The sequence below is a fragment of the Enterococcus termitis genome (genome assembly GCF_001730305.1).
GTDB classification, from domain to species: Bacteria; Bacillota; Bacilli; order Lactobacillales; family Enterococcaceae; genus Enterococcus_L; species Enterococcus_L termitis.
Genome location: NZ_MIJY01000010.1, coordinates 1 through 52,431, shown reverse-complemented (window position 1 = coordinate 52,431; position 52,431 = coordinate 1). Strand labels below are relative to the sequence as shown.

General features: G+C 37.3%; 55 protein-coding genes. 42 read left to right on the top strand and 13 right to left on the bottom strand.

Going from position 1 to position 52,431, the window contains the following annotated elements; translation table 11 throughout:
* Nucleotides 1–473 precede the first annotated feature (473 nt).
* The 3 genes from BCR25_RS07135 (at nt 474) to BCR25_RS07125 (ending at nt 3,150) form a co-directional block, all read left to right on the top strand.
* Nucleotides 474–1,649, top strand: coding sequence for an RtcB family protein (locus tag BCR25_RS07135; RefSeq protein ID WP_069662933.1), 1,176 nt, complete (start codon nt 474–476; stop codon nt 1,647–1,649).
* A gap of 20 nt (nt 1,650–1,669) precedes the next feature.
* Entirely contained in the window at nt 1,670–2,200 is a 531-nt protein-coding gene (locus tag BCR25_RS07130; RefSeq protein ID WP_069662932.1) for a GNAT family N-acetyltransferase, read from the top strand.
* Between the two features lie 77 nt (nt 2,201–2,277).
* The gene (locus BCR25_RS07125; RefSeq protein ID WP_069662931.1) at nt 2,278–3,150 is read left to right on the top strand and encodes a VOC family protein; all 873 of its coding nucleotides are present in this window, start codon (nt 2,278–2,280) and stop codon (nt 3,148–3,150) included.
* Between the two features lie 115 nt (nt 3,151–3,265).
* Here BCR25_RS07125 and BCR25_RS07120 read toward each other — a convergent pair whose 3' ends face one another.
* Nucleotides 3,266–3,745, bottom strand: coding sequence for an RrF2 family transcriptional regulator (locus tag BCR25_RS07120; protein WP_069662930.1), 480 nt, complete (start codon nt 3,743–3,745; stop codon nt 3,266–3,268).
* A 100-nt stretch (nt 3,746–3,845) separates the two neighbouring features.
* On the opposite strand from BCR25_RS07120, the gene BCR25_RS07115 reads away from it, so the two are divergent.
* From BCR25_RS07115 to fucO, 9 genes are all read left to right on the top strand, one after another.
* A complete protein-coding gene (locus BCR25_RS07115) occupies nt 3,846–4,937 on the top strand; it encodes a YhgE/Pip domain-containing protein (protein WP_069662929.1) in 1,092 nt (363 codons plus the stop codon).
* 227 nt (nt 4,938–5,164) lie between these two features.
* Entirely contained in the window at nt 5,165–5,638 is a 474-nt protein-coding gene (locus tag BCR25_RS07110) for a PTS sugar transporter subunit IIA (protein WP_069662928.1), read from the top strand.
* Between the two features lie 13 nt (nt 5,639–5,651).
* Entirely contained in the window at nt 5,652–6,491 is an 840-nt protein-coding gene (gene rhaD, locus BCR25_RS07105) for a rhamnulose-1-phosphate aldolase (protein ID WP_069662927.1), read from the top strand.
* Between the two features lie 20 nt (nt 6,492–6,511).
* A complete protein-coding gene (locus BCR25_RS07100; RefSeq protein ID WP_069662926.1) occupies nt 6,512–6,811 on the top strand; it encodes a PTS sugar transporter subunit IIB in 300 nt (99 codons plus the stop codon).
* A gap of 31 nt (nt 6,812–6,842) precedes the next feature.
* Complete coding sequence (locus BCR25_RS07095) at nt 6,843–8,261, top strand: PTS galactitol transporter subunit IIC (protein WP_069662925.1); 1,419 nt, start codon at nt 6,843–6,845, stop codon at nt 8,259–8,261.
* Complete coding sequence (locus BCR25_RS07090) at nt 8,261–9,307, top strand: 2-hydroxyacid dehydrogenase (protein ID WP_069662924.1); 1,047 nt, start codon at nt 8,261–8,263, stop codon at nt 9,305–9,307. The genes BCR25_RS07095 and BCR25_RS07090 overlap by 1 nt, the downstream gene beginning before the upstream one ends.
* 39 nt (nt 9,308–9,346) lie before the next feature.
* Nucleotides 9,347–11,404, top strand: coding sequence for a BglG family transcription antiterminator (locus tag BCR25_RS07085; protein ID WP_069662923.1), 2,058 nt, complete (start codon nt 9,347–9,349; stop codon nt 11,402–11,404).
* A 22-nt stretch (nt 11,405–11,426) separates the two neighbouring features.
* Nucleotides 11,427–11,996, top strand: coding sequence for a hypothetical protein (locus BCR25_RS07080; RefSeq protein WP_069662922.1), 570 nt, complete (start codon nt 11,427–11,429; stop codon nt 11,994–11,996).
* Between the two features lie 19 nt (nt 11,997–12,015).
* Entirely contained in the window at nt 12,016–13,173 is a 1,158-nt protein-coding gene (gene fucO, locus BCR25_RS07075; RefSeq protein WP_069662921.1) for a lactaldehyde reductase, read from the top strand.
* 177 nt (nt 13,174–13,350) lie between these two features.
* Here fucO and fni read toward each other — a convergent pair whose 3' ends face one another.
* From fni to BCR25_RS07045, 6 genes are read right to left on the bottom strand one after another with little or no spacing between them, the layout of a single operon-like run.
* Complete coding sequence (gene fni / locus BCR25_RS07070; protein WP_069662920.1) at nt 13,351–14,400, bottom strand: type 2 isopentenyl-diphosphate Delta-isomerase; 1,050 nt, start codon at nt 14,398–14,400, stop codon at nt 13,351–13,353.
* Nucleotides 14,384–15,481 (bottom strand): phosphomevalonate kinase, encoded by a 1,098-nt coding sequence (locus BCR25_RS07065; RefSeq protein WP_069662919.1) that lies wholly within the window; start codon nt 15,479–15,481, stop codon nt 14,384–14,386. Before BCR25_RS07065 ends, fni begins: the two co-directional genes overlap by 17 nt.
* The gene (mvaD, locus tag BCR25_RS07060) at nt 15,478–16,476 is read right to left on the bottom strand and encodes a diphosphomevalonate decarboxylase (protein ID WP_069662918.1); all 999 of its coding nucleotides are present in this window, start codon (nt 16,474–16,476) and stop codon (nt 15,478–15,480) included. The genes BCR25_RS07065 and mvaD overlap by 4 nt, the downstream gene beginning before the upstream one ends.
* Nucleotides 16,476–17,420, bottom strand: coding sequence for a mevalonate kinase (mvk, locus tag BCR25_RS07055; protein WP_069662917.1), 945 nt, complete (start codon nt 17,418–17,420; stop codon nt 16,476–16,478). The genes mvaD and mvk overlap by 1 nt, the downstream gene beginning before the upstream one ends.
* Before the next feature lie 17 nt (nt 17,421–17,437).
* Nucleotides 17,438–18,796 carry a tripartite tricarboxylate transporter permease gene (locus BCR25_RS07050; protein WP_069662916.1) on the bottom strand — a complete coding sequence of 453 codons (1,359 nt, stop codon included), beginning with the start codon at nt 18,794–18,796 and terminating at the stop codon, nt 17,438–17,440.
* The gene (locus BCR25_RS07045) at nt 18,796–19,023 is read right to left on the bottom strand and encodes a hypothetical protein (protein ID WP_069662915.1); all 228 of its coding nucleotides are present in this window, start codon (nt 19,021–19,023) and stop codon (nt 18,796–18,798) included. Before BCR25_RS07045 ends, BCR25_RS07050 begins: the two co-directional genes overlap by 1 nt.
* A 294-nt stretch (nt 19,024–19,317) precedes the next feature.
* On the opposite strand from BCR25_RS07045, the gene BCR25_RS07040 reads away from it, so the two are divergent.
* Nucleotides 19,318–20,250: an N-acetylmuramoyl-L-alanine amidase gene (locus BCR25_RS07040; RefSeq protein ID WP_069662914.1), complete on the top strand. Its 933-nt coding sequence runs from the start codon at nt 19,318–19,320 to the stop codon at nt 20,248–20,250.
* Between the two features lie 42 nt (nt 20,251–20,292).
* Here BCR25_RS07040 and BCR25_RS07035 read toward each other — a convergent pair whose 3' ends face one another.
* Entirely contained in the window at nt 20,293–20,925 is a 633-nt protein-coding gene (locus tag BCR25_RS07035) for a pentapeptide repeat-containing protein (RefSeq protein ID WP_069662913.1), read from the bottom strand.
* A 35-nt stretch (nt 20,926–20,960) separates the two neighbouring features.
* Complete coding sequence (locus tag BCR25_RS07030; protein ID WP_069662912.1) at nt 20,961–22,025, bottom strand: FUSC family protein; 1,065 nt, start codon at nt 22,023–22,025, stop codon at nt 20,961–20,963.
* Nucleotides 22,026–22,316: 291 nt separating this feature from the next.
* Between BCR25_RS07030 and BCR25_RS07025 the strand changes: the two genes are divergently transcribed.
* Nucleotides 22,317–23,990: a peptide ABC transporter substrate-binding protein gene (locus tag BCR25_RS07025; RefSeq protein WP_069662911.1), complete on the top strand. Its 1,674-nt coding sequence runs from the start codon at nt 22,317–22,319 to the stop codon at nt 23,988–23,990.
* A gap of 305 nt (nt 23,991–24,295) precedes the next feature.
* Here the strand turns inward: BCR25_RS07025 and BCR25_RS07020 are convergent, their stop codons facing one another.
* Nucleotides 24,296–24,643, bottom strand: a complete 348-nt coding sequence (locus BCR25_RS07020) for a DUF3899 domain-containing protein (protein ID WP_069662910.1) — start codon at nt 24,641–24,643, stop codon at nt 24,296–24,298.
* Nucleotides 24,644–24,725: 82 nt separating this feature from the next.
* On the opposite strand from BCR25_RS07020, the gene opp1B reads away from it, so the two are divergent.
* From opp1B to BCR25_RS06950, 14 genes are all read left to right on the top strand, one after another.
* Nucleotides 24,726–25,667 (top strand): oligopeptide ABC transporter permease Opp1B, encoded by a 942-nt coding sequence (gene opp1B / locus BCR25_RS07015; protein WP_069662936.1) that lies wholly within the window; start codon nt 24,726–24,728, stop codon nt 25,665–25,667.
* Nucleotides 25,667–26,719 carry an oligopeptide ABC transporter permease gene (gene opp3C, locus BCR25_RS07010; protein ID WP_069662909.1) on the top strand — a complete coding sequence of 351 codons (1,053 nt, stop codon included), beginning with the start codon at nt 25,667–25,669 and terminating at the stop codon, nt 26,717–26,719. The genes opp1B and opp3C overlap by 1 nt, the downstream gene beginning before the upstream one ends.
* Nucleotides 26,720–26,724: 5 nt before the next feature.
* Nucleotides 26,725–27,789: an oligopeptide ABC transporter ATP-binding protein Opp1D gene (opp1D, locus tag BCR25_RS07005; protein WP_139124545.1), complete on the top strand. Its 1,065-nt coding sequence runs from the start codon at nt 26,725–26,727 to the stop codon at nt 27,787–27,789.
* The gene (locus BCR25_RS07000; RefSeq protein WP_069662908.1) at nt 27,786–28,745 is read left to right on the top strand and encodes an ABC transporter ATP-binding protein; all 960 of its coding nucleotides are present in this window, start codon (nt 27,786–27,788) and stop codon (nt 28,743–28,745) included. The genes opp1D and BCR25_RS07000 overlap by 4 nt, the downstream gene beginning before the upstream one ends.
* Nucleotides 28,746–29,086: 341 nt before the next feature.
* Entirely contained in the window at nt 29,087–30,199 is a 1,113-nt protein-coding gene (locus tag BCR25_RS06995; protein ID WP_069662907.1) for an RNA-guided endonuclease TnpB family protein, read from the top strand.
* 265 nt (nt 30,200–30,464) lie between these two features.
* On the top strand, nt 30,465–31,250 hold the full coding sequence (locus BCR25_RS06990) for a Cof-type HAD-IIB family hydrolase (RefSeq protein ID WP_069662906.1): 786 nt from the start codon (nt 30,465–30,467) through the stop codon (nt 31,248–31,250).
* Between the two features lie 13 nt (nt 31,251–31,263).
* On the top strand, nt 31,264–32,067 hold the full coding sequence (locus BCR25_RS06985; protein ID WP_069662905.1) for a Cof-type HAD-IIB family hydrolase: 804 nt from the start codon (nt 31,264–31,266) through the stop codon (nt 32,065–32,067).
* Nucleotides 32,068–32,389: 322 nt separating this feature from the next.
* Complete coding sequence (infC, locus tag BCR25_RS06980; RefSeq protein ID WP_069662904.1) at nt 32,390–32,911, top strand: translation initiation factor IF-3; 522 nt, start codon at nt 32,390–32,392, stop codon at nt 32,909–32,911.
* Between the two features lie 113 nt (nt 32,912–33,024).
* Nucleotides 33,025–33,225 carry a 50S ribosomal protein L35 gene (gene rpmI, locus BCR25_RS06975; RefSeq protein WP_069662903.1) on the top strand — a complete coding sequence of 67 codons (201 nt, stop codon included), beginning with the start codon at nt 33,025–33,027 and terminating at the stop codon, nt 33,223–33,225.
* Between the two features lie 132 nt (nt 33,226–33,357).
* On the top strand, nt 33,358–33,717 hold the full coding sequence (gene rplT, locus BCR25_RS06970; RefSeq protein ID WP_069662902.1) for a 50S ribosomal protein L20: 360 nt from the start codon (nt 33,358–33,360) through the stop codon (nt 33,715–33,717).
* A gap of 625 nt (nt 33,718–34,342) precedes the next feature.
* On the top strand, nt 34,343–34,759 hold the full coding sequence (locus BCR25_RS06965) for a hypothetical protein (RefSeq protein WP_069662901.1): 417 nt from the start codon (nt 34,343–34,345) through the stop codon (nt 34,757–34,759).
* A 6-nt stretch (nt 34,760–34,765) separates the two neighbouring features.
* Nucleotides 34,766–34,984, top strand: a complete 219-nt coding sequence (locus BCR25_RS06960) for a helix-turn-helix transcriptional regulator (protein WP_069662900.1) — start codon at nt 34,766–34,768, stop codon at nt 34,982–34,984.
* A gap of 3 nt (nt 34,985–34,987) precedes the next feature.
* Entirely contained in the window at nt 34,988–35,170 is a 183-nt protein-coding gene (locus BCR25_RS06955; protein WP_069662899.1) for a cysteine-rich KTR domain-containing protein, read from the top strand.
* Between the two features lie 86 nt (nt 35,171–35,256).
* Entirely contained in the window at nt 35,257–35,952 is a 696-nt protein-coding gene (locus BCR25_RS06950) for a DUF4386 domain-containing protein (protein ID WP_069662898.1), read from the top strand.
* Nucleotides 35,953–36,111: 159 nt separating this feature from the next.
* Here the strand turns inward: BCR25_RS06950 and BCR25_RS06945 are convergent, their stop codons facing one another.
* Nucleotides 36,112–36,987, bottom strand: a complete 876-nt coding sequence (locus BCR25_RS06945) for a hypothetical protein (protein WP_069662897.1) — start codon at nt 36,985–36,987, stop codon at nt 36,112–36,114.
* A gap of 416 nt (nt 36,988–37,403) precedes the next feature.
* Between BCR25_RS06945 and BCR25_RS06940 the strand changes: the two genes are divergently transcribed.
* Nucleotides 37,404–38,072 carry a CPBP family intramembrane glutamic endopeptidase gene (locus tag BCR25_RS06940; protein WP_069662896.1) on the top strand — a complete coding sequence of 223 codons (669 nt, stop codon included), beginning with the start codon at nt 37,404–37,406 and terminating at the stop codon, nt 38,070–38,072.
* A 459-nt stretch (nt 38,073–38,531) separates the two neighbouring features.
* Here BCR25_RS06940 and BCR25_RS06935 read toward each other — a convergent pair whose 3' ends face one another.
* A complete protein-coding gene (locus tag BCR25_RS06935) occupies nt 38,532–39,260 on the bottom strand; it encodes a TraX family protein (protein ID WP_069662895.1) in 729 nt (242 codons plus the stop codon).
* A gap of 232 nt (nt 39,261–39,492) precedes the next feature.
* On the opposite strand from BCR25_RS06935, the gene psiE reads away from it, so the two are divergent.
* The gene (gene psiE / locus BCR25_RS06930) at nt 39,493–39,936 is read left to right on the top strand and encodes a phosphate-starvation-inducible protein PsiE (protein WP_069662894.1); all 444 of its coding nucleotides are present in this window, start codon (nt 39,493–39,495) and stop codon (nt 39,934–39,936) included.
* Nucleotides 39,937–40,048: 112 nt separating this feature from the next.
* Here the strand turns inward: psiE and BCR25_RS06925 are convergent, their stop codons facing one another.
* Nucleotides 40,049–41,068: a YeiH family protein gene (locus tag BCR25_RS06925; RefSeq protein ID WP_069662934.1), complete on the bottom strand. Its 1,020-nt coding sequence runs from the start codon at nt 41,066–41,068 to the stop codon at nt 40,049–40,051.
* 118 nt (nt 41,069–41,186) lie between these two features.
* On the opposite strand from BCR25_RS06925, the gene BCR25_RS06920 reads away from it, so the two are divergent.
* The 12 genes from BCR25_RS06920 (at nt 41,187) to BCR25_RS06870 (ending at nt 52,293) form a co-directional block, all read left to right on the top strand.
* Nucleotides 41,187–42,005 (top strand): LysR family transcriptional regulator, encoded by an 819-nt coding sequence (locus tag BCR25_RS06920; protein WP_069662893.1) that lies wholly within the window; start codon nt 41,187–41,189, stop codon nt 42,003–42,005.
* Between the two features lie 234 nt (nt 42,006–42,239).
* The gene (locus BCR25_RS06915) at nt 42,240–43,043 is read left to right on the top strand and encodes a PTS mannose/fructose/sorbose/N-acetylgalactosamine transporter subunit IIC (RefSeq protein WP_069662892.1); all 804 of its coding nucleotides are present in this window, start codon (nt 42,240–42,242) and stop codon (nt 43,041–43,043) included.
* A complete protein-coding gene (locus tag BCR25_RS06910) occupies nt 43,036–43,854 on the top strand; it encodes a PTS system mannose/fructose/sorbose family transporter subunit IID (RefSeq protein WP_069662891.1) in 819 nt (272 codons plus the stop codon). The genes BCR25_RS06915 and BCR25_RS06910 overlap by 8 nt, the downstream gene beginning before the upstream one ends.
* Before the next feature lie 30 nt (nt 43,855–43,884).
* The gene (locus BCR25_RS06905; protein WP_069662890.1) at nt 43,885–44,361 is read left to right on the top strand and encodes a PTS sugar transporter subunit IIB; all 477 of its coding nucleotides are present in this window, start codon (nt 43,885–43,887) and stop codon (nt 44,359–44,361) included.
* Between the two features lie 19 nt (nt 44,362–44,380).
* A complete protein-coding gene (locus BCR25_RS06900; RefSeq protein ID WP_069662889.1) occupies nt 44,381–45,232 on the top strand; it encodes a MurR/RpiR family transcriptional regulator in 852 nt (283 codons plus the stop codon).
* Nucleotides 45,233–45,241: 9 nt separating this feature from the next.
* Complete coding sequence (gene murQ, locus BCR25_RS06895; RefSeq protein WP_069662888.1) at nt 45,242–46,162, top strand: N-acetylmuramic acid 6-phosphate etherase; 921 nt, start codon at nt 45,242–45,244, stop codon at nt 46,160–46,162.
* A 13-nt stretch (nt 46,163–46,175) separates the two neighbouring features.
* Complete coding sequence (locus BCR25_RS06890) at nt 46,176–46,595, top strand: PTS sugar transporter subunit IIA (protein ID WP_069662887.1); 420 nt, start codon at nt 46,176–46,178, stop codon at nt 46,593–46,595.
* A gap of 910 nt (nt 46,596–47,505) precedes the next feature.
* Nucleotides 47,506–47,688, top strand: a complete 183-nt coding sequence (locus BCR25_RS20960) for a MerR family DNA-binding transcriptional regulator (protein WP_071879575.1) — start codon at nt 47,506–47,508, stop codon at nt 47,686–47,688.
* A gap of 288 nt (nt 47,689–47,976) precedes the next feature.
* A complete protein-coding gene (gene sapR, locus BCR25_RS06885; RefSeq protein WP_069662886.1) occupies nt 47,977–48,651 on the top strand; it encodes a two-component system response regulator SapR in 675 nt (224 codons plus the stop codon).
* Nucleotides 48,652–48,664: 13 nt separating this feature from the next.
* Nucleotides 48,665–49,690, top strand: coding sequence for a two-component system sensor histidine kinase SapS (gene sapS, locus BCR25_RS06880; RefSeq protein WP_069662885.1), 1,026 nt, complete (start codon nt 48,665–48,667; stop codon nt 49,688–49,690).
* Between the two features lie 264 nt (nt 49,691–49,954).
* Complete coding sequence (locus BCR25_RS06875; protein ID WP_069662884.1) at nt 49,955–50,818, top strand: GRP family sugar transporter; 864 nt, start codon at nt 49,955–49,957, stop codon at nt 50,816–50,818.
* 86 nt (nt 50,819–50,904) lie between these two features.
* Nucleotides 50,905–52,293 carry an amino acid permease gene (locus tag BCR25_RS06870; RefSeq protein WP_069662883.1) on the top strand — a complete coding sequence of 463 codons (1,389 nt, stop codon included), beginning with the start codon at nt 50,905–50,907 and terminating at the stop codon, nt 52,291–52,293.
* Nucleotides 52,294–52,431: the final 138 nt, after the last annotated feature.

The window sequence follows — 52,431 nt, the reverse complement described above, 5'->3', positions numbered from 1 at the left end:
TAAAAGAAAAATTGACTGGTATGAGTCCGGTTCAATACCGAATTCATACCAGCCAATTAGCTGGGTAATCTACGTACAACTTTTAGGGCGCACCTCATTCTGTCCCATCCTTGATCAAAAATCAGATTGACAAACGATTACATAAAATGATACGATTTAAACAATCAAATTAGGAAAGGAGAGAACATCATGAAAGCATCTGTGAATACTACAATCAATACATCAATGATCAGAAATCGCAACGACCAGTGTAAAAGACGAACAAGCTCTTTGTGGTGTTCTCTTTACAGTAGATAAAATTTCTTTATAGAAATTTATAGACAAAGCTGTGGATCATTGTTGATTTAGCAGCTTTGTCTTTTTTTTATTTTCGGAGGTGGATCCAATGAGTGGAAAAAAAGGAACGAATCAGACAGGCTAAGGAATGCGGCCGCATTTTGCATTCCAATAAATAAAAAGAACGAGGAATCAGAATGTTAACAATTAAAGGAAAATACAACGAAGCACACGTCTATACAGAAATGTTGGACGATGCTACGATCGGACAGATCATGTCCTTATGTAATCAAGAATTTGCTAAAGAAAGCCAAATCAGAATCATGCCCGATACTCATAGCGGTTCAGGTTGCGTGATTGGAACAACAATGACTATTCAAGAAAAAGTAGTCCCTAATTTAGTCGGCGTGGATATTGGCTGCGGACTTTATGTTGTAAAGCTAAAAAAATCAATTAAAACAAATTTTGATAAATTAGATCGGATCATTCGATCAAGAATTCCAAGCGGCTCAAACGCTCATGATAAAAGCTATTATGAATTTGAATTAGGGAAGGTCCATGCACCGATCCATAAAGGCTGGGCGTTGAGAAGCTTAGGTACCTTAGGCGGAGGCAATCATTTTATTGAGGTCAATGAAGGTGTGGATGGATTATACTTAGTGATCCATAGCGGCAGTCGTGTACTAGGTAAAGAAATCGCTGAGTACCATCAGGAAGTAGCTTATCAAAAATTATCTCAGCAAAGAAAAGAAGTGAAAATTGCCGCTTCAAAAGCTGCAAAAAATGGACAGCATGAAGCAGCAGCCGAGCTGATCGCGTTAAGAGAAGCAATCAAGGTTCCTTATGAATTGTCATATGTTACTGAAAATGATTTGACGCATTATTTGGAGGATATGAAGATTGCCCAAGCTTATGCAGCGATGAATCGCAAAATCATGGCAGAAACGATCCTTAAAGGAATGAAGTGGAAGAAGGCAGTCATTGAGGCCTTTGACTGTCCTCATAACTATATTGATCTAGAGACAAATATTCTCAGAAAAGGCGCAGTTTCAGCTAAATTAGGTGAAAAAATGATTGTCCCGCTCAATATGAAAGACGGCAGTATTTTAGCAACCGGTAAAGGGAATTCTGACTGGAACCAATCAGGTCCTCATGGTGCCGGTAGACTATTAAGTCGTTCACAGGCGAAAGCAAGAATCAGTTTGGAAAGCTATCAGCATACAATGAGACATGTTTGGACAACCTCTGTTTCTAAAAAAACGATCGATGAAGCACCCAAAGCGTATAAACCAATGAAGCAGCTGCTTGCAGATATTACGGAGACGATGACAGTTCAAGAAGTGATTCGACCATTATATAATTTTAAGGGATAAATAGAAGTGAGGGCGTATTCATGAGTCAAAGAACGATTATGGTAAAAAAAGTTACTGCAGAGCAACAACCGTTTCACTTTGCGTTTGCTGCAATGACAGAAGAAAAAAAGGTGAAATGGTATCAAGAAAAATTAGCAAGGCACTTGTTGGTAGCCTTTGAAGGAACGGTAGATGATCAAGGTGAGGATCTAGCACAATGGCAACTGGAGCTAGAAGAAGTCTTTCAAGGAAAGTACGGGCCACTTTTAACTGAACATTCCTTTTATCATGGCGATTCAGACAGCATCACTGGCAGTGTGATTGTGACTTTGTTTAGGGATATTCCTTTGGTTATCTATCTTGCAGTAGAATCAATGAACAGGGGGACGGGGCTTGCGCAGGAATTGATGCAGCGAATGCTGGACTCTTTCATAGGAACAGACTATCAGCATGTTTTTTTGGTCGTAACAGATGAAAATAGTGCTGCGAAACGGTTATATGAACGCTTAGGCTTTGAAGCCGCTGGAACCGATTGGGATACTGTATTAACGGAGCGCGACTTTTCCAATTAATGACATTGCTAGCTATAATAGGTGAAGAGGCAAAATAGCCATCAAACCAGCAATGGTCCATGAAAGGAAGATTCAAGATGTCAAAATTTTCACCGTGTTTATGGTTCAATGGTCAAGTGGAAGAAGCAGCGGCGTTTTATGTGGATGCTTTTGAACAAGGAACAATCAATAAAACTGACTATTACGTGGATAGTGAACATCAACCAAAAGGCTCGATCTTAACGATTTCCTTATCACTTGCAGGACAGGAATTTATTTTGTTGAATGGCGGACCAGAGTTTGAGTTTACTCCGGCAATTTCATTTTACGTTGAATGTGAAACAGAAGAACAAATCGACCGTTTGTGGGAAAAATTAAGTCAAGATGGCAGTGTCTTAATGGAGTATGGTGCCTATCCTTTCAGTCCTAAGTTCGGCTGGGTAGCAGATAAATATGGCGTGTCGTGGCAATTAGTATTCGCTGAGCGTCCTCAATCTATTGCGCCAACCTTTTTATTCACGAAAGAACAATCTGGAAAAGCGGAAGAAGCAATGAATAATTGGATCAGTATTTTCGGAGAGGGCAAGGTGGAGTACGTTCAGAAAAATCCTGACGGAACCGTTTCTCAAGCTTTATTTACGATGCATGGACAACCTTTTCGAGTGATGGATGGCGGCGAAGTGGACCATGCGTTTAGCTTTACGATGGCAACGTCTTTTTATGTGTATTGCAAAGATCAAGCAGAAATCGATCGTTTATGGCAGGCAGTAACGACTAAAGGAAAAGAATGGCCTTGTGGCTGGATGGAAGATGAATACGGTGTCTGCTGGCAAACTGTGACCGAAGAGCTGGAAGCGTTGCTGGATAATTCTGATCCAGATAGAGCGTATCGGGTGATGCAGGAATTGTATAAAATGAAAAGAATTGATTTAGCTGTACTGCGTGAAGCGTATGAAAAAGCATCACTGTGATAGTGCAGTCAAATAGCTAAAAACTAAAAAATCTCCTTTCGAAGAAATGGGGCGATTCGCCTCAATCTAAGTGAAAGGAGATCTTTTTAGTGTGGAGAAAACAACGATCATAGTATTATTTTTCTGAAATGATTTGTTTCCAATTGATTTCCAGTGTCTTACCAGATGCATCTTTAGGTGCGATTTCGTCAACAAAGTGCTGGGCTAAGGTTTGTTTATATTCAGTTTCTGCGGCTAATAAAATGTTTTTTACGACAAGCTCTTGTTCATGCACTATTTTTTCAGATAAAAACATATTATGGATAGGATTTAAATCAAGTTTATCTAAGAATGTGTCGTTCTCTTCAACTGCTTCAAATACTTCAAGAAAGCTAATCGTACGAATGTCCTTTTTAATCGTGTAGCCTCCATTTTTAGAAGCGCTTGAATTAATAAGACCAGCATCTTTTAACTTTTTAGCAATTTTTAGTAAATAGGTTGGAGAAACGTCCATTCGTTGACTGATTTCTTGAGATTTTAAAGCAGTACCTTGAGGTAATTCTGCCAGCATGACCAAAATGGCCAATGATTGTATAAATGAATTATTAAGTTTCACAAAAAAACTCCTTTCAAATGATTGACAAATGGAGAAACAAACGCTATCTTTAGATTTGTTGTATCCGCGGATATGATTAATCTAAAGAAAAGGTGATTATATGAAAAAGAAATTAACCGTTGCTGGTATTGCATTAACATTGATTTTATTGATTCCTATGCTTTATTCTACTATATTTATCAAATCCATGATGGATCCATATGGAAATATCGATAAACTTCCAGTTGCTTTGGTTGAGAATCAGTCCACGAATCGTGTGTATACAGCGCTTAAAGAAAGTAATGTATTTGATTTTACCCTGACAAACCATGAAAAAGCTGTCGAAAAATTAAAGCAAGGAAAAGTCTATGCGATCATTGAATTTGAATCAGATTTTATGAACAAACTATCAGAGTTTCCAGCAAAACAAGCTCCAGCTGAAATTAAACTTACCACTGGAGAAGGGTTGAATTATTCTTCAGCGAAGATTATTTCTAGTGCTGTAGATAAATTTGTATTAAAAGCAAACAATCAGACAGCCAGTTCAATGGTTGAAAAACTAAATCAGGAAAAGGTGCCGATTCCAGCTAATATCAGTGAAGTTATTCAATTAAAACATGAAGAATATTATCCAGTCAAAAACAATGGAGAAGCGATGGCTCCTTATATTTTATCACTGACTTTGTTTGTCGGAAGTATCTTTTTGAATCAGTTTGTGATGCGAATTTTTAAGAAAAAAGCCAACAATTACAGCAGCTATTGGCGTAAACAATACCTGTATCCTTTATTGATTGTTTTTGGTCAAAGCTTACTTTTAGCAGTTGCTATCTTTACTATTTTAAACCTTCATACCGATTATTGGAAGGAGTTTATGCTATTCATTTTTCTAGCTTCTGGGACATTTTATAGTGTGATCGTATCGTTTAACAAACTATTTCCAGGGATTGGCAGTTTATTGGTCTTGATCATCACCATGCTACAAACCTCTTCGTCTGGAGGAAGTTACTCCATTTACTTAGCCTCACCTGTTTTTCAAACGATTCACCGTTTTATTCCGATGACGTATAGTGTGGATGGATTTAGAAAATTGCTTAGCTTAGATAGTACGAATATCAGAACGGAATGTTTAGCGCTGTTTATATTTCTTGGATTGAGCCAGCTGATTATTTATTTAGCGTATTGGTATCATGAGAAGGAGAAAAGGCCTCGGTAAAAGGAATCATTAAATATCCATAGTTGGTTAAGAGCTAATTCGAAAAGTTGTGTCCTAGACACTTCTTTTTTTTATGTAGGTATAAATAAATGTGTTCTTAAGAAAAGCTCATCACATTTTTTTTCAAGAAAAAAAAGTAGATTGTGATGAAAGCGCAAACATTATGAGGTGTTCCTTTGCTATAATCTGTTTGTAATGAACGAAGTGAACAGAAAGGAGGTTGGTGAATGCTTGTGACAGATAAGTTTCTTAGGACAGAACTTGTAGATATTTATGAAGATGGAGATGATCAAGCGGTCTTTTTTTCTTATCTATTTACTAAATTATTCGAGTTGGGCTACGTGGAAAAAGAGTATTTACGTGAAATGACAGCTCGAGAAGCTGATTATCCAACAGGATTGAGAACATCAACATTGAATGTTGCCATCCCGCATACAGATCCACAATATATCAAGCGTCCATTTATCTATATCGTTAAATTAAAAACACCTGTTACTTTTGGTGAAATGGGAACGGATAATCATTTTGTTAAAGCAAAGTATGCATTTTGTCTAGGGTTTGACAAAGGAGAGGATCAGCTAGTACTGTTACAAAATTTAATGACAATGTTTATGGATCAATCGTTTATGAGTACTTTAGAAACAGCCACAATAAAAGAAAAAATTTTTGATTTAGTCATCAATTATTTTAATAAAGAATAGGAGCGAACCGTTTATGAAAATCCATAATATTTATGAAGCACCGTTTATCAAGGAAATGTGTGAAGCAACAAGAAATCTTTGGCATAATGGCTGGGCAGAACGAAATGGTGGGAATATCAGTTACCGTCTGGATAAAGAGGAAGTTGCCTTTTATTTAGATGTGGAACGAGTGATCGATGAGGTTGATTTAGGCTTTGAAATCAAAGAACTAGCTGGAAGGATCTTTTTAGTATCTGGTTCTGGGAAATATTTTAAAAATGTGTGGCAAAATCCAGCAGACAATTTAGTGATTTTAAAAATTTCAGAAGATGGTAGAAAATATCAAGTACTTTGGGGATTGGAAACAGGTGGTGTTCCTACCAGTGAGCTAGCTTCCCATTTGAAATGCCATGCGGTTCGCTTGCAGCAAGATCCAGAGCATCGTGTGATCTTGCATACACATTCTATTGCTATTTCAGCTATGACGTTTATTCATGACTTGGACGAAGACAAATTCACGAAAACACTATGGGAAATGATTACAGAATGTTTGGTTGTTTTTCCAGATGGCGTAGCAGTATTACCATGGATGGTTGCAGGAACGGTAGCGCTGGGAGAAGCCTCTGCAGCGAAAATGTCTGATTCAAGAATCGTTATCTGGCCGCATCATGGCATTATGGGGGCAGGACAAACGATGGATGATGCTTTCGGCTTAGTTGAAACGGCAGAAAAAGCAGCGGATATTTACATGAAAGCTAAAGCAGCTGCACCAAACTTCAAGCAAAAAATCACCGATCAACAGTTATGGGATTTAGCTGATCGCTTTGGTGTTGTACCAAAAGCAGGGATTTTAAGCGAACGTGTAACACAATAAAATCAAAGGAGGATTTAGAAATGAAAAAATTGAATGTAATCTCAGTCTGTGGGTCGGGCACAGTAACAAGTACGATGGTTGCGAATAAAGTAAAAGATTTTCTTGAAGAAAATGGGTATAAAGCACAGACTGTTGAGGTGAATCCGGGGGGAGTAGAAGGGCAGTTAGCTTCCGGAAAATGGGATATTATTGTTCATACTAGTCCTTTAAAAGGCAAATATGATATCCCGACAATCAATTCAGTAGGTCTCTTGACTGGGATGGGAGAAGAAGAATTTTTTGAAGAGCTTTTAGAGACCGCAAATCGAGTGGTTGATTAGAGAGGAAAAATAGTGTAAAGGGGGAAAAGGAATGCTGGATCTACTTTCAAAAATCATGGATGCTTTTGGCGCGGCAGTCGTTGTTCCGATCATCATTTTCTTTATTGCTTTAATCATGAAAGTCAAACCCAAAAAAGCGTTTGGAGCAGCATTGAATGCGGGGATCGGCTTGACTGGATTCAATATGATCATCGGAGCGTATTCACCAATTGTAACGCCTGTTGTCAATCGGATGGTAGAAGAAACTGGTGTTAATCTAAGGATTTTAGATACAGGATGGCAGGCGACAAGTGTAGTTGCGTATTCAACCCAAGTAGGGATGATCTTTTTAGGCCTGGGGCTAATTTTACAAACGATTCTATTTCTAGTGAAATATACAAATATTTTTATGCCTTCAGACTTGTGGAACAATTATTCCTTTATGTTATGGGGATCAATGCTGTATATTTCAACAAAAAATTTATGGCTATCGATCGGTTTAATGGTTCTTTCAAACTTATATTGTTTAGTATTTTCAGAGATTATTGCTAAACGCTGGTCTAATTATTACGGTTATCCAAGCTGTACTATGACTGCACCTCATCATATTTGTTCTGTTCCTTTGGCAATCGGAATGGATTGGCTGCTAACGAAAATGGGAGCTAATAAAGTTAAATGGAACCCAGAAACGCTTCAAAATAAACTAGGATTCTTAGGTGAGCCAACATCGTTAGGATTTATATTAGGACTAGCATTAGGTTTTGCTGGAAACTTTATGCGCTTAAATACACTTGAAGCATGGGGCGAGGTAACTATTGTAGGGATCTCAACAGCGGCGATCATGGCGATTTTCCCTAAAATTGCCGGGATTTTTGCTTCAGCATTCACTACGATTACAGATGCATCAAAGAAAACGGCAAAATCCAACAGCTCAGATCGGGTCTGGTTCTTGGCAATCAATGATGCAGCTGGGTACGGAGAAACAGCTACGTTATTGACTGGTATGTTATTGATTCCAATTGTTCTTGTTCTAGCGATTGTTTTACCGGGGAATCAAACATTACCGATGGTGGACCTGATTGCGATTCCTTACATGATCGAATTGATCATTTGTGTATCAAATGGCAATATCTTTAAGTCTTTGATCAGCGGAACAATTTGGTGTGTAGGCGGATTGTACATGATTACGGCTGTAGCACCGATTTTTACTGATGTTGCAGTGGAAGTTGGCGTTAATTTACCGGAAGGTGCATTGATGATTTGTAGTTTTGCGGTGATGACGAATCATATCATGGGGTTATTATTCTTAATTTTTATGACTCAAAATCCGTTGTGGATTGGTTTATCTGTCGTTGTGTATATTATTCTTTATGTATTTGTACGTGTGAAAAAAGAATCCATTCATGCCTATCTTGAAAACCAGGCTGAGCGTGAAGCGAATACAGGTATTATGGAAGGAGTTGCCTCGTAATGAGCAATGTTGTTGTTATCGGTGATGCGTTGGTATCTTCCGCTACTTTAAAAGAAGCTGCGGAACAATTAAAGCTTCCTCAACCAATAGAAGTTACTTGTTTTGATTGGTATGCTGATTTAACTAAGGAAGAATTTCAAGCAAAAATCAAAATCATTGAGCAAGGTGGACCGCAAGCAGTTGATATTCCAGATGGAATTTTAGAAGCTATGAAAAAAGCAGAGTATCTGTTGGTGCATATTGCGCCAGTGTCTAAAGAAATGTTGGAGGCAGCGCCGTTGTTAAAAATGATCGGTACCAGCCGAGGCGGTTTAGAGCATATTGATTTAGAAACGGTAAGCAAGAAAAAAATTCAACTGATCCATGTGATCAGAAATGCGGAGCCTGTTGCTGATTTTACAGTTGGGCTGATGTATGCAGCAACTAGAAATATTGGACTTTCTCATCGCCAAGTAATGAATGGACAGTGGCCAAAACAATTTCCAAATGATTTATATAAAACGACCTTATCAAACTTAACCGTTGGGTTGATTGGTTTAGGGTATATTGGCAAGCTTGTAGTGAAGCGTTTAAATGGATTAGGCGTGAAGGTCATGGCTTACGATCCTTACGTTGATCGACAAAAGATTGAAAATGAAGGATTACAAGTGACGTTTGTCGAGTTAGAGGATGCGTTCAAACAAGCAGATATTCTTTCTCTGCATATGAGAGTGACCCCCGATACAACGAATATGATCAATGACTCATTGATCTCGCTAATGAAGCCGAGTAGTTATCTTATCAATACTGCAAGACCAGATATTCTTTATAAGCCTGCTTTTATTGCCGCATTAAAAAATAAAAAAATTGCGGGTGCTGCCATCGACGTTGTTTGGGAAGAACCGATTCAGGCAAGTGACCCTTTGTTAACATTGGATAATTTAACGATTACTTCTCATATAGCTGGTGATACAATTGATGCGATTCCAAGATCACCGTATCTTTTAAGAGATGTGATGAATGAGTTCTTTGATAAAGGGTCAAGTGATATGCTGATTCGTTTATAAATACATTTACTATCATAAAACAAAAGGCAGTGAAGAAAAATGGATTCAATGGCGGTACAAATATTACAATTGATCGTTTCCAATACAAGTATTTCTTTGCAGCAGTTAGAAGGCGAGACAAATGCTTCCAGAGGACAGGTTGAATACAGGATAAAAAAAATCAATGAATTTCTGCGTATACAAGGAAATAAAATAATTCAAAAAAAGGGACAGTTTTTTTCGACCGATTTAGATAGTCAAAATCTGACGCTTCTGTTAGAAGAGTTATCGCCATTGTTTTACTTGACTGATAAAGAGCGACAACATTTTATTTTAGTGATGTTGCTCTTTAATGATACGGGCTCGTTGACTGTTTTATCTGAAAAGTTAGCAGTCAGCAAGAATACCATTTTAGCGGATAATAAGAAGCTGATTCAGCAATTAAAGAAGCAACAAGTTGATTTAGTTTATAGCCGAAAAACGGGTTACTATTTAAAGGGAGAAGAGCTGGTAATCCGAAAAATTGGGATCAAAGCAATTAAAGAAATCATCAATGATGAACAAGAAGCAGCACATTTTGCCACTGTTTTTGTTAAGGATTTACAACGAATTAAAGAACTTCAAACACAGTTAGAATTATTGGAGACGCATTTAAATTTGACGTTTACAGAAGCTAAATTAGTTGATTTATCTTTTGTACTTTACATGTGTACCAAAAGGATCGAATGTGGAAATAGACTTCAAGTAGATGCATTAAAACATGTGATTCCAATGGTAGATGATGCGTTCTATAAAGAAGTCTCATCTACATTAAACTATTTTTTCAAAGGATTCGATGATCAACAGGAAGTTCAATTTGTCAGTCTGCAAATTTTAAGTACAAGTTTGATTTTAAATAGAACGCAACAAAAAGACCGTCGCTTACTTTTAGCAATCAAACAAACGATCCAGCGATTTGAGATTTTGGGAATTACAACGATCGATGAAAAAGAGGAATTAGCTGATGCTTTATATCAGCATATTATTCCAGCCAGCTATCGAATCAAATTTGGCGTACCTGACAATAATCCGAATGCCGAAAAAATAATTGAAGAATATCAGCATGTTCATCAGTTGCTAAAAGAAGCAATCAAGCCGATTGAAACTGTGCTGAAAGTTACTTTTCCACAAGATGAACTAACCTATGTGACTGTTCTTTTTTTGAGCTTTTTAAAAAATGAATTAGTGAAAAAGGACAGGAAACGAGCAGTAGTCGTTTGTCTTCAGGGAATTTCGATTTCTCGTCTATTATTGGAAAGCTTGAAAGAATTATTCCCAGATATCGATTTTGTCCGCTATATGTCTTTAAGAGAATTTTATGAAATGGACGATCGATATATTGACTTTGTTTTTTCTACGGTCCATTTAGACACAGAAAAAAAAGTCTTTTTTATCCAGCATTTTTTAAATGAACAAGAAAAATCATTATTGAGCCAGGAAGTCGAACAAGAATTAGGAAATGTTAGTAAGCAACGTTTTGCAGCAATTGAAACAGAGAAAATTTTGGAAATTATCGATCAGTATGCCAGTATAACTGAAAAACAGCTTTTAGAAAAAAAGTTAGGTTCTTACTTTAATTCGTTAAAATGTAACCAAACGAATACACTACCTCGAAATACGGGTGATCATCAATTGTTAAGGTTGTTACCGATCGAGCACATTCAAATCTACCAAGAAACACTGACCTTTCCTCAAGCAATCGAAGTGGCAGCAAAACCTTTAGTAGAAGGCCGTTTTGTTGAAACTAGCTACGCCAAAAAAATTATTAATAACTATGATCCAGCATATCCTTATTTTGTGATCGCGCCAGAAACAGCTATTCCTCATGCGGGTCCAGACGATGGCGTTAATAAACTAGGCATGTCGTTGTTACTATTAAAAAAACCTGTTTACTTTTCAAATGAATTACCTGTGAGACTAATTTTTATGATTGCGCCAAAAGATAAGAACAGTCATATTAACGCAGTCAGCAGTTTATATAATTTTGTAAATGACAAACAACATCTAAAAAGGTTGTTATCTGGAAATTATGAACGAGAGCTGAAGGAATATCTAGAGAAACATTTAGGTTGTAATTGACAAGGGAAAAGGAGAGAGAATAATGGGTGGACAAGGCATTATAATGAGAAAAGTATCCGTTGATAAAACATTAAATCAACTAAAAATTTTTCTAAAAGGCTCGGTTGTAATTTGTTTATTATATATTATTAACGGTTGGTTTATCCAAAAAAATCTTACGTTGAAAGCAGTTGGAGCATTGGCACCGATGTATTTAGTTTTGCTAGTGGGCTTTTTGATTTTGATGAGATGGAAGAAACATGGGCGTAATGAAGTGTTGTTGCAGGATATCTATGACAATTTTCAAATAAGTCGTTTTGAAGAGGTCAAAAAATTAGATCAACAATTGATTCAACAAATCAAAAAAGCACGTAAATTTGTATCTAATAACGGCCAAGTCGTTGGAACAACTGATTTTTTATTAACCGATTTTCGTGACGGTCAATTTCAATTATTGCCAACAAAAGCAATAACAGATATACAATTAACGAGAGAAGAAAGCCAAAGCATGATTACTATAAATTTGGATTCAAAAGTATATCGACTCTTTATAAAAAAAGACAAGGAAGCAAAAGAACTGTTAGATGCAGTTAAAACCCACTATTCTCTTTAAGGAAAAAGGAGTGAAGATAATGACGATACACCGAATGATATTAAACGAAACGGCATATTTTGGCAAAGGATCGATCCATGAGATTATCAATGAAGTCAGAAAACGTAATTTTGAAAAGGCATTGGTCGTGACAGACAAAGAGCTGATGAAAAATGGGGTTGCGCTAAAAGTTATAAACTTGCTAATATCGGCAGAAATTCCTTATGTAATCTACGATGGTATTGTGCCTAATCCAACAATTCAAGATGTTCAATCAGGTGTAAAAAGTTGTCTTGAAGCAAAGGCAGACTGTATTATCGCAATCGGCGGCGGCTCTCCGATTGATACAGCTAAAGCAATTGGAATTATCGCAAAAAATCCAGAGTTCTCAGATGTACTAAGTTTGGAAGGAGAAGCACAAACTAAAAACCCCAGTCTCCCTATCTTAGCTGTTCCTACGACTTCAGGTACAGCTGCTGAGGTGACAATCAATTATGTCATTACAGATGAAAAGAATCATCGGAAATTTGTCTGTGTTGATCCTCATGATATTCCGCTGGTAGCTTTTATCGACAGTGATATGATGATGGGGATGCCTAAAGCGTTATGTGCAGCAACAGGAATGGACGCTTTGACTCATGCGATCGAAGGCTATTTGACAAATGGCGCGTGGCAAATGACAGATATGCTACATTTGAAGGCAATTGAAATTATTTCTCATGCCTTACGTGATTCGGTTGCAGGAAAACCAGAGGCACGAGAGGCAATGGCTTTAGGACAATATATTGCAGGAATGGGATTTTCAAATGTTGGATTGGGCTTAGTACATGGTATGGCGCATCCGCTAAGTGCCTGGTATGATGTTCCTCATGGCGTAGCCTGTGCTTCTTTATTGCCAACGATTATGGCGTATAATCAACTAGCTACTGGAGAAAAGTATCGGGAAATCGCTAAAAGTATGGGAATCGAAAATGTAGAAACTTTATCACTCGAGGAAGTCCGAGCAGCGACTGTTGAAGCAGTGCAACAGCTGAGTATCGATGTAGGTATTCCACAAAATATTCGTTCGTTGGGTGTGAAAGAAAGTGATTTAAAAGCAATTGCTGAAGACGCATATAAAGATGTCTGTACACCAGGAAATCCGAGAGAGACCACAGTAGAAGAAATTGTTGAATTATATCGAAGTTTGATGGTGTAACAACTTAAGAAGAGGTCGGAACGGAAAGTGTTTAACTCAGAGTAGCAAGTAGGTTCTGTTCCCGTCATTTATTCAGATTTAGAGCCCGAAACAAAACTGATTTTTAGTTTTATCTTGGGCTCTTTTCTTGCTGCTTAATTAGAGACGAATAGGTGGCTGCAGATGTTCAGTATTATTTTAATACTGGCTTCTTTTCGCAAATGTTTGATAAGAAATACCGCGACTTTCACACCAGTGACTGATTTCATTGGAAAGTATAATATCGGTTGTCACAAGTTCGGCTGTTGTCTTTTTCCCAAGCAGCGTATAAAGCATTTTAAGCTCGTTTTCCCACTGCTGAATCAGCATGATCGTTTCGTCTAAACCATGAGTCATCAACTGATTCAAGATCGTTCCAGCTATTCCAACACTTTTAGCGCCTAAACTAAGGGCTTTGACAATATCTAACGACTGTCGAACACCGCCGGAAGCTAAAATCGTGCAATCCTTTTGAAAGGTTTGTGATTCTAATAAAGAAATAACCGTAGATTGTCCCCAATCATTCAAAAAGCTTAATTCTCTTTTTTGACGACGCGCATTTTCGATTTGAGTGAAACTTGTCCCACCCTGACCGCTGACGTCTACTGCTTGAACACCACGCTCCAGCAGTTGTGCGATCGTTTCACTGCTCATGCCAAAACCAACTTCTTTTACGATTACAGGAACACCAAGGCTAGTCACGATTTCTTCAATAGTATCCAGCCAGCCATGAAAATCACGATCCCCTTCCGGCATGACTAATTCTTGTGGAAGGTTGACGTGAATCTGTAGCCCGTCAGCATGAAATAACTCAACAGCTCTTTTAGCTTCTTCTAAAGAAAGTCCAGCACCGATGTTTGCGAAGATGATCCCATTCGGGTTTTCTTTGCGCATGATTTGATACGTATCAGCTAACTCGGGCTGTTTTAAGGCAGCATTAACAGACCCTGTTGCCGTCATAATACCAGTTTCTTTAGCGATAATCCCAATTTGCTGATTGATGTCTTTCGCGCGTTTGCTGCCGCCTGTCATTGCATTGATATAAAACGGTTGTTTGAAAGAGAAGCCTAGAAAAGCGGTTGTGATATCGACCTCATCTAGTGCGGTTTCTGAAAAAGAGTGATGAATGAAACGAAGTTGATCAAAATCATTACTCTTTTCTTTATGAAACGCTTTAGCTAAAGAAATATGTTCATCTTTTCGATTCATTGTCATCCTTCTTTCCGTAAAAATAGACATGCAAAGGCAAAGGTGTGATGCCTTCTTTTTCCCAAGAGCTCATTAGTGGTAAAATACCAGATTTTTGTTTGAATAGTACGATCCCACAGTCGCCGCCGCCAGCGCCAGAAGATTTGGCAGCACCACCATAGGTTTCAGCTAAATTACATAGTTTTTGTAAGGCAGGCGTTTCGATCGCGACACCAGTTATAGTGGTCAGTTCTTTTAACAAGTGTCGATTTTCTCTTATTTGTGATTGAATCAGAGAGATATTTTCTGATTGAAAGCCAGTGATCATTGTTTCTACACAGGTTTTACTTTTAGCTAAAAAATCTTTATAGGCGTTTTCCTGTATTTCTTTTGATTGATGGACCTGATCCACCAAATCAGAAGTGGAAGCAGGAGAGCCTGTCCAGCCAATTATAAGTCGCAACTTTTTAGGCACGGTCAATGGTTGAATCCGCAATTTGGGCCACGTTGCTTTGAGCAAGTCAGTAAGCGTTTGTTTGTGAACTTCTTGATTGACCCAATGGTGATCAAAGGTGGAAAATGCAATCCAGCCACCATAACAACTTGCCGCAATATCACCACACGAACCATTTCCTTGAACAGCTAAGTGAGCTAAAGCAGAGAGTTTAAAAATTTCTGCTTGGGTCAGTTCTAAATCGTAAAACAAACCTAATGCTTTGACTGTTGCAACGGTAACGGCACCGCTAGAACCTAAACCGTACTTGCGTCCATTGGAGTTATCTAGTTCACTTGTGACTTTCAAGTGATAGAAAGAAAGCGTCTTGTGCTGTTCTTGTGCATATTTTTCTGTTAAATGAATAGCAGCTAATACATAGTGAAAAGGATTTTCGCGGATATCCAAGACTAGTTCGTTGTTTCTTCGAGTCCAACGCACAGGCAACGAGCTGTATTGTGCAGATTGAATACTACCTGTTTTCTCTGCTGCTTGAAGTGTGACTGTTACAAATTGATCGACCGCGGCAATGATCGCAGGATGTCCCGGCTCTACAACAGCGTATTCACCTGCAATAAATAATTTCCCAGGTGTGGAAACTTCTATCATGATTTTTCAGATCCTTCCTCAGGCAATAGGGTAATTCCAGGTCCGGCATTGGCTGAAATCAGTTGCTCACTAGAAAAATGATGAGCCAAAAATTGTTTTAATGCTGCAAGATTTTTCTTTTCAACTAGAATTTTGACATTAGGACCTGCATCCATTGTAAAATAGCAAGGCAAACCGTTTTGACGCGCCTGTCTCACAAGCTGCATAACAGTTAAGCTTTCTGGTGACCAATAAGTGAATGGCGGGTTAGCTGCTAGTGTGGTTCCGTGCATTCGTAAGGCATTTGCTTCCGTAACTTCGCCTAAGGCTTTAAAGTCTTTTTCAGCAATTGCTTGTTTAGCAGTTTTCAGATCTGCATCGATCGAGCTTAACCAGCCTGCATAAAAGCTAGAAGTTTCAACGGTACGTTTCATGCCATCTCGACTAGAAACATCTTTGACTCCATCATCCACTAAAACAAAAAGCATCGCTAAATCTTGCTCCCAATTGTCAGAAACGATTGCTTCTGCAAATGAAGTTTGGTCAGAATTACCCTTTTGCCATTCTGCAAAACCACCGAAAATACTACGGCAGGCTGAACCAGAGCCGCGACGAGCTAAACGAGACAATTCTTTATCTGTCAGTTCTAAATTCAACGCTGCACTGCAAGCGCCAGCTAAAGCAGCCAATCCGCTTGCAGAAGAAGCAAGGCCAGCAGCTGTTGGCACAAAATTACGACTGTCGACCTTCGCAAATAAAGACACTTGATACTGTTGACGAACGAGCGCTAAGAAAGCTGTAATTTTCGCCGTTTGTTTTTGGTCTTGTTTGATACCATCTAAAAAGAAAGAATCTTCAGTGAACGATTCTTTAAATTCAATGGTTGTTTCTGTGTAAAAGGCGTCTAATGTTAGAGATAAACTATTATTCATCGGTAAAATCAAGTGTTCATCTTTTTTACCCCAATATTTGATCAGTGCAATATTTGTATAGGCACGAGCTTTTCCAGTGTACATTATTTTTTCACCTCTAATGACTGGATCCAGGTAGTTACGGCACCAGTTTGTTTCAATGCATCAGCAATTTTTAACGCCTGCTCATGAGAGGCTGCCAGTGAAATCATGCAGCCGCCACGTCCGCCGCCAGTTAGCTTTGCCCCGAGCGCTCCATTTTTTTTGGCAGTGTCGACGAGCTGATCTAACTGCGTATTGCTCACAGTTAATGCTTTGAGCTGCTCATGAGCGGCATTCATGCTTTCTCCTAAAAGCTGGATATCATCAGTCAATATCGCTTGTTTTGCGGCAGTCGCCAAGTGCCCTAAAGTAGTGATGTGCTTGGCAGCTTGCTGCTTATTTTGTTCAAAAAGATGAGCGACGTCACTAACAGCAGATCGTGTTTGTCCTTTGATACCAGTGTCGGCAACAATCAAATAGGCATTGGAAACATTCATTGGAAATTTTTCCAAAGGTTGTCCTTTAATAAAGAAAATCGGTTCTTCCCCGCTGGTTGCTGCGGCATCGATACCGCTAGGATTGCCATGCGCGATTTTTTCAGCATGATCGACTAGCTGTAGTAAAGTTTCTGGTGAATATTCAGCATCAAAATAATCAAATAGCCCGCGCACAAGTGCGACAGCTACAGCCGCACTAGAACCCATCCCGCGTTCAGCAGGGATCGTACTGGTAATCGTGATCTTTAATTGTGCTTTTTCTTGGTGCAGCACAGCTAATGTTTGGTCAATCACTTCTCGAACACTTTTTAACTGAGCAGGCACTTCCGTCAGCTTGCCAGAAAAATAGGTACAATCTATAAGCATTGAGTGGTCAGGTTCTACCAAGGTTTTTATGGTCGTTTCTTGAAAGGGAAAAGCAATTGCGGGTTCTCCATAGACAACAGAGTGTTCCCCCATTAAAATGATTTTACCCGTCGCCAGTCCATGACCAGATTTATTTTTATTCATTACAATCAACTATCTTTCTATTTAAATATTAAATGTGTGGTGATCCAAGGTGCTGCATATAAAATCATGAACTGAACACCGTAATTGACGCCCATCTTATTAAGAGTACCACAAACGATCCCAACCAGTAAAACACCGAAAATATTGATTAGGCCAGCATCCATATAAGCTAACAACAAAATAAAGCCGATGAATAAACCAAGAATGGCTTCATGTGGTACCTTTTTCAAAACGAAAGCAGTCATTTGACGTGCATATTTCATTGCCACAAAATAAGTGATAATCGAAGCCAGAACTCCTGCAAACACAATTGCGAACACGAATTCACCTTTGCTTAGTAAATGATGAATATTATGATCAAGTGTAAATACAGGCGGTGCATTGAATAGTGCATTTGCTGGTCCTACAGCAACAGGTGATAAAGGAATCCCTAGAGCAATCAATGGAATGATCACGCCAGAAAGATACGTTGCATGAGATAAGGCACTCATAGAAGTGATTGCCATGCTGGCTTTTTTTACAGGATCTTTTTCTTTATTGGCCATCGCTTCACCAAATAAAATCGTTAAACCAACAGGACTCAAAAAGAATAAGAAATTTGAAAGTAAGGAAACGACAGCGCTTGTACCTGCTTCTTTTTTGGTGATCGTTTGAAGAGGATGACGCAAAGAATGTGTTTCATCGACTTTATTTAATTTGATTTCATTTTTTTCATGTCTAGGCAAAGCTTCGCGGCTTTGCTTATTCAATAAACCTAATAAAGAAACTAAGAGTGGTCCGATCGTGATGCCTAAAAAGAAAGAAACCGTCACATTTTTTTCTTGTGGTACCGCGCCGATGCCCCAATAAAGATAACGCAAGCCTTGGAACAAAAGCCCTAAAGGAATAATGCTGATCAACGCTAATAGTTTATTTTTACCGATTAGTGATAAGAAAATTGCACCAAAAACGAATAGTAAAGGAGCGTATTCTTTTACAGAATCCGAAAAGGGCGCCAAAATATTTGCTAGAAGCAGACTCACTGGAATGGCAATCGCTGTTCCAATGATTGATCCTGTCGCCATTTTTTTGATACTAGTGGCTGCCATTCCCCGCTCTTTTAGATATAAGGCGTGCTCGATCATCGGTGTCGACATCACCCCACCTGGCAAACCGACAAGTGCTGTTGGAATAGCATTCATCAAATTTAATGTAATGATTGCCGAAATAAAAAAGGTTAAAACAACAATCGGCTGTACACCGGCTAAGACAACAGCTAAAGTAACCGGCATTAAAACAGATGTTTCATCTGTTCCGGGGACAAACCCGATAAATGTATATAAAACGATCGCTCCTAAAACCGCTAGAAGCATCTGAAAAAGCAAACCAGCATCCATTAATTTTCTTCCTCCTCAATCACAGTCCGTTTTGGTTTGATCAAAACAGCACTGATAACAAAACCTAAGACAGCTCCTCCTAAACCAAAAAATAATTGTTTGGTCGTATCTGCTGCAGGTGCTAAAAAGAAACTCCCCATAGTTGTCACACTGCAAATAGCAATTGCTATAATCAAATCTTTCAAATCAACGAGGTCTCCCCAGATTTCGATAAGATTCTTTTTCATTGACTTTTCCTCCTTAAAATAGAAGTGAAACAAATCGCCTAATTCGATAGAAATTGGCTAAAACGAATGAGCGCACCCGTTTCTTCATTCTCTTCTTTTCCCTTGTTTTAAAGCAATTGAGAATTATTCTCAACCTACATTAGTTTACCAAAAAAGCTTTTGAAGTAAAATTTTTTAACTTATTTTAAGCAAAAAATTAAGAAGTCTGTAAAATGAAGCTCATTCGTTTAAGGATAGTTTAAGTTTCCAGATTTACTATGTTGTAGAGAACGTAACAAGTAGGAGAGAGAAAAGATGAAAAAAAGCGTAATTTTTAGTCTATTCATAGTCGCTATTTTGCTCGGAGTAGGTCATGTAAAAAGAACAAAACAACTAGCACTGCATGAGGAACCGATAGAAGATCATTCAGTGGAAGCTTTAGCCGTTTCACTTGAAGAAGACGAAAATTCACTTGAAGAACTAGTCAAAGTAGGTGCAGAAGATACATTATTATATAGTAAAGCTTCAGCAGAAAGTGCAAAGATCGCTGAAATCAATCGCGGAGAATTACTGGAACTCATTGCAACGAAGGATCAATGGTATCAAGTGAAAACGAATGATGGAGATGAAGGCTATGTATCAAAAAATGACAGCCAGTTAATTACACGAACCACACAGGTTAGACCAGATTCTTTAGAAGGAACAACGATTGTTTTGAATCCTGGGCATGGAGGAGATGATACTGGTGCAGTCAGTAATGATGGTTGGATCTATGAAAAAGAAGTGACTTTGGAAACAGCGGAAGTAATCAAGGAAGCATTAGAAGAAAAGGGCAGTACAGTGATTTTGACTAGAGATAGTGATGTGACCGAGAATTTAGCTGAAATCTGTACAATCAGCCAAGAAAATGATGCCGATATTTTTATTAGCTTACATTATGATTCTTCTGAAAATATGAATGAAGCAACAGGTACTACAACATATTACTATTATGAAGCTTATGCAGAGCTGGCGGAGACGGTCAACGACGCTTTAATAGAGAATCTGCCTTTGCAAAATCGCGGTATCGAATATGGAAATTTCCAAGTCTTGCGAGAAAATACGCAGCCAGCGTTGTTACTTGAACTTGGATATATGAATTCAGATGACGATCTAGCAATATTTAATACCAGTGAGTATCAGCAAACAGTCGCTGATGCATTGGTTGAAGGGTTAACAGATTATTTTCAAGCATCAGAAAATGCTTAAATAAAAAATGAGGATGTGTCGATTCGACACACCCTCATTTTTTTACTCTATGCTCAAGCCTAAACCTGCGGCAATGATCACAGCTTGTTCTGTGGTAACCTTTAAACCTCGGATCAATTCTTGAGAGAACGCAATTTTTTCAAACGTGCTTTTTCTTAAATCCAGTTCTTTCAGCATTGTATGAAACCAGTTACTGCCAGTCAAAGAGCATTCTTCAAACAAAAGATTATTCCAGACAACTTCCACAAACTCAGTATCATTCAAACTAGACTGATTAAAATGAACGACTTTTTGATTGGTTGCGCTAAACGAAGCATAATCTGCTAAACAATCTTCAAATGTACAATCACGTAAATAACTTTCAGCAAAATTTGTTCCAGTCAATTTGCATTGACGAAAATGAACCTGATGAAAGCTGGCACCGATCCACTCACTATTAGAAAAATCACAATGCTCAAAGATCACATTGCTGCATTCAAAACGCTCCAGACGATTACGGTTCATCGTTAGCTTATTAAAATGGCATTCTCTAAAAACCAAATTTCGAACATCTTGATAGCTAAGGTCTTGCTCTTTCAATGCTAAACCTTCAATGATCGTTTCATCCTCTAATGAGATGAAATCCGTTTGTACTAATTGCGGCAGCACAGGTACTGCGGGTTTCTTTATTTTCATAGACTGAACCTCCACTATTAAAGACTAGAACAAAATCATTCTGTCTCTTTATCTAAATTTTCCTCTAACTGATAGGCGCGATTATAGAATCTTAAGCAAGTTGTTAACACATAGGCACCTAAAAGACCTAAGAGGCTGCCTAAAACGATTCCGATCAAACGATAATTCAGCAAGCTTATCAAATATTGATGACGAGCTAGATTTGCCAGCAGCAATGACATTGGTGTAGTAAAGAAATTAGCGATCGCATAATTTCGTTTGATAAAGAATTCCACTGTCAAAAAGAAAATACAAATCAATACGATCGATTGAAGCGTGGTAAAGGAAATGCTTAATAATAAAGCAGCAATCAATAAGCCTACCATTGTACCAAAGATACGTTGAACATTTCGATGCATGATCGCGCGTAAATTATCTCCCTGCAATACCGCAGCACACGATACAATCATCCAGTAAGCATTTGTTAATTGTAAAGATTGGCTGATGTACGTTGCTAAAAATAAAATTGCCGCATAATGTAAAGCATCTAAAAGGGCACCAGGATCCGTATATAAACGCTCTTGTAAAGAAATCTTCTTTTCGATTGTTTTAGGTTCAACAGCTCCTTCAACAAAATAAAGAATGGATGCTACGACTAAAGAGGTAACAACACCAAGTAAAACATAACTCATCATGATTGGAACACGTTCTATAGGAATCTTTGTTCCAGTCCCCATCGCAGTAACCATGACAATAAAAAAAGCCCCCGGCTTAGCAATCCCATATAATCTAAAAATGATTCTAGCCAAAAAAGCAATCAGCGCTATCGTGATTGGAATCGACCAAGGAATATGTGTACTTAGCATCCCCAGCAAATTTCCCAAAAGCAAGAAACCACCTACAGAACTTAAACGAATCAATAAATTCTTTAAAGGCAGTGTTTGGTAATAAAGAAATGTAAAAATTCCCAAAGATCCAAAGCTGCCGATCAATAAATTGTTTGAAAAGTAGCCGATAAACAAAGGAACGGCCATACAAATACCTGCACCTACTAAGCGAAAAGGCGCCTTTTGTGGTTTATTAAATACCAATAATTCTTTAAAAAAAGATGAACTCTCCATCTAATTCCTCCTATACTCTTAAGACTATTATTTCAACGAACAGGCTGAAAAACAAGTCCTCCTTATTAATCTAACATACTTTTTAATAGGAAAACAATTGCTTTTTGACATTATTTCTAAGATTATTCTTCTAACGTAAATATAATTTGATGATGTCAGCATTAAGATAAAATAAGATTTTTCTTGATTTTTTAATTTAAAAATTGTAAACTATACCTCAGATGCAATAAATAATTATTAAATTCTGATTTTTCAGAAAATACTTTAGGGTTTTTGAGGGAGGAAATAAGAATGAAGTTAAAGAAGTCATTTGCTTTTGGATTCATCACTTTATTTAGTTTATCACTTGCCGCGTGTGGCAACGGTGGAAGTACTGACGATTCAGGAAGTTCAAAAGATGCTAGCGGTACACCAAGCGGAGAGCAAATTTTCCGTGTGAATGAACTACAAGAAATGCCAAGTGCTGACTTATCTGTAGCTACAGATGTTATCAGCTTTACAGCTTTAAACAATGTGTATGAAGGGATCTATCGTTTGAATTTGGATAATAAACCAGAACCAGCTGGTGCGTCTGAAGAAGCAGAAGTAAGTGATGATGGTATTACTTATAAAGTTAAATTAAACGAAAAATCTAAATGGTCAGATGGCCAACCCGTAAAAGCAGAAGACTACGTTTATGGATGGCAACGGACAGTTGATCCAGCAACAGCTTCAGAATATGCTTACTTGTATGAATCTGTAAAAAATGGTGCGGATATCGCTGCAGGTAAAAAAGATAAGGATGAACTAGGAATCAAAGCAGTTGGTGATTACGAGTTAGAAATCACATTGGAAAAAGCAACACCTTACTTTGATTATCTATTAGCATTCCCTTCATTCTTCCCACAAAGAAAAGATGTTGTGGAAAAATATGGCAAAGAATACGCTGCAAACAGCGACAATGCTGTATACAATGGCCCATTTGTTTTAGATGGTTTTGACGGACCAGGTACTGACACTAAATGGTCTTATAAGAAAAACAAAGATTACTGGGATGCAGACACTGTGAAATTGGATGAAGTACAAGTAAACGTTGTTAAAGAAGCACCAACTTCTTATAACTTATTCCAAGACGGACAAGCTGATGATGTTCAATTAACTGGTGAGCTAGCACAGCAAGCTGCCAATGATCCAGCTCTTGTCATCCAAAAAGAAGCATCAACACAATACATGGAATTAAATCAAATCGATGAAGATTCACCATACAGAAACGAAAACCTAAGAAAAGCGATCTCTTATTCAATCGACCGTAAATCATTGGTTGAAAACATCTTAGGTGATGGTTCAGTAGAGCCTAAAGGATTAGTTCCAGCAGATATGTCAAAAGATCCTGATGGAAAAGAAGACTTTACAGCAGCTGCTGCTGATAAGATCGAATACGATAAAGATAAAGCCAAAGAATATTGGGAAAAAGCGAAGAAAGAATTGAAGATCGATTCATTAGAAATGGATATCTTATCTTCTGACGCGGATTCTTCTAAGAAAACAGTTGAATATGTACAAGGGGCAATCCAAGAAGCACTTGATGGTGTGAAAGTAACAGTTAGTCCAGTACCATTCTCTGTTCGTCTAGATCGTTCAAACAAAGGTGACTTTAAAGCCGTTATCGGCGGTTGGGGCGCTGACTATGTAGATCCAAGTAGTTTCTTAGATCTATTCCAAACAGGTGTACCATACAACCGTGGACACTACAGCAATGAAGAATACGATAAATTAGTTAAATCTGCTGCAACAACTAATGCCAATGATCCAGAAAAACGTTGGGATGACATGGTTAACGCAGAGAAAACAATCATGGGCGACATGGGTGTAATTCCGCTTTACCAAAAAGCTGAAGCTCACTTACGTGCTGAAAAAGTCAAAGATGTTGGCTTCCACCCAGCAGGTGCACAATATGATTACAAATGGACATACATCGCAGAATAATTCTGAAAAATGTTCGAAGTAAATTTAGTGAAAACGTGGAGGTAGGCAAAACCTGCCTCCGATTGTAATAAGAAGAGATTCACGAAAAGTGACAAGAAACACTGAGACTTAAGTTAACAGCTGTAGATTGCTCGTGCGAATACTCTTTGCGCGAGCATGGCTGTTCTTTGTCGCTTGTTCTTGAAATTTTCGTGAATCTCCACTTGTTTTAATGAAGTTCAGTCTGTATCAATGCAGAAGCTTGATTTCAAAGCAAAGGAGCTAGCATTGAGGAAATTTATTTTCCTCACTCTTGCTATCTTTGACTATAAAAAGTAAAATAATAAAGAAACAATAGAGACAATCAGTAAGATACCTCCTGTTTCAAGCCAGTAAAGCTGATGAGCTTTACCTATCTCTGAAAACGGGATGAATTCTTTCGGTTCATTTTTCTTTTTAAAGCGAAAGTGCATTTTCATAAAACGTTGGAAATTATCAAAAAAGCCTGAGGACATGACCCAAAGGGCCAAACCGATAATCAAAAAGAATAAAGAAACGATGAAGAAGGTATCTGATATAGAACGGATAGTAACTGTTTGCTTTACAAATAGGTAAGTAATAATACCGATGCTGGAGACCGCTGAAGTAATGAGAGGCCATTTTATTTTATTCATGTGCTCATCCTTATCTAAATTTTCTATCCCTACTTTATCGAAAAAAGCTGATGAAGTCAAAATAATCTCGGAGGTGTCATTCTTGAACAGTTTTGGAAAATATTTTCTTAAACGGGTCTTCTTTATGATCATCACATTGTGGCTGATCGCTACGATTACGTTTTTCTTGATGCAATTATTACCAGGTACTCCTTATACCAACCAAGAAAAACTTAGTCCAGAAACAATTGCTATGTTGAATAAGCAATCTGGTTTAGACAAACCGGTAATCGTTCAATATGGAATCTATTTAAAAAATCTGCTAGTTGGCGATTTTGGTATTTCATTCCAATTTAAAAACCAACCAGTAGCAAAACTTCTAGCAGGTCGTATCGGACCGTCCGTCCAATTAGGTGGACAAGCGATTATTTTCGGTACATTGGTAGGTATCCTTCTTGGGATCATCGCTGCAATGCGCCAAAATACTTGGGTTGATACACTAGCAACACTTATGGCAATCTTAGGACGTTCGATTCCTAACTTCGTCTTTGCCGTACTATTACAATATGTGTTTGCTATGAAATTGAAAGTTTTACCGATTGCAATGTGGAATGGATTTGCTTATACGATTCTTCCAACCATCGCACTTGCTATGAGTCCAATGGCCGATTCCGCCAGGTTTATCCGAACGGAAATGGTTGAAGTTTTACATAGTGATTATGTAGAGTTGGCGCGTGCTAAAGGCTTAAGCCGTTGGCAAGTTGCTGTAAGACACGGACTTAGAAACAGTTTGATTCCTTTGATCACATTATTAGGACCTTTAGCAGTCGGTTTGATGACAGGCTCTTTAGTTGTTGAGAATATTTTCGCTATCCCGGGAATTGGGGAACAGTTTGTAAAATCAATCATGACCAATGATTATCCAACGATCATGGCAGTAACGATCTTGTATTCTGCTTTGTTAGTCTTTGTTATTTTGATCGTCGATTTACTTTACGGATTGATTGATCCAAGAATTCGTGTTTCAGGAGGTGACCGTGGCTAATGCAAACAGTTGATTTAAACAACGTACCTGATAAAATCAAAGAAATCCCTGCTGGTGAATTCCAGCCGTTAGATACATCAACGACAAAGGAACGGGAACGAATTGCAACACCGTCCTTAAGCTTCCTGCAAGATTCTTGGCGTCGTTTGAAAAAGAATAAAGCCGCTGTTGTTTCCTTGATCTTTTTAGGAATCATTATCTTTATTTCAATTATTACAATTTGGGTCTCTCCGCACGATCCAACACAGCAAAATGTTGCTTATATCAATTTACCACCACGTATTCCTATTTTAGACAGCATCAATGGCTTTAATGGAACAGCTACTGTTGCCGGAAAAGTGGTTGATAAATATGCACAGGCAAACGTTCCGGATAATGTAAACTTTTATCTAGGAACAGACGGATTAGGCCGTGATGTATTAAGCCGTTTATTCATGGGAACACGTATCTCATTATTGATTGCCTTTATCGCTGCGTTACTTGATATTACGATCGGTGTGACGTACGGTTTGATTTCAGGGTTACTAGGCGGACGTGTTGATACAGTGATGCAGCGTATTTTGGAAGTTCTTTCTGGAATTCCCAACTTAGTTGTTATGATCTTGATGCTGACAGTTTTCGATCCAGGTATTTTATCAATCGTTTTAGCGATGGTTATTACCAACTGGATTTCAATGGCCAGAATTGTTCGGGCACAAACCTTGAAGTTAAAAGATCAAGAATTCGTGTTAGCAGCTCAAACATTAGGTGAGTCTCGTCTGAAAATCGCCATCAAACATATTTTGCCGAATATTTCCAGCGTGATCATCGTTCAAATGATGTTCAGTATCCCATCGGCTATTTTCTTCGAAGCGTTTCTAAGTTTCATTGGGTTAGGATTAAGACCTCCGACCGCTTCATTGGGAACTTTGTTAAATGAAGGATATAAAACATTCCGTTTCCTTCCATATTTAATGTGGATTCCTGCCGTAACGCTATCAGTCGTAATGATTTGTTTCAACTTACTAGCTGATGGACTACGTGATGCCTTCGATCCTAAGATGAAAGAGTAGAGTGAATGACTATGGAAAAAGTATTAGAAGTAAAAGATCTACAGATTTCTTTTGATACGTTTGCTGGAAAAGTGAATGCTATTCGTGGTGTTAGCTTTGAATTGTTCAAAGGTGAAACACTTGCAATCGTAGGAGAATCTGGTAGTGGTAAGTCTGTAACGACTAGAAGTATTATGCGTCTATTAAGCAGCAATGCGAATATTGACAATGGACAAATCCTTTTTAAAGGTGAAGATATCGTACACAAAACAGAAAAACAAATGCAAACCATTCGTGGAAAAGAAATCGCAATGATTTTCCAAGATCCAATGACTTCATTGGATCCCACGATGCCGATTGGCAAACAAGTTGCTGAATCATTAATCAAGCACAACAAAGTGTCTAAAAAAGAAGGCTTGGAACAAGCATTGGAATTACTAAAATTAGTAGGCATTCCCAATGCTGAAAAACGTTTGAAGAATTATCCGCACCAATTTTCTGGCGGACAACGTCAACGGATCGTTATTGCGATTGCTTTGATTTGTTATCCAGAGGTTCTGATTGCAGATGAACCGACAACCGCTTTAGACGTAACGATTCAAGCTCAAATTTTAGAACTATTAAAAGACTTGCAACAAAAAATCAGCACATCGATCATTTTTATCACGCATGATCTAGGTGTTGTAGCAAACGTTGCTGATCGTGTGGCTGTAATGTACGGCGGCCGTCTTGTAGAAGTTGGGACATCAGAAGAAATTTTCTATAATCCTCAACATCCATATACATGGGGCTTGCTTGGTTCAATGCCGACAATGGAAGGAACGGAAGACAAGCTATATGCTATTCCTGGTTCACCGCCTGATTTGTTGGATCCGCCAAAAGGAGATGCTTTTTATCCGCGTAATGAATTTGCAATGAAAATCGACGCAGAAGAAGCTCCGCCATATTTTGAAGTATCACCAACTCATAAAGCTGCGACATGGTTGTTGGCGCCGCAAGCACCAAAAATCACACCTCCAGCAGAAATTGTTAGACGTTGGGCGATTTACGCTGAACGCCATAAGACAGCAACAGGAGGCGTTAACGAATGAGTGAAAATAGAAAAGTACTTTTAGATGTCAAAGGATTAAAACAATATTTTAACGTTGGTCGTCCAGATGAAGTTCGAGCGGTTGATGATATTAGCTTTCATATTTATGAAGGCGAAACATTTGGTTTAGTAGGAGAATCCGGTAGTGGAAAATCAACGACTGGCCGCAGTGTGATTCGCTTGTATAATCCAACAGATGGCGAAATTATTTTTGATGGAGAAGATATTAGTAAAATTCGTTCTAAATCAGCGATGCAGGAATTCCGCCGCGAAGTTCAAATGATCTTCCAGGATCCTTATGCATCATTGAACCCAAGAATGAAAGTCAATGACATTATTGCTGAAGGAATCGACATCAATCACTTAGCTAGCTCACCTGCTGAACGGGAACAAAAAGTCAATGAACTTTTAAAAGTGGTTGGACTAGATCCGAGTCACGGAACACGTTATCCGCATGAGTTTTCAGGTGGTCAACGTCAACGTATCGGGATTGCTCGAGCACTTGCTGTAGATCCTCGTTTCATTATTTGTGATGAGCCAATCTCAGCTTTGGATGTATCTATTCAAGCACAGGTAGTTAACTTATTGCAGGATCTTCAAAAAGATGCAGGGTTGACATATCTGTTTATCGCTCACGATTTATCTATGGTAAAACATATCAGTGACCGAATCGGTGTGATGCATAGCGGTAGATTATTGGAAATGGGTTCAAGTGATGATGTGTATAACTTCGGTGTACATCCGTATACTGAAAGTTTACTATCAGCGATTCCGTTACCAGATCCAGATTATGAACGTACTCGTAAGCGTATTGTCTATAAACCACAACCAGAAGACAACAAAGAACGTAAGCTAAGAGAAATCACTCCTGAACATTACGTATATTGTTCTGAAGACGAAGTGGATGTTTACCGTAAAAAAATTGAAGAAAAAAAAGCCAGAGCGAATCAAGAATAGTCGTTCGGTAACTGAAAGACTAGCTAAGAAAAAACTTTTCTTAGCTAGGATTTTTTAAAAAGTTGAGATAGAATTAGCTTTTTATAGATTAGCTTCTTGAGGCAACTTTTTCGGTAAGTAGACAAATAACTGTAAAGATAAAGAGCATCTTTTCAGTCATTTCCTAACTTACTCAAAGTTGGTTGGTTCAATCAGCTTTTTATTGAATCTAGCTTCTTGAGCCAGCATCTCGTAAAAAAGATAAAACTAGAATATGGCAAAGAACACCATTTTCTAGTTTTCCTATTTTTAATCGATGCTAAACAGCTCAATCAGCTTTTTATTGGTAGGGTGGTATAATCATGAAGGTTTTAAAGGCTTATAAGTATCGGCTTTATCCTACTTTAGCTCAGGAGGAGTTTATTAAAAAGACTTTTTCTTGTGTACGCTTTGTGTATAATTTGTTGTTGCAGGATCGGATTTCTCTTTATAAAGCACTTAAAGAAAATCCAAGTCTGACCGTCAAATTACCGACGCCTGCTCATTATAAAAAAGAGCATCCTTTTTTAAAGGAAGTTGATAGTTTGGCTTTAGCAAATGCACAGGTTTATCTGGATCGAGCATTTAAAAAATTTCATCGAGAAAAATCGGTGGGTTTTCCTAAATTAAAACAAAAAAAAGATTCTGTTTCTTCTTATACAACGAACAATCAGAATGGCACGATCAAAATCATTGATGACAAGTATGTAAAAGTACCTAAGCTAAAGTCCGTAGTGAAAGTAAAAATGCATCGTCCGTTAAAAGGGAAAATAAAGTCAGCAACAATTTCGCTAACACCTAGTCATAAGTATTTCATTTCGATCCTTTGTGAGGAAGAAGTTCCATCGGTAGCTAAAACTTATTCAGCTATTGGAATCACATTAGGTACTTCTGAATTTGCGGTATTGTCAAATGGTAGACGTATCGATAATGATAAATACACCAAAGCCTTCAAACAGCGGATCGCAAGGGAAGAAAGAAAGCTGACAAGGCGTAAGGAAATTGCCAAATTAAAAGGAGTAGAATTATCCCAGCAAAAGAACTATCAAAAGCAAAAGCTGAAAGTAGCTAAGATGCGGGAAAAACTAATGAACCAACGGACGGATTTTCTAAATAAGATTACAACAGAAATCGTTCAAAAATACGATGTGATTTGTATAGAAGATATCCAGCAGTCAGATATTTATAGAAATAGTAAACTGCATTGTGGTATTTCAGATGTCTCATGGGCTATGTTCGTTTCAAAATTAGAATATAAAGCTACATGGTATAATAAACGACTAATCAAGGTTTCTATGTGCAATGAATGTTCTGAACATTCAGATAATAACAAGCGAAGCAACTTATTCATTCAGGATATCGACAAACAAAAGGGGCAGTGTGATCCTGAAACAGCTGCTAGCATTCAAGTGCTGAATAAAGGATTAAGCAGCTAAAAATAGCAAAGAACTGTAGGGACTACAGGGTTAGCCTAGGGTATATAAGATAGATATAGCGTTGATTCGATCATTTGTCTTTTTCTAGGAAATTTCTATTAAATAGAAATAGTTCACTAATTATTAGTTGATGAAAAATAAAAGGTAGAACTTTATTGTGCTTATTTACGATGAAAATCTTGAATAAGTGTAATAAAGTTTTTTTCAATGGATTATAAAAGTGTAGTACAATAATAAATAAGATGAGTTTAAAAAGAGGGAAAACATGAAAAAATGGAAAGCGCTTGTATTTTTTGATTTAGATGGTACATTGCTAGATGCAGAGTCAAACATTTCGACAGAAAACAAGCAGGCGATCATTGCCTTAAAACAAAGAAACGTCTTACCCATTATTGCCAGTGGACGTTCTCCAAAGGAAATCCATACGCTAACACGTGGTACGATGATTGATTCTTATGTCAGTCTTAACGGGCAATACAATGTTGTTGAAAAGAAAGTTGTCTCAAAGCACATTTTTCCGATGGCGCTAGTTGAGCAATTGATTGATGTATCGGCTTCATTCAATCACTCTTTAGCCTTTTACACAGACAAAGAATACGCAGCCTGCTATAAAACAGCGAGCATGGAAAAGTTATATCGTCTGGATAATGCTCCGCTGCCGAAAATTTCCCAAGACTTCCATACTAAAAACGACCTTTACATGGGCTATCTTTTTTCAGAGGACAAAGAAAAAGATGCAATTTATCAAGAAAAATTCGCAAACACACTGACCTTTTTTAGAGATAGTCCTTATTCATTAGCGGTCGTATTAAAAGGTCAATCGAAAAAAACGGGTATTCAACAAGTCATTAACACGTTGCAGCTGGAAGGGATACCCAGCTATGCTTTTGGGGATGGAAACAATGATTTAGGAATGTTCGAAGCTGTACAGACAGCGATTGCCATGGAGAACGCTTCAGTGAATGTTAAACAGCAAGCTGACTTTATCACAAAATCACATGTTGACGGCGGGATCTGTTGGGGATTATACCATTTTGGATTATTACAATGAAAGGAAGGGTACAATGACAGTAAAAATGATTGCAGTAGATATGGATGGCACTTTTTTGAATAGTGAGAAAGATTATGATCGAGAAAAATTCAACCATTTATATAAGAAAATGTGTGAGCAAAATGTTCGGTTCGTTGTAGCGAGCGGCAACCAGTATTATCAATTAAAGTCTTTTTTCCCAACCATTGCTGATGAGCTATCTTTTGTGTCAGAAAATGGTGCGTATGTTGTTAGTGAAGGAAACGAAATTTTTTGTGGTGAGCTTGATCCAGCTAGTGTGAAAGAAGTGCTCACAATTTTGGCAGATGTCGAAGGCGCACATACGATTCTTTGTGGGAAAAAGAGTGCCTATGTTAACGAGCAGGAGCCAGATGAATTTGTTGAATATGGCAACCAATATTATCATCGCTTAAAAAAAGTTCCAGATTTGTTGGAAGTAACAGAAGACACCCTGTTTAAATTTGCTCTAAGCTTTCCTCCTGAAAAGGTGCAAGAGGTGCTGCAGCAATTACGTGAAGTAGTAGGTGATAAGGTAACCCCTGTTTCTAGTGGTCATGAAGATGTTGATTTGATCATTCCAGGAATCCATAAAGCGTATGGATTGATGCAGCTGCAAGAGTTATGGGGAATCAAAAATCATGAAATTGCCGCCTTTGGTGACAGTGGAAATGATATAGAAATGTTAAAACACGCAGGGCATAGCTTTGCGATGAGTAATGCACAACCAGAAGTCAAAGTAGCTGCAAAGGAAATCATTTTATCGAACGACGAAAACGGTGTTTTAGTTAAAATCGAAGAGTTGCTTAAAAACGCATAGAAATAATGAATGTAGAGAAATGAAAGGACAAATATGGATGTTTCTGTTCATTCTCTACTTTTTTTTGAAATGTTGTTGACAATCAGCAGAAGATAGCATATACTATTAGAGTTGAGAAATGAAAGCAGAAGCACCCGCTTCTCGCCTTAGCTGACACTGTCACTGGGCTAGATAAGAGGATTCCTTATATCAAAAGATATGAGTCCGAAAAATCGCGGGATCTGTATACAGAGCCTGTTTTTTATTGTTGTTTTTACAACAAGGACATAAAAGGAACGATAACGTTTCAGCTATTATTTTCTCTTAAAAATTTTGGAGGTGAATGACCATAGCAAAGGATATGATGGTGAACGACGGCATTCGTGCACGCGAGTTACGTTTGATCGGACAAGACGGTGAACAATTAGGTGTTAAAACAAAAGTGGAAGCTTTACAAATAGCAGAAACTGCCAATTTGGATTTAGTTCTAGTAGCACCTACTGCGAAACCTCCTGTTGCGCGAATTATGGATTATGGAAAATTCCGTTTTGAAACGCAGAAGAAAGAGCGTGAAGCTCGTAAGAAACAAAAAGTGATCAACGTAAAAGAAGTTCGTTTAAGTCCTACGATTGATGTCAACGACTTTAACACAAAACTTCGTAATGCACGTAAGTTCTTGGAAAAAGGGGACAAAGTGAAAGCTTCGATCCGATTCAAAGGCCGTGCCATTACCCATAAAGAGATTGGTCAGAAAGTTCTTGATCGCTTAGCGGAAGAAACTGCAGATATTGCTACAGTTGAACAAAAAGCGAAAATGGACGGACGCAGCATGTTCTTAACGCTGGCACCGAAAAACGACAAGTAAGGTTTAAAAGCCGATAACTAGTTAACGAAAAAGTTTGAGGATACTTGTTCAACATTTCCAATGAATTTAGTTGAACCGTATACGAAAATGAAAATGTAGGAGGAAAATTAGTCATGCCAAAACAAAAAACTCACCGCGGATCAGCAAAACGTTTCAAACGTACTGGTAAAGGCGGTTTAAAGAGATTCCGTGCGTTTACAAGTCACCGTTTCCACGGTAAAACAAAGAAACAACGCCGTCAATTGCGTAAAGCAGGTATGGTATCAGCAGGCGATTTCAAACGTATTCGCCAACAATTAGCAAGAATGAAATAAAAAAGCCTCGTCTACGAAGCTAAATTAGTTTTAACAAAGCTTGCTGAATGTAGGAAAGCTGAAAAACTTCTTATAATAACTTAGCAACTAAAATAACTCATTGAGACAACAGATATTTAGGAGGAATTAACCATGGCACGTGTTAAAGGTGGCGTAGTAAGCCGTAAACGTCGTAAAAAGATCCTTAAGTTAGCGAAAGGCTATTACGGATCAAAACATACTTTATTTAGAACAGCAAAAGAACAAGTAATGAAATCTTATAGTTATGCATACAGAGATCGTCGTCAGAAAAAACGTGATTTCCGTAAATTATGGATTGCTCGTATCAACGCAGCAGCTCGTATGAATGGCTTAAGCTATTCTAAATTAATGCACGGTTTGAAATTGGCAGAGATTGATATCAACCGCAAAATGTTAGCTGACTTGGCTGTTAACGATGCAACAGCATTTACAGCATTAGCTGACCAAGCAAAAGACGCTTTAAACAAATAAGATTATACGAGATTATTTAAGAAGATGGAACAGAAGTCTTCAACTCTTAGTGCTCTGGTGCTTAGATGTTGATGTGATCAAAGAGCAATCTAGGAATTACTTCTGCTTTCATCGTTTATCTGAATTTCACGTGAGTGAGACATGACTCTTTGAGTCATGTCTCACTCATTTTTTATATGCTATAAATAATTTAATTATTAATTGGTATTAAGTCGGTAATACTCATTTTTCTTGCTTCAGTTAGGCTTACACTTCCATTTTCCGTATTCAAGATAATGTAATTCTTTGCTTCACAAAGTTGAATTAGTGAAGATGAACTTTTACAAGTTAAATATATTATAGTACAGTCCTCTCAGAATCTAACTTTGGGACAAAAAGAAAAGCTATCTTCAATATATACAATTTTTCTTTGTGGAATCAAAGATTTGGAAATTGATGGGTTGTCTGTTGGCTCTTATGTAAATGTTTCAGGAGTTTCGGAATTTTTTTGATTGTGTAGGATGATTTAATAGAGGTTTAGAATCCTAATCTATTTTCAATATGAGTGTCAATAAGACTTGACACGGCAGTTTAAAGATGATAGTATGGGTTTGTCAACAAGACTTGACACCGGAGGAGAATTCTAATGTCTAAAAAAATTTATGTAGTAATAGAGATAGTTAAAATATTTGTTTTGAGCTGGTTTGTTGGACTGGTTTATAATGCGTCTATTTCAAATGATTATGCAGATTCAGAAATGAAAGTTATAGGGTATACGTTTCTAATCATGCTTGGGACATTAATTGTAAGTTCTATTGCTTTAGAAATCCTAGTTTCGATATTTATGCCCAAAGAAAATAGAGTGATGGGCGAATGGGAAAAGTTAGTTGATAAAAATATACTTCGAAATTTCGCTTATATGCTATCTGCATTTTTTGTAATAGTGATGGCTTCATTTGCATTTCAAGCATCATTAGGGCAAGTTGTATTGCTTTTTAGAATTGGTTTCTTTGTATTAATTGCAACAACAAATCTAACGAAAGCATACTATTATGTGGGTTAAGAAGCTATGAAAAAAGAAAAGGTAATCATTCGATTGAAATATTATAGAACAGAGATAAAGAATATGACGCAACAAGAACTAGCAAACCAGGTAGGCGTTTCAAGACAATCCATAAATGCAATAGAAATGGGTAAATTTCTTCCGAGTATTGAATTATCTCTTAAGTTAGCTCGCTTTTTTGAAGTGAAAGTTGAAGAATTATTCTATTTAGGCTGGGAGGAGTAGACAATGATACAAAAGCACGAATGGGTACTATGTCCAGCTTGTAGCAACAAGACTCGTATGCAAATAAGAGGAGATACAGAAATTAAAAACCTTCCTCTCTACTGTCCAAAGTGTAAGAAGGAAAGTCTAATAGACGTTAAACAGTATAAAATATCAATCATAAAAGAGCCAGTCGCTAAGACGTAGAGCCAGTAACTTAGGATGAAAAATCTTTGTTGCTGGCTTTTTTGGTTACTAGAAATAGAAAATAAGGAAATGGAGAATTAACCATTATGGAAAACAAAATTAAATATGCAAAGTATGCAGGAATAGTGTATTTGTTGATTGCGATCATAGCACCAATTGCTATGATGTACATCCCCTCTCAATTAATATCAAATAGTAGCATTACTGAAACCATTAAAAATATAATGGGAAATCAGCTTTTGTTTAGTTTAGGTATAGGGATTGAAACAATTGTTTGTTTATTAGAGATAGTTCTAAGCGTTATTTTGTATACACTCTTTAAAGAAATAAATGCGACTCTTTCAACAATTGCATTGGTGTCTAGGCTGAGTATGACGATTATTCAAGCTATAAACGCATTAGCTTCATTAACCGTTATAGGAATACTTACTTCTTCTGCAATGAACGGTACTGATGTAAACTCTGTTATTTTCGCACTACTGAAATATAAAGAGCTAGGTGTTATGATTTGGCAAATTTTCTTTGGACTACATCTGATAATTCTAGGATATTTGGTTTATAAATCAAATTATGTTGCAAGATTTTTCGGCATACTATTATCTATAGCTAGTTTAGGTTATCTTGCTGATAGTTACTTTACAATATTCCAATTGAACGCTACTGTTTTTAGTACAATAGGCTCATTTCTCTTGGTGATTTCAACACTAGGAGAAGTAGCAATTACATTCAGGTTCTTGCTTAAAAAGATAAACTTGCCTAATTTGAAACAAAAGGTGAAGTAGATTGAAAGCAATTATATGTGATGGCTACAATTATGTATTTTGTGTATAAAAGTATAAAAAAACTACTATCAATGGTGTTGTCTTAGTCTCGTTGAACTAAATTTAGTGATGCACCTAAAATATATATTCTAGTAGTTTCTAATTAGTGTTTGTTTGCATTTAATTATTTGAACAATCTTTTAATGAATTTTCTATGATATCTGTTATCCAAGGGGATTCTTGTCTACGATTGTCAAATGCAATATACCCTTTATATTTATAAATATATTCATTTTTCCAACCTTCCTTTTTAGTCCGTTTACTTTCTATCAGTGTGCGTAAATCTTTGGTAGCTTTCAAGCCCCATAATGCTCGTTTCCCTGTTATATAAACGATATCTGTTAGGGAAAGTGCATAGCTTTGTGGAAACATATTATCAGTAATGTGAGCTGAAATAGCTTCTCCATTTGAAAGCCTTTTATACATTTTTTGGTTTAGCATGTAGTTCGTCCCTTTTTCTAAAAGATACTCCACTTTTTCGTCTTTATTGTCTACTAATTCTTGATAAGCTATAAGGGCCCGTATCGTTTTTCCGATGCCAATATAACATGGTGTTTTCTTCAAACACCCTCCATGTTTGCATATACCATTTTCTCTCCAAGTTGTTGTTTTGTTGCGTTCAAATAGCTGATACTGCTTTATCCAATTCAAAGCTTTTTGAGTCTCATCGGTTTTGCCTAGCCCTAGCTTACAATACGCTTCTAATAGCATAGCATTATAACAAGGAACGAGTCCTTCAGCTTTTCTTGTATATGAGAACCCTTCATTGGTCGCAATATGACTATTGATAAAGGCAACAAGTTCCTTTGTTATTGCTAGTTCATGACTGTATGGAATCTCAGATAATCCAATAAGTGCAAATATTTTTCCTAAATCGGTTAAATTCTCTAATTCAGAATATTTTTGTACAATTTCTGACTTTTCTAAATAAACTATAGGGTTATCTATATCTTCTTTATCTTCAATTTTCTTTTTCAGTTTGAATGCTGTATCCACTTTTCTTTCCACCCTTCTTTTTAGTTATGATAATAATTCAGTTGATCTAGTATTTTCTGACATTATTTCTATATGACTATCTGGAAAAACTATAGTTAAAAATAGAGTATCTTTATATACATTCTAACAGAACATTTTAAGGAAGTGTTTCATGTAATCAGACAATTCTAGGTAGAATAAAAAACATTTGTTCTCAAAAATTTCAGTGGACAAAAAATTATTGAAATTTAGCTAAAAATCCACTAGAAAGTTCTGTACATATAAAGAGGGTAATCAAGTTTCTGAAAAATAAATATTTTGCTTTAATAGAAAATAGACTAAATGGTCTGCTTGTTTCAAGCTTGGTTTACTATGCGTTCTTTATTTGATAAGATAAAAAGGTATAGTTTTTATCTATCAAAAAGGAGAATGGAAAAATGACGTATGTAAAAAATTTTTTTATTGTAATTGGTTTGTTTCTATTAAGTCAAATTAGCATGACTGTTTTTGGAATCGTCAAAGGATTTTCACTGGGGAGGGGTGAGACCAATTTATCATTGATAACCTCGCTCATTCTGATTTTGATTACGATTGGAAATATTTGGCTGTTGCTATTTTTAGCAAAAAAATTAGGCTTTCTAACGGTTAAATTTGATTTTTTCACTGGTAAAAATATTGGCATTATTATTGGTGGATATGTTTTAGCTAGAATTATAGCAGTTGGTGGAACACTATTATTAAATATGCAAGGATCAGCTTCAACAGCAAACGATGCAGCTATTCAGCTCATGTTTAAAGGGGAGAATCCATTGTTGATCCTCTTATTAATTGGCTTTTCAGCGCCGATCATGGAGGAAATTGTGTTTAGAGGTGGAATCATTGGATTTTGGCTGGAACAATTTCCAATTGTGGGTATTATTGTGAGCTCAGTTGTCTTTGGGTTGATTCATGGACCTACTAACGTGATCAGTTTCTTGATTTATGGATTGATGGGCTTGATCTTATCTGTTGTTTATTACAAGACTAAGCGTTTAGAGTTGAGTATATCGATTCATTTCTTAAATAATATTTTAGCAGCAATCATGCTTGCGTTTGGCTTGATTTAGTTAAGAGAGAAGATGAGTATGTTTTACTGCAAAAAGAGGAAGACGGGACATAAGTGTTAATCCCGAGAACCAGGTCCTCCAATTCTTAGTGTCTTTGACACGTAGAGATTGATGAGATCGAAACACAGTGTAGTAGGTACTGTGCAACAATGTCTATCTGCGATGAGTCTTTGTTGAGAAAGCATCAACTCGTTTCTCATTGTGTTTTACAGCAATAAGAAAGAATTCACGAAAATGACAAGAAACGCGGATTTTTTAATTCCGATGTTGAATGATTCCTAATCGATGCTTTTCAAATTTTGGGGACCAAGTAGGTACTGTTCTACATCAGCTCGTGCCCCACTGTGTTTCATAGCAATTTCAGCTTATTTCCGAAGGGGTTGCTTCTGCTTCTACTGTTTATTCGGATTCGAGGTGACTGGATCATAACTTATAGAGTTATGTCCCAGTCACCTCTCTTTACATTAGTGCTCGTATCAGAATAAGAATAATCATATGAAGCGGATAGAACAAGTAAAATCCCCATTTGACCCAATTTGGAGAATAGCCACGCTGTCCATTATACGCTAAGAGTAATGGCGCCGTTCCTAGAATGCCAAAAACGGATAGAAATTCATACCAAGGAACTGAACTTGGTGAGATGAAGTAGACAATCATTAGCAGTATAAAGAGGAAAGCTGTTGTATAAAGTAACGGAATGGTTTTCTTTAAAGTGACATTGTTGATTCGATAGAAACCGAAAATAAGCAATACACCGATCAGCTGCCAGTCAGATAGAATTGTTGCTAAAGAAAAGCCGATGACGAGCAGTACGTGTAGAAGAGTACTTTTCGTTTTTTCATAGCTGATGATCAATAAGAGACCCATTAGAAGTGTGAAAAAGATATTATTGACAAATTCTGTTGGATCAAAAGGATAGTTTTGAAAAAATAAAAGATGAAACGGATAAATCGAAATAAGCCAAAAGACAGTTAGCCGCAAGGCATATTTTTTTAAATTCCGTGTATAGTGAAACCCTTCAACCAGTAAATAGGCCATGATTGGAAAGGTAAGTTTTCCGACTAGTTCAGTGAAGAAAAACAGAGGCTCTGAATACTCATTCAGATGAAAGCCACTGCCAATATGATTGAGCAACATTGCGATGATCGCAATCATTTTTAAGTGAAAAGCATTTATTTTATTTTCCATTATAACTCCTCCTAATCTATAAATAACATATCATAGTTAGAATAAAAAAGATTGAGGCTTAAGTTGCATTTTATTTTTGGAGAAATTGTGTCTTAAAAAAACATTGGAGCGTATAATAATCCCAGATTTAGATTTTTACATCGTGTAAAAAAAATGATATATTATTCCTATAAGAAAATGTAGTTAACATTTAATCAAAAATTCAGCTACATCGAATGAAAGGGGGAAAAAAATGAAGGAAGATCAAAGATTTGGCATTATGAAAAAATATGTCAATGTGGTTTTGGATATTGTATTAGGATTGCTTGCACTACTTATTTTGATATTTATGATACGTCAGTTGATCGATATCGGCACCTTTATCACTAAACCTATGACGCCCAAAAATTTGTCGGTCGTCATGCAGGAAGTCGTTGCATTCTTCATGCTGTTTGAGTTTATCATGATGGTGATCCGTTATATTCAAGAAGGACATCATATTCCGATCAGATATTTGATTCTGATCTGTATTACAGCTATTTTACGGCAATTGATGGTGATCCACGGAGATGCTGTTCAGACATTGCTATTATCTGTTTCAATTTTAGCGTTGGTTGTTGTTTTATTTGTCTTGAACTTAAGTGGGAATAAATCTTATTCTGGTTTTAAGTCGAATAAAATAGAGGATAAAGAATAAAGCAGAAGTACCTCACTAAGAGAAATAAGAAAAGCTTCCGCTTATACTGTTTATTCAGATTTAGAGCCCGAAACAAAACTGATTTTTTAGTTTTGTTTCGGGCTTTTTTTACTTAAAACAGGAACAAACGAATCAGACTGATCGCTAAGATCACTTGAATGACCCCAACAGATAGCCCATAAATCAAGAAGCGTTTTCCTTCTTTAAAGAACTTTTGAAAATCTAAGCGTAAACCAATGGCAGCTAATGCAGTGATTTCAAACCAGCCACTGAAAAAGTGGGCAGTTTCACTGACTTGTTCTGGCAGCGTTATTAAGCTGTTTATGATGCAAAATAGAACAAATCCAACAACATACCAGGGCAAGCCTGCTTTCTTTGTGGAAATAGGAGATGTGGCGGCAACTGTTGTAGTTCGTGCTTTAAATTTACCGAAAAGGTACACGACAACGACTAATAACATAATACGCATGATTTTGAATAGCATGGCAAATTCCACGACTTCACTGTTGATCATACTAGCACTTGCGACTACTTGTCCGACGGATTGTAAAGTACCACCGACAAGTGCGCTTTTCGCTAATAGATTGGTTCCGTAAAGAAAAGAAGCGATCAAAGGCAACAATAGCATCAAGATTGTTCCTAATAAATTAACTAAGGTGATGATTTGTCCTTTTTCTTCTTCTTTAGCATGAATGGAAGGAGCGATCGATGCAATAGCAGAAGAACCGCAAACTGCATTTCCACCAGCCATCAACAAGGACATATTGTCCGAAAACAATAATTTTTTTCCGAGAATATAAGTGGCGATAATCGTTAGACTCATTTGTAAAATAACGAAGATCCCACCTTTTAACCCAATATGAGCGATCGTTTGAAAGGTGACGGTTGCTCCAAGTAAAACGACGGAGAACTCCAATAATTTTCCTTCTGCAATTTTTGTTCCTTTTTCTAATACAGGATGCTTCAATATTGTATTACCTAATACGATGCCTAATAAAATAGCAATCGTTGCTGCGCCTAGAGTTGGCAGCCAAATAGCGAGTATCTTACTGATGACAGCGACGATAAATGCTGTTGCTAGACCAGGTAAAACTGCTACTATTTTTTTTAAATCGAGAGTGCTGTTTTTCACTAAATCATTCATCTTCTTTCTTTGTTTGTCTGTACCTTTAGTATAGCGAAAGAAGTTGCATTTGAGAAATAAATAGTTAAAATAATATCTATAAATAAAATGAATGGAAAGGAATTCTATGTTTAAATTATTGAAAACATTCCGTGTCGTTTATGAAACTAAAAATTTTTCAAAAGCTGCTGAAAATCTATTTATTTCCCAACCTGCTGTTTCTACTCAAATCAAGCAACTAGAAGAAGAGTTGGACGTAGCGTTATTTGTGAGAAATGGACGTCAGGAAATCATTACGACAAAACAGGCGGATGTCTTATACCATCATTTGCTTAATTTGGCTGATGATTGGGAGGATATTCTACAAGCAATAAAAACACAGACTGTTCCTAAAGAAACTTGCAAGATCGTCGCATCAAACACATTTGCAGTTTACTATCTACCAGAATTGATGAAAGAATTGGTCCAACATTTTCCAGAGGTTTCGTTTGTTTTAGAAATGGATAATTCAGAAGCTGTCTTAGATAAGATCGAAAAACACCAAGCACATCTAGGGTTTATTGAAAAACCATTGGTTACTGATTCGATCATTCGCCAAGAACTTTTGAAAGATGAATTAGTTCATGCTGGTGATTTTTCAAGTAAATTGTGGTTGGTTCGAGAGGGGAATTCAGGGGTTTATCACTATACAGAGCGCTACTTTTTAGAGAACAATTTGAATCCGCAGAAAATGATCATTAAAAATAATGAAATGATCGTCCGTTTTCTGGAAGAAGGATTAGGGCAATCGATTCTATCAAAGAAAGCTTTAACTAAAAAAATTCATTGGCGACCGTTACCTACAGAATATCAAAGGAGTTTCTATTTGATTAAGCGGGATCGGATTGAATCAATGCAGCTGCAAACAATTATTGAACATATTAATGCTTATTATCGAAAGTCTTAGCAGGTGTTGATGATTTAAATATTTATCAAGGAAAGAATGATCTTAGTCCGTTTTTATCACTGTTTATTTGGGTTCTAAGTGACTGGGTGGTAACTCATAGAGTTATGTCCTGGTCATTTATTTTTTCGAGAAATTAAATTTCTTTTTTTTGTTTTTATTAAATAAGTTGAAATTCAATTTCATAAATGGTATGATTTGGTTGTGAAAAGAAAGCGTATTCAAGGAGGGGCAAAAATGGAAATTTCTATCGGTATCATTCTTGTTTTATGTATTTACACAGTCGTAGGTGTTTTGGATCAAATCTCAATTCAAATCGGTCCATACACACCACTATTTGCTGCCACATTTACTGGATTTGTTCTAGGGGATGTCCAGACTGGTTTGATGATTGGAGCCACGTTACAGTTGATGACACTGGGAGTGGCAACTTACGGAGGCGCAACAGTACCGGATTTTTTATCAGGCGCGATTATGGGAACCGCATATGCAATTATTTCAGGTCAAGGAGCAGAATATGGAATTGGAGTTGCAGTACCGATTGGGTTGTTATTGACACAGCTAGATATTTTAGGCAGAATGGCGAACACGTTTTTCCAGCATAAAGCAGATAAATATGCTGAAGAAGGCGACTATAAAGGCGTAGAGCGTTGTAACGTTTTGGGAATTTTCCCATGGACACTTTCACGTGTAATCCCAGTTTTTATCGGATTGACCTTTGGTGAGCAGGTAGTCACAGTCATTAATGAATGGATTCCACTGTGGGTGATGAACGGACTGAAAGCCGCAGGTGCAATCTTGCCTGCAATGGGAATTGCGATTTTGATGCGTTATTTGCCAATCAAAACGTATTGGCCGTATTTTATTATTGGATTTGTCTTGTTAGCTTATTTTGCAGAACTATTCTCTGTTTTAGGTGTAGCATTAGTCGGATTGGCGTTAGCTGCAATCTATGTAATGAATCAAACGAATAAAGGGGCAGCAACTTCTGCTGGAACAGTTGTGTATGAAGATGATGAGGAGGTAGAGATCGATGACTAATAAGCTAACTAAAAAGGACATCAACAAAGTTTACTTGAGAAACTTATTCAGTCTACAATGGGGCTGGAATTATGAAAAAATGCAGGGCTTAGGTTATTCTTACGTAATCATGCCAGCGTTAAAACGTTTATATGAAAATGATCCTGAAAAAATGAAACAGGCACTTAAAACACAGACAGGCTTTTTCAATACTACGCCTGCTATGTCTCATCTGATCATCGGAGCGGATATGGCGCTGGAAGAAGAAATCGGTATCGAAGATGATCAGGCGATCACAGGCTTGAAAACAGGCTTGATGGGTCCTTTTGCTGGTGTAGGAGACACGATTTTTATTGCGATCTATCGTGCGATCGTCTTTTCTATTGCGGCGTACATGGCACAAGGCGGACAAGCGTTTGGTCTAGCGATTCCACTGATTGCAGGAATAGCTGTTTTATGGGTACGTTATAAATTTACTTGGATCGGTTATCATCAAGGTAAGAAAATCGCTACTGAGTTTGCAGATAAAATGAAACTTTTAACACAAGGGGCAGCAATTTTAGGACTAACAGTCGTTGGCGGCTTGATTCCTTCTGTGATCACTTATAAACTAGAACTAACTTATAAAATGGGAGAAGTGTCACTTTCGATTCAGGAGATGCTAGATAAAATTTTACCTGCGTTGATTCCATTAGCGATCGTGATGATGTCTTATTGGCTATTAGGAAAGAAAAAAATGAATTCCACCCGCTTGATTTTTGTATTGATTTTACTCGGAATGGTCTTAGGCAATTTACAAGGAATGAGCGCTTGGTTCGGAAAATTATTTTAAATAAAATTTAGTTAGAAGAGGATGAACAATATGGCAATTGAACATGCACGTGTAGATGAACGATTGATCCACGGTCAAGTAGCAACCGTTTGGACGAATACCTTAGGTGCCCAACGAATCATGGTTGTTAATGATTTAGCAGTTAAAGATCAGCTGCAGATCGGGGCGTTAAAAATGGCGAAACCACCAGGCGTCAAGTTATCGATTCTCTCTAAACGGAAGGCTATTGAAAAAATCTTGGCAGGAAATTATAAAGAAGAGAACGTTTTTCTAATTACAAAGGATATTCAGGATATGGCTGATTTGATCGATGGCGGAGTTCCTCTAAATACAATCAACGTAGGGAATATTTCGCAAAAAGAAGGAAGTCGCCCAATAAAAAAATCTGTAGCGCTAACACAAACAGATATTCAAACGATTAAACGTTTGGACGAACAAGGAATAATAATCACTGCACAAATGATTCCATCAGAATCAGACGAAACAATTTTAAACTTTATCAAATAAGAAACAGGAGCTGGATACTATGGATGCAATGAAATTGATACGACAAAAATACAAAGACTTTTCGAAGGTCAACCGAAAGATCGCCGATTATATTTTGAAAGATCCAACGCTGGTCCTTTCTTTGACTGCTAATGAAATTGCATCAAATAGTGGTACATCACCTGCTTCGGTGACGCGTTTTTCTAAATCGTTGACGTTTGAAGGCTGGGAAGAACTGAAATTATCGATCGCCGCAAAACAAGGAGCAGAAAAGGGAATAAAAATGATCGATCCAATCGTTGCGGCAGATGATTCGATCGAGACGCTCTGTATCAAAGTAGAATCGTTATTGAATACGACAGTTGGAGATTTATTTGATTTAATCGATAAGCAAGCATTACAGCGTTCAATTGAGCAGATCAAATCCGCTGAAACTATTTTTACGATCGGTATTGGTTCTTCCTCATTAACGGCGTATGATTTGTATCATAAATTTAATCGAGCTGGAAAAAAAGCTGTTTTTAATTACGATGTCCATATGCAGTTTGAGTTTTTAAATTACGCCACGCCAAAAGATGTGTTGATTGCGATTTCCTATAGCGGCATGTCAAAAGAGGTCCTGATTGCCTGTGAAATTGCACGACAAAATCAAACAAAGATCATTTTTATTACTAGAAATGAAGATGAAAAAATCCGCCAACTAAGTGATGAGGTCTTATTAGTTCCTGCAAATGAACATTTATTGCGAGTTGGGGCGATTGCTTCGATCGCTTCAACGATGGCAGTTGGTGATGTATTGTATTTAGGCTCCATTCAAGATGAGTTAGAAACCTCACTTGCTCAAAATATGATGGATACAAAAAAACTAGTAGAGAAACTGAAAGAAAAGTAGGGAAGAATGATGAAGCTGGAAGAATTAACAACAGAATCGAGAAATGCTAAAAGTAAAAATATCGATCAATTAACAGCGATGGAAATAGTTGAAATCATCAATCAAGAAGATCAGAAAGTGGCGTTGGCTATAGAAAAAGTGTTGCCAGAAATAGCACGCGCTATTGAACAGGCCGCACTACGCTATCAAAAAGGCGGTCGTTTGATCTACTGCGGGGCAGGAACCTCCGGTCGTCTGGGCACTTTAGATGCAATAGAGCTTACTCCAACCTATAGTGTATCGCCAGATCGGGCATTTGGTATTATTGCTGGTGGTAAAGAGGCGATGTTTCAAGCCGTTGAGGGAGCCGAGGATTCAAAAGAACTTGCTGTAAAAGATCTGATGCAGCATAAGCTAATTGCAGAGGATGTCGTAATCGCGGTTGCGGCGAGTGGACGAACACCATATACAATTGGCGCAATCGAATACGCAGAGCAAGTGGGTGCGTTGACTATTTCTGTCACCTGTAATGATAAAAGTGAAATGAATAAACTGGCAGCAATTGGGATTGCGCCTGTCGTAGGACCAGAAGTGATCACTGGATCGACTCGAATGAAAGCCGGTACAGCACAAAAAATGGTCTTAAATATGATTTCTACAGGCGTGATGATCAAAACAGGCAGTGTCTATCAAAATTTGATGGTCAATGTCCAACCAACCAATGAAAAACTGATTCAGCGTTCCTTGCAGATCATTCATGAAGCAACAGGTGTTGACTTGGAGACGGCTGAAAAGTATTTAGAGCAAGCAGGAAACCATGTGGCAGATGCGATCGTTATGATCGAAGGAAATATCGATGCAACAGAAGCGCGAAGATTATTAGAAAATAATCAATACAGAATTTCAGACGTTTTAGAAAAAGTAGCGCCTAAAAATAAGGAAACCGATTAACGGAGGATGAGTGATGAAACCTAAATTAATTTTGATGAGTCATGGAAAGATGGCTGCTGAAACCTTACATTCCGCTAAAATGATCACTGGTGATCTAGCAAATGCAGCAATTGTTTCTATGACTGAAACGGATGGGCTGTCTGGAACAACTGAAAAATTAAAAAAAATACTTGAATCCTCTGATCAAGAGCCGACCTTGATCCTTGCCGATTTAAAAGGCGGAACACCATGCAACGCAGCAATGATGCAAATGGACAGCAGACCAAACCTGCGTGTATTATCTGGACTGAATTTAGCGATGGTTATTGAAGCGGCGCTTTCATCGATCGAAGATCTGGATGAATTAGTTGATCATCTTTTGATGATTGGAAAAAATGCCGTTGAAAAAATCGAGCTGCCTGATTATGATGAAGAGTTGGAATATGAAGAGTAATAATAGATGTAACAATCGACTTCCTAAACATGGCTGCGGTGAGCTTTGTTTGGGATTTTTTATCACTCTTGAATAAAATAAAAATAGATTGGAAATAAGCGGATCAAGCTTATCTCCAATCCTAATAGTCACCAACTAAGAAAGGACAAACAATGAGTGTCGTATATAAAAGGAAGTATTGAAAAAGGTTACGAAGTTAATTCTGTTGTCCTTTCTTGTTGTGAATACTTGGGAGTAGTATTTGACTATTGGTATTTAAAAGTGCTGTACTTACGATTTAAATCATTCAGGAGAATGGGTAAAGCTGGTTGGGATCAGCTTATATTAGTCAATGGTTGGTTGACAGGTATATGTCATGATTTAAAACGTAAGCAAGCATTCTTTTAGAATAGAAACGAATAAATAAAAAAACGGTATTGGACACAAATCCAATACCGTTGTAAGGTCAATAAATAAACAAAAACATCTTTAAGTCAGAAAAAACTAGTGTAAACCTCTAGAAATTTCTGTCAAAATTGAGTAAAATGGAAGATGTCAATGTATAACTATTGGCTTAAGCAACTTGATGGGTCAGGTGTTCACTGACTTTTCAGGGCTTCATGATTTAGTTGGTAGCTAAATCATGAAGTGCTTTTTTTTATTCTATTCGTTTCTATCTACTCTCCATTTTATAGGAAAACCCTTTTAGGGTCAATAAAGGGTTGCAAAAAAATCCTGTATTCTACGGTTTTTTTTCAATTTCTTGTAATTTATCTCGCTCTATTAAAAAAAAATAACACTCTTTATGGGCATTTCATTTATAGAGAATTCCGCAACAAGAGGATCAAGTGGTATCTTAGTGACTGTGAGAGGTTTGGTATAGCCTATTATAGTCACTTTTTTTAGTGTTTTATTTCTAGAAAAAGCAGTCATGTATCGTAAAATTAGAATTATACTAGCGGTGAAGCAAAAGACGTCTATTTCATTTGGAAATAAATCTGAAAGGATAACAAGTATGCTTAGAATTGGCGAGTTTTCAAAGTTAGCACAAGTATCAATAAGGATGCTGCGTTATTATGATGAACAAGAATTACTAATGGATATAACGCGCTAGAACAAACTGTTTTTTCATTTTGTTCTAGCGCTTTTTTGTTTGAAAGAAAATAATAGATATGTCTAGTAGATAAGTGATAGTTCTATGTTGTTGAAACATCGGAAGAGTAAAGAGGGAAAAAAATAGAAACAGTCAGACTTGTTTGAATTAAGGGTATTTTAAAAAGGATTTGTACAAAGCAACATTCACTTTTTAATTTTATCTTTTTTATCTCGGCTAAAAGTCCTATATTAATGACGGACATTTTCTGATAAGGTACAATAGAGGAAACAAGTGGAGGGAAAAACGATGGCAAAAATCATGATTGTAGAAGATGAAGCAACGATCCGTGACTTGATTCGTGAAGAGTTGCAAAAGTGGCAGTTTGACACGTTTGGGACAACTAATTTTAATAATGTTTTAGCAGATTTTCAGCAAGAAGATCCGCAGCTGATTTTACTCGATATCAATCTACCAGTATTTGACGGCTATTATTGGTGTCAAAAGATTCGCGAAGTATCCAAAGTGCCGATTATTTTTATTTCTAGTCGTAATACGAATATGGATATGATCATGGCAATGAATATGGGCGCCGATGATTTTGTTACAAAACCGTTCCAGCTAGATGTACTTGTAGCTAAGATCAATGCTCTGTTACGCAGATCTTACAACTATTCCGAAGTAGGCAGTGAAGTTATGTCGCACAATGGTATTACTCTAAATGTGGACAACGGGAGTATGGAAATCAATGGCGAGATCATCGATTTAAGTAAAAATGAGTACCGCTTACTTTATATTTTGATTAAAAAGCATGGGAAAATTTTGACGAGAGAAAAATTACTGCGGGCTTTATGGGAAGATGAACGTTTTGTCGACGATAATACATTAACGGTCAACATTAATCGTTTACGAAAAAAAATTGAACAAGCAGGCTTGGAAGGCTATATTGAAACCAAAGTTGGTCAAGGGTATATCGTCCCTTAGTTAGGAGAATGACATGACGATTCGTAAATACTTAAAAGATCACTGGCTTTTGTTAGTCGGGTGGCTGACCTTTATTGCTATTACTTGGTTGATTTTATGGCTTTCTCCAGATATGGTCATAAATGTTTCTGTTATTGGTTATTTGGTATTATTAGAAGGTTTATTTTTATTGCTCTTTTTAACGATTGATTATTCCTTAAAAAAACGTTGGTGGCGCTCATTGGATATTTCCGAGCATCCGCCATCCCTGCAGCATTACTTGAATGAAGCTGCTAGGTCAGAAGAAAAAATAGTTCAAGAATATATTAATGGCCTGCTCATTGAACATCAACAAGTCATCCAGCAAGCGATCAATAATCAGCAGGATCAAAAAGATTACATTGATTCTTGGGTCCATGAAATCAAAGTTCCTTTAGCAGCAGTCGATCTGATTTTACAGTCGATAGAAGATGATATCCCTGAAAGCAAATATTATTTAGTGGAAAATGAACTGAATAAAATCGACGAATATGTAGAACAGGTTCTATACTATGCGCGATTAGATAGTTTTTCACGAGATTACCTCATTCAAGAGCATTCACTAAAAGAAATTGTCCAGTCGGTCATTCGGACGCAAGGCAGCTATTTTATTCAAAAGAACTTGCATTTTTCGATTGAAGGAGAAGATCAATTGGTGCTGACAGATGCTAAATGGGTAGCGTTTATCTTTAAACAGTTAGTGAGTAATGCAATCAAATATACACCAGCTGGTGGGCAGATCACGGTGACATTTTCTAAAACCAACGAAGGGGTCTGGTTGCTTCTGCAGGATACAGGTGTCGGAATACCTGAAGCAGATCAGCGACGGATTTTTGATAAAGGTTTTACTGGGAAAAATGGACGGACAAGTGAACAGCATTCGACTGGATTAGGGCTGTATTTGGCTAAGAGCTTAGCAGATAAGCTAGGACATCAGCTAACGGTCGAATCAATAGAAGATCAAGGCACGACGATGAAATTACTTTTTCCTTTTTTAAGTTACTTTAAGGAAAGAAGATAAGCGAAAATGAGAGTGACTCATTTGTAAAAAAGCCGGAATAGAAGTGATGACCTCAAGATGAGCGAAAAGGGTTGCTTCTGTTTCTGGCATTTATTTTTTTGAGGTTTTGGAATGTAAATTTAAGTAGTATAGCTCAGTCATTTCTGAAAATCATGATCGGAGAAAATGAGAGAAATTCTATTGAACTTTTTTCTTTATTCTGGTTGTATGGGAAACGTTTTTATTGTTAGACTTAAGGCATCTACTTTTTGATAGGAGCTTATTATGAATATATTAATCGCTTTGATACCGATGTTTGCTTGGGGCAGTATTGGTCTGGTGAGTGGGAAAATCGGCGGTAGTGCCAATCAACAGACGCTTGGTATGACGATTGGCGCGTTATTTTTTTCCTTAGTCGTCTTTTTTATCGTTCAGCCAGCCATATCCGTTCAAATGATCATCATTGGTATTTTATCAGGTTTGTTTTGGAGTGTTGGTCAAAATCAGCAATTTCATGGAATGAAATATTTAGGCGTATCCGTTGGCTTGCCTGTCTCCACAGGAATGCAGTTGATCGTCAATACGATTGCTGGAGCGGTCTTTTTTCATGAATGGAAGGGCAGCAGAGATTTTCTATTAGGGTTTATCGCTTTAGGTTTATTGGTTTTAGGAGCCTATTTAACTGCTCGGCAAGATGATGATGGTTCTGTTAAAACAACAAATTCTATGCTTGATTTTAATAAAGGTTTTCGAGCATTGATTGCTTCGACTGTTGGGTATGGTGCATATACGATTATTATCAATGCGTTTGGCTTAGACCCAATGGGAATTATTTTACCGCAAAGTATCGGTATGCTGATCGGTGCCAGCTTTTTTGCCTTTAAAAAAATCAAGGTGGACCGTTATGTGTGGCTTAATATGAGCTGTGGTCTGTTATGGGGATTAGGAAATATTTGTATGCTTTTGACCATGCGCCAAATTGGGTTAGCTATCAGCTTTTCTCTTTCTCAAATGGGAATCATTATCTCAACATTAGGCGGTATTTTTATTCTTGGCGAAAGAAAAACTAAAAAGGAAATGAGATATGTCATTTTTGGTTGCTTATTGGTGATCGTCGGTGGTATTCTTTTAGGGTATATGAAAGCGTAAATTTCGATTTACGCTTATTTTTATGAAAACAACAGCAATTATTTGACTAAGAAAAATGCTTGAGTGAATTTATTGGAGGAAATAAAATGTCGATGTTTAGGAAAAAGACGCTAAAGGATCTATCTGCAGAGCCAAGTGGAATGAAAAAAGATTTAAAGACAATAGATCTGATCATGTTAGGAATTGGTGCGATTGTTGGTACAGGAATCTTTGTTGTGACAGGGGTAGCAGCTAAAAAAGATGCTGGACCAGCTTTATCCTTATCCTTTTTGGTGGCTGCCGGTGCCATTATTTTAGCAGGATTATGCTATGCAGAATTTGCTTCTCGCATACCAGTGATTGGCGGACCGTATGCGTATATGTATGTTGTTTTTGGGGAATTCGTTGCGTGGATGACAGGCTGGCTTGTGATTTGTGAATTTTTCTTAGCAGTTTCTTCTGTCGCTTCTGGTTGGTCTGGTTATGTTCATGGCTTCTTGAATAGTCTGAACGTTCATTTGCCTAAAGCGTTGAGTGGTGCTTACAATCCGGAAAACGGAACGTATGTGGATCTGATAGCTATGATCGTTCTTTTAGCAGTTATGTTTTGGGTTTCATTGGAAGCGAAAACGGCTTTGCGATTGAATAACGTAATGGTTTTTGTAAAATTTGGGATCATTGCTTTATTTTTAGTTGTTGGGATTTTTTATGTGAAACCTGATAACTGGCAACCGTTTATGCCATTTGGTTTTTCTGGCGTAGTCAGTGGAGCAGCAGTCGTCTTCTTTGCGTTCTTAGGGTTTGATGCGGTAAGTATGACAGCAGAAGAAGTAAAAAATCCGCAAAAAGATATTCCTAAAGGAATCATTGGCTCGATTTTGATCGCTGCGGTTTTATATGTGATCGTGACGTTAGTCTTAACAGGGATCGTACCGTTTGAATCGCTTGGTGTAAAAGATCCAGTGGCATTTGCGATGCGTTTTGTAGAGCGTGATGGTGTGGCAGGAGTGATTTCCGTAGGTGCTATTTTGACGTTGCTGACAGTGACGATTTCTATGATGTATAGTTTGGCGAGAATTATTTATGCGATTAGTAAAGATGGTTTGTTACCGAAATTTATGAGTAAAATCGATGAAAAAAATCGTACACCCAAAAATGCGACATATGTTGCTGGGATTTGTACGATGCTTTTCGCTGGTCTTGTACCGATGGAATTGTTGGCGGAATTGACGAATATTGTGACATTGATGTATTTGATCGTAATGGCGATCGGAATTATTCGTTTGCGAAAAACAGACGGAGATCCAAAGCCGGGGGAATTTAAAATTCCATTTGTGCCATTACTACCAATTTTACTGGTGATTGTTAGTATTGCTTTGATGCTGCAACTGCAAGCCGCAACATGGAAAGCTTTTGTGATTGCACTTGTCTTAGGTGTCATCATCTACTTTACGTATGGATACAAACATAGTAATGAACGTGAGACGAAAGCTTAGTAGATGAAAGACTGAGGATGGGACAGAATGAGGTGACCCCCAAAAGTTGTACATGAAAAATACAACTTTGGGAGGTCATTTTTTTGAACTTTTATGAAGCAGATTTTAAATTGAACATAGTAAAGGAATACCTTGAAG

Excerpts from the sequence above, each read along its gene's own strand:
- BCR25_RS07135 (WP_069662933.1), top strand. The coding sequence starts at position 474 with ATGTTAACAATTAAAGGAAAATACAACGAAGCACACGTCTATACAGAA.
- BCR25_RS07130 (WP_069662932.1), top strand. The coding sequence starts at position 1,670 with ATGAGTCAAAGAACGATTATGGTAAAAAAAGTTACTGCAGAGCAACAA.
- BCR25_RS07125 (WP_069662931.1), top strand. The coding sequence starts at position 2,278 with ATGTCAAAATTTTCACCGTGTTTATGGTTCAATGGTCAAGTGGAAGAA.
- BCR25_RS07115 (WP_069662929.1), top strand. The coding sequence starts at position 3,846 with ATGAAAAAGAAATTAACCGTTGCTGGTATTGCATTAACATTGATTTTA.
- BCR25_RS07110 (WP_069662928.1), top strand. The coding sequence starts at position 5,165 with ATGCTTGTGACAGATAAGTTTCTTAGGACAGAACTTGTAGATATTTAT.
- rhaD (WP_069662927.1), top strand. The coding sequence starts at position 5,652 with ATGAAAATCCATAATATTTATGAAGCACCGTTTATCAAGGAAATGTGT.
- BCR25_RS07100 (WP_069662926.1), top strand. The coding sequence starts at position 6,512 with ATGAAAAAATTGAATGTAATCTCAGTCTGTGGGTCGGGCACAGTAACA.
- BCR25_RS07095 (WP_069662925.1), top strand. The coding sequence starts at position 6,843 with ATGCTGGATCTACTTTCAAAAATCATGGATGCTTTTGGCGCGGCAGTC.
- BCR25_RS07090 (WP_069662924.1), top strand. The coding sequence starts at position 8,261 with ATGAGCAATGTTGTTGTTATCGGTGATGCGTTGGTATCTTCCGCTACT.
- BCR25_RS07085 (WP_069662923.1), top strand. The coding sequence starts at position 9,347 with ATGGATTCAATGGCGGTACAAATATTACAATTGATCGTTTCCAATACA.
- BCR25_RS07080 (WP_069662922.1), top strand. The coding sequence starts at position 11,427 with ATGGGTGGACAAGGCATTATAATGAGAAAAGTATCCGTTGATAAAACA.
- fucO (WP_069662921.1), top strand. The coding sequence starts at position 12,016 with ATGACGATACACCGAATGATATTAAACGAAACGGCATATTTTGGCAAA.
- fni (WP_069662920.1), bottom strand. The coding sequence starts at position 14,400 with ATGAATCGAAAAGATGAACATATTTCTTTAGCTAAAGCGTTTCATAAA.
- BCR25_RS07065 (WP_069662919.1), bottom strand. The coding sequence starts at position 15,481 with ATGATAGAAGTTTCCACACCTGGGAAATTATTTATTGCAGGTGAATAC.
- mvaD (WP_069662918.1), bottom strand. The coding sequence starts at position 16,476 with ATGTACACTGGAAAAGCTCGTGCCTATACAAATATTGCACTGATCAAA.
- mvk (WP_069662917.1), bottom strand. The coding sequence starts at position 17,420 with ATGAATAAAAATAAATCTGGTCATGGACTGGCGACGGGTAAAATCATT.
- BCR25_RS07050 (WP_069662916.1), bottom strand. The coding sequence starts at position 18,796 with ATGGATGCTGGTTTGCTTTTTCAGATGCTTCTAGCGGTTTTAGGAGCG.
- BCR25_RS07045 (WP_069662915.1), bottom strand. The coding sequence starts at position 19,023 with ATGAAAAAGAATCTTATCGAAATCTGGGGAGACCTCGTTGATTTGAAA.
- BCR25_RS07040 (WP_069662914.1), top strand. The coding sequence starts at position 19,318 with ATGAAAAAAAGCGTAATTTTTAGTCTATTCATAGTCGCTATTTTGCTC.
- BCR25_RS07035 (WP_069662913.1), bottom strand. The coding sequence starts at position 20,925 with ATGAAAATAAAGAAACCCGCAGTACCTGTGCTGCCGCAATTAGTACAA.
- BCR25_RS07030 (WP_069662912.1), bottom strand. The coding sequence starts at position 22,025 with ATGGAGAGTTCATCTTTTTTTAAAGAATTATTGGTATTTAATAAACCA.
- BCR25_RS07025 (WP_069662911.1), top strand. The coding sequence starts at position 22,317 with ATGAAGTTAAAGAAGTCATTTGCTTTTGGATTCATCACTTTATTTAGT.
- BCR25_RS07020 (WP_069662910.1), bottom strand. The coding sequence starts at position 24,643 with ATGAATAAAATAAAATGGCCTCTCATTACTTCAGCGGTCTCCAGCATC.
- opp3C (WP_069662909.1), top strand. The coding sequence starts at position 25,667 with ATGCAAACAGTTGATTTAAACAACGTACCTGATAAAATCAAAGAAATC.
- opp1D (WP_139124545.1), top strand. The coding sequence starts at position 26,725 with ATGACTATGGAAAAAGTATTAGAAGTAAAAGATCTACAGATTTCTTTT.
- BCR25_RS07000 (WP_069662908.1), top strand. The coding sequence starts at position 27,786 with ATGAGTGAAAATAGAAAAGTACTTTTAGATGTCAAAGGATTAAAACAA.
- BCR25_RS06995 (WP_069662907.1), top strand. The coding sequence starts at position 29,087 with ATGAAGGTTTTAAAGGCTTATAAGTATCGGCTTTATCCTACTTTAGCT.
- BCR25_RS06990 (WP_069662906.1), top strand. The coding sequence starts at position 30,465 with ATGAAAAAATGGAAAGCGCTTGTATTTTTTGATTTAGATGGTACATTG.
- BCR25_RS06985 (WP_069662905.1), top strand. The coding sequence starts at position 31,264 with ATGACAGTAAAAATGATTGCAGTAGATATGGATGGCACTTTTTTGAAT.
- infC (WP_069662904.1), top strand. The coding sequence starts at position 32,390 with ATGACCATAGCAAAGGATATGATGGTGAACGACGGCATTCGTGCACGC.
- rpmI (WP_069662903.1), top strand. The coding sequence starts at position 33,025 with ATGCCAAAACAAAAAACTCACCGCGGATCAGCAAAACGTTTCAAACGT.
- rplT (WP_069662902.1), top strand. The coding sequence starts at position 33,358 with ATGGCACGTGTTAAAGGTGGCGTAGTAAGCCGTAAACGTCGTAAAAAG.
- BCR25_RS06965 (WP_069662901.1), top strand. The coding sequence starts at position 34,343 with ATGTCTAAAAAAATTTATGTAGTAATAGAGATAGTTAAAATATTTGTT.
- BCR25_RS06960 (WP_069662900.1), top strand. The coding sequence starts at position 34,766 with ATGAAAAAAGAAAAGGTAATCATTCGATTGAAATATTATAGAACAGAG.
- BCR25_RS06955 (WP_069662899.1), top strand. The coding sequence starts at position 34,988 with ATGATACAAAAGCACGAATGGGTACTATGTCCAGCTTGTAGCAACAAG.
- BCR25_RS06950 (WP_069662898.1), top strand. The coding sequence starts at position 35,257 with ATGGAAAACAAAATTAAATATGCAAAGTATGCAGGAATAGTGTATTTG.
- BCR25_RS06940 (WP_069662896.1), top strand. The coding sequence starts at position 37,404 with ATGACGTATGTAAAAAATTTTTTTATTGTAATTGGTTTGTTTCTATTA.
- BCR25_RS06935 (WP_069662895.1), bottom strand. The coding sequence starts at position 39,260 with ATGGAAAATAAAATAAATGCTTTTCACTTAAAAATGATTGCGATCATC.
- psiE (WP_069662894.1), top strand. The coding sequence starts at position 39,493 with ATGAAGGAAGATCAAAGATTTGGCATTATGAAAAAATATGTCAATGTG.
- BCR25_RS06920 (WP_069662893.1), top strand. The coding sequence starts at position 41,187 with ATGTTTAAATTATTGAAAACATTCCGTGTCGTTTATGAAACTAAAAAT.
- BCR25_RS06915 (WP_069662892.1), top strand. The coding sequence starts at position 42,240 with ATGGAAATTTCTATCGGTATCATTCTTGTTTTATGTATTTACACAGTC.
- BCR25_RS06910 (WP_069662891.1), top strand. The coding sequence starts at position 43,036 with ATGACTAATAAGCTAACTAAAAAGGACATCAACAAAGTTTACTTGAGA.
- BCR25_RS06905 (WP_069662890.1), top strand. The coding sequence starts at position 43,885 with ATGGCAATTGAACATGCACGTGTAGATGAACGATTGATCCACGGTCAA.
- BCR25_RS06900 (WP_069662889.1), top strand. The coding sequence starts at position 44,381 with ATGGATGCAATGAAATTGATACGACAAAAATACAAAGACTTTTCGAAG.
- murQ (WP_069662888.1), top strand. The coding sequence starts at position 45,242 with ATGAAGCTGGAAGAATTAACAACAGAATCGAGAAATGCTAAAAGTAAA.
- BCR25_RS06890 (WP_069662887.1), top strand. The coding sequence starts at position 46,176 with ATGAAACCTAAATTAATTTTGATGAGTCATGGAAAGATGGCTGCTGAA.
- BCR25_RS20960 (WP_071879575.1), top strand. The coding sequence starts at position 47,506 with ATGTATCGTAAAATTAGAATTATACTAGCGGTGAAGCAAAAGACGTCT.
- sapR (WP_069662886.1), top strand. The coding sequence starts at position 47,977 with ATGGCAAAAATCATGATTGTAGAAGATGAAGCAACGATCCGTGACTTG.
- sapS (WP_069662885.1), top strand. The coding sequence starts at position 48,665 with ATGACGATTCGTAAATACTTAAAAGATCACTGGCTTTTGTTAGTCGGG.
- BCR25_RS06875 (WP_069662884.1), top strand. The coding sequence starts at position 49,955 with ATGAATATATTAATCGCTTTGATACCGATGTTTGCTTGGGGCAGTATT.
- BCR25_RS06870 (WP_069662883.1), top strand. The coding sequence starts at position 50,905 with ATGTCGATGTTTAGGAAAAAGACGCTAAAGGATCTATCTGCAGAGCCA.